The organism is Ensifer sp. ENS10, from assembly GCF_014852025.1.
In the GTDB taxonomy this organism is placed as follows: Bacteria; Pseudomonadota; Alphaproteobacteria; order Rhizobiales; family Rhizobiaceae; genus Ensifer.
Genome location: NZ_JACVAS010000009.1, coordinates 114,271 through 171,425, shown reverse-complemented (window position 1 = coordinate 171,425; position 57,155 = coordinate 114,271). Strand labels below are relative to the sequence as shown.

53 protein-coding genes (2 of these 53 only partly in view) are annotated in these 57,155 nt (G+C 61.9%); 30 read left to right on the top strand and 23 right to left on the bottom strand.

Translation table 11 applies throughout. The annotated features are described in order from the left end of the window. The 7 genes from nosZ to IB265_RS26890 all read left to right on the top strand — a co-directional run. Positions 1-1,604: the 3' portion of a TAT-dependent nitrous-oxide reductase gene (gene nosZ / locus IB265_RS26920; protein ID WP_192495360.1), read on the top strand. 310 nt of this gene lie to the left of the window's left edge; the window shows 1,604 of its 1,914 coding nt (coding positions 311-1,914); its start codon lies beyond the left edge, outside the window; the stop codon is at positions 1,602-1,604. Further along, the gene (locus tag IB265_RS26915; RefSeq protein ID WP_113132420.1) at positions 1,601-2,971 is read left to right on the top strand and encodes a nitrous oxide reductase family maturation protein NosD; all 1,371 of its coding nucleotides are present in this window, start codon (positions 1,601-1,603) and stop codon (positions 2,969-2,971) included. Before nosZ ends, IB265_RS26915 begins: the two co-directional genes overlap by 4 nt. A gap of 2 nt (positions 2,972-2,973) precedes the next feature. Beyond that, the gene (locus tag IB265_RS26910; RefSeq protein ID WP_192495359.1) at positions 2,974-3,891 is read left to right on the top strand and encodes an ABC transporter ATP-binding protein; all 918 of its coding nucleotides are present in this window, start codon (positions 2,974-2,976) and stop codon (positions 3,889-3,891) included. Beyond that, positions 3,891-4,718, top strand: coding sequence for an ABC transporter permease (locus IB265_RS26905; RefSeq protein ID WP_058327565.1), 828 nt, complete (start codon positions 3,891-3,893; stop codon positions 4,716-4,718). Before IB265_RS26910 ends, IB265_RS26905 begins: the two co-directional genes overlap by 1 nt. After that, a complete protein-coding gene (locus IB265_RS26900) occupies positions 4,715-5,263 on the top strand; it encodes a nitrous oxide reductase accessory protein NosL (protein WP_246806049.1) in 549 nt (182 codons plus the stop codon). The genes IB265_RS26905 and IB265_RS26900 overlap by 4 nt, the downstream gene beginning before the upstream one ends. Beyond that, on the top strand, positions 5,256-6,227 hold the full coding sequence (locus tag IB265_RS26895; protein WP_192495358.1) for an FAD:protein FMN transferase: 972 nt from the start codon (positions 5,256-5,258) through the stop codon (positions 6,225-6,227). The genes IB265_RS26900 and IB265_RS26895 overlap by 8 nt, the downstream gene beginning before the upstream one ends. Before the next feature lie 225 nt (positions 6,228-6,452). Next, a complete protein-coding gene (locus IB265_RS26890) occupies positions 6,453-6,827 on the top strand; it encodes a VOC family protein (protein WP_058327568.1) in 375 nt (124 codons plus the stop codon). Positions 6,828-6,893: 66 nt separating this feature from the next. Here the strand turns inward: IB265_RS26890 and IB265_RS26885 are convergent, their stop codons facing one another. The 14 genes from IB265_RS26885 to IB265_RS26820 all read right to left on the bottom strand — a co-directional run bounded on the left by IB265_RS26885 (position 6,894) and on the right by IB265_RS26820 (position 20,193). Further along, the gene (locus IB265_RS26885; RefSeq protein ID WP_192495357.1) at positions 6,894-8,207 is read right to left on the bottom strand and encodes a TRAP transporter large permease; all 1,314 of its coding nucleotides are present in this window, start codon (positions 8,205-8,207) and stop codon (positions 6,894-6,896) included. Continuing rightward, positions 8,204-8,716: a TRAP transporter small permease gene (locus IB265_RS26880; RefSeq protein ID WP_192495356.1), complete on the bottom strand. Its 513-nt coding sequence runs from the start codon at positions 8,714-8,716 to the stop codon at positions 8,204-8,206. The genes IB265_RS26885 and IB265_RS26880 overlap by 4 nt, the downstream gene beginning before the upstream one ends. Before the next feature lie 126 nt (positions 8,717-8,842). Continuing rightward, positions 8,843-9,820 (bottom strand): C4-dicarboxylate TRAP transporter substrate-binding protein, encoded by a 978-nt coding sequence (locus tag IB265_RS26875; protein ID WP_192495355.1) that lies wholly within the window; start codon positions 9,818-9,820, stop codon positions 8,843-8,845. A 196-nt stretch (positions 9,821-10,016) separates the two neighbouring features. After that, on the bottom strand, positions 10,017-11,294 hold the full coding sequence (locus IB265_RS26870; RefSeq protein ID WP_192495354.1) for an L-fuconate dehydratase: 1,278 nt from the start codon (positions 11,292-11,294) through the stop codon (positions 10,017-10,019). A 21-nt stretch (positions 11,295-11,315) separates the two neighbouring features. Next, complete coding sequence (locus tag IB265_RS26865) at positions 11,316-12,161, bottom strand: fumarylacetoacetate hydrolase family protein (RefSeq protein ID WP_192495353.1); 846 nt, start codon at positions 12,159-12,161, stop codon at positions 11,316-11,318. A 24-nt stretch (positions 12,162-12,185) separates the two neighbouring features. Next, entirely contained in the window at positions 12,186-12,920 is a 735-nt protein-coding gene (locus IB265_RS26860) for an SDR family oxidoreductase (RefSeq protein WP_192495352.1), read from the bottom strand. 10 nt (positions 12,921-12,930) lie between these two features. Further along, positions 12,931-13,377: a MaoC/PaaZ C-terminal domain-containing protein gene (locus tag IB265_RS26855; RefSeq protein WP_192495351.1), complete on the bottom strand. Its 447-nt coding sequence runs from the start codon at positions 13,375-13,377 to the stop codon at positions 12,931-12,933. Between the two features lies 1 nt (position 13,378). Beyond that, positions 13,379-14,458 carry a Gfo/Idh/MocA family protein gene (locus tag IB265_RS26850; RefSeq protein WP_192495350.1) on the bottom strand — a complete coding sequence of 360 codons (1,080 nt, stop codon included), beginning with the start codon at positions 14,456-14,458 and terminating at the stop codon, positions 13,379-13,381. Then, on the bottom strand, positions 14,451-14,801 hold the full coding sequence (locus IB265_RS26845; protein ID WP_192495349.1) for an L-rhamnose mutarotase: 351 nt from the start codon (positions 14,799-14,801) through the stop codon (positions 14,451-14,453). Before IB265_RS26845 ends, IB265_RS26850 begins: the two co-directional genes overlap by 8 nt. A 10-nt stretch (positions 14,802-14,811) precedes the next feature. Further along, positions 14,812-15,924 (bottom strand): mandelate racemase/muconate lactonizing enzyme family protein, encoded by a 1,113-nt coding sequence (locus IB265_RS26840; RefSeq protein WP_113132407.1) that lies wholly within the window; start codon positions 15,922-15,924, stop codon positions 14,812-14,814. A 1-nt stretch (position 15,925) separates the two neighbouring features. Continuing rightward, on the bottom strand, positions 15,926-17,023 hold the full coding sequence (locus IB265_RS26835) for an ABC transporter ATP-binding protein (protein WP_113132406.1): 1,098 nt from the start codon (positions 17,021-17,023) through the stop codon (positions 15,926-15,928). 6 nt (positions 17,024-17,029) lie between these two features. Further along, positions 17,030-17,896 carry a carbohydrate ABC transporter permease gene (locus tag IB265_RS26830; RefSeq protein ID WP_113132405.1) on the bottom strand — a complete coding sequence of 289 codons (867 nt, stop codon included), beginning with the start codon at positions 17,894-17,896 and terminating at the stop codon, positions 17,030-17,032. Further along, complete coding sequence (locus IB265_RS26825) at positions 17,896-18,792, bottom strand: carbohydrate ABC transporter permease (RefSeq protein WP_058321357.1); 897 nt, start codon at positions 18,790-18,792, stop codon at positions 17,896-17,898. The genes IB265_RS26830 and IB265_RS26825 overlap by 1 nt, the downstream gene beginning before the upstream one ends. A gap of 81 nt (positions 18,793-18,873) precedes the next feature. Next, complete coding sequence (locus IB265_RS26820; RefSeq protein WP_113132403.1) at positions 18,874-20,193, bottom strand: extracellular solute-binding protein; 1,320 nt, start codon at positions 20,191-20,193, stop codon at positions 18,874-18,876. Positions 20,194-20,357: 164 nt separating this feature from the next. Here IB265_RS26820 and IB265_RS26815 point away from each other — a divergent pair, with 164 nt between their 5' ends. Together IB265_RS26815 and IB265_RS26810 are read left to right on the top strand one after the other, a co-directional pair. Further along, positions 20,358-21,146 (top strand): IclR family transcriptional regulator, encoded by a 789-nt coding sequence (locus IB265_RS26815; RefSeq protein WP_113132402.1) that lies wholly within the window; start codon positions 20,358-20,360, stop codon positions 21,144-21,146. Positions 21,147-21,222: 76 nt separating this feature from the next. Next, complete coding sequence (locus tag IB265_RS26810; protein WP_113132401.1) at positions 21,223-22,059, top strand: amidohydrolase; 837 nt, start codon at positions 21,223-21,225, stop codon at positions 22,057-22,059. 54 nt (positions 22,060-22,113) lie between these two features. Here the strand turns inward: IB265_RS26810 and IB265_RS26805 are convergent, their stop codons facing one another. From IB265_RS26805 to IB265_RS26795, 3 genes are read right to left on the bottom strand one after another with little or no spacing between them, the layout of a single operon-like run. Next, complete coding sequence (locus tag IB265_RS26805) at positions 22,114-23,250, bottom strand: ABC transporter substrate-binding protein (protein WP_192495348.1); 1,137 nt, start codon at positions 23,248-23,250, stop codon at positions 22,114-22,116. After that, positions 23,247-24,407, bottom strand: a complete 1,161-nt coding sequence (locus tag IB265_RS26800; RefSeq protein ID WP_192495347.1) for a CaiB/BaiF CoA-transferase family protein — start codon at positions 24,405-24,407, stop codon at positions 23,247-23,249. The genes IB265_RS26805 and IB265_RS26800 overlap by 4 nt, the downstream gene beginning before the upstream one ends. A 6-nt stretch (positions 24,408-24,413) precedes the next feature. Beyond that, positions 24,414-24,965, bottom strand: a complete 552-nt coding sequence (locus IB265_RS26795) for a MaoC family dehydratase (RefSeq protein ID WP_192495346.1) — start codon at positions 24,963-24,965, stop codon at positions 24,414-24,416. 389 nt (positions 24,966-25,354) lie between these two features. On the opposite strand from IB265_RS26795, the gene IB265_RS26790 reads away from it, so the two are divergent. The 3 genes from IB265_RS26790 to IB265_RS26780 all read left to right on the top strand — a co-directional run bounded on the left by IB265_RS26790 (position 25,355) and on the right by IB265_RS26780 (position 28,021). Then, positions 25,355-26,476 carry an NAD(P)-binding domain-containing protein gene (locus tag IB265_RS26790; RefSeq protein WP_309140479.1) on the top strand — a complete coding sequence of 374 codons (1,122 nt, stop codon included), beginning with the start codon at positions 25,355-25,357 and terminating at the stop codon, positions 26,474-26,476. Positions 26,477-26,606: 130 nt separating this feature from the next. Beyond that, complete coding sequence (locus IB265_RS26785) at positions 26,607-27,476, top strand: DMT family transporter (protein WP_192495345.1); 870 nt, start codon at positions 26,607-26,609, stop codon at positions 27,474-27,476. Positions 27,477-27,646: 170 nt separating this feature from the next. Beyond that, the gene (locus IB265_RS26780) at positions 27,647-28,021 is read left to right on the top strand and encodes a hypothetical protein (protein ID WP_058328964.1); all 375 of its coding nucleotides are present in this window, start codon (positions 27,647-27,649) and stop codon (positions 28,019-28,021) included. 24 nt (positions 28,022-28,045) lie between these two features. On the opposite strand, the gene IB265_RS26775 is transcribed toward IB265_RS26780, so the two are convergent. Next, a complete protein-coding gene (locus IB265_RS26775) occupies positions 28,046-28,543 on the bottom strand; it encodes an NUDIX hydrolase (RefSeq protein ID WP_245296233.1) in 498 nt (165 codons plus the stop codon). Positions 28,544-28,860: 317 nt separating this feature from the next. Here IB265_RS26775 and IB265_RS26770 point away from each other — a divergent pair, with 317 nt between their 5' ends. The 10 genes from IB265_RS26770 to IB265_RS26725 all read left to right on the top strand — a co-directional run bounded on the left by IB265_RS26770 (position 28,861) and on the right by IB265_RS26725 (position 38,786). Then, complete coding sequence (locus IB265_RS26770; RefSeq protein WP_192495344.1) at positions 28,861-29,457, top strand: DJ-1/PfpI family protein; 597 nt, start codon at positions 28,861-28,863, stop codon at positions 29,455-29,457. A gap of 24 nt (positions 29,458-29,481) precedes the next feature. After that, positions 29,482-29,832 carry a ribbon-helix-helix domain-containing protein gene (locus IB265_RS26765; RefSeq protein ID WP_192495343.1) on the top strand — a complete coding sequence of 117 codons (351 nt, stop codon included), beginning with the start codon at positions 29,482-29,484 and terminating at the stop codon, positions 29,830-29,832. Between the two features lie 565 nt (positions 29,833-30,397). Then, complete coding sequence (locus IB265_RS26760; RefSeq protein WP_162764751.1) at positions 30,398-30,901, top strand: Lrp/AsnC family transcriptional regulator; 504 nt, start codon at positions 30,398-30,400, stop codon at positions 30,899-30,901. Positions 30,902-30,904: 3 nt separating this feature from the next. Continuing rightward, positions 30,905-32,449: a hydantoinase/oxoprolinase family protein gene (locus IB265_RS26755; RefSeq protein ID WP_192495342.1), complete on the top strand. Its 1,545-nt coding sequence runs from the start codon at positions 30,905-30,907 to the stop codon at positions 32,447-32,449. Further along, a complete protein-coding gene (locus IB265_RS26750) occupies positions 32,446-33,567 on the top strand; it encodes a DUF917 domain-containing protein (RefSeq protein ID WP_057249378.1) in 1,122 nt (373 codons plus the stop codon). The genes IB265_RS26755 and IB265_RS26750 overlap by 4 nt, the downstream gene beginning before the upstream one ends. A gap of 36 nt (positions 33,568-33,603) precedes the next feature. Continuing rightward, positions 33,604-35,169 carry an ABC transporter substrate-binding protein gene (locus tag IB265_RS26745; protein WP_192495341.1) on the top strand — a complete coding sequence of 522 codons (1,566 nt, stop codon included), beginning with the start codon at positions 33,604-33,606 and terminating at the stop codon, positions 35,167-35,169. A 16-nt stretch (positions 35,170-35,185) separates the two neighbouring features. Then, positions 35,186-36,208: an ABC transporter permease gene (locus tag IB265_RS26740; protein ID WP_192495340.1), complete on the top strand. Its 1,023-nt coding sequence runs from the start codon at positions 35,186-35,188 to the stop codon at positions 36,206-36,208. Next, positions 36,205-37,044 carry an ABC transporter permease gene (locus IB265_RS26735; protein WP_192495339.1) on the top strand — a complete coding sequence of 280 codons (840 nt, stop codon included), beginning with the start codon at positions 36,205-36,207 and terminating at the stop codon, positions 37,042-37,044. The genes IB265_RS26740 and IB265_RS26735 overlap by 4 nt, the downstream gene beginning before the upstream one ends. A gap of 51 nt (positions 37,045-37,095) precedes the next feature. Continuing rightward, positions 37,096-37,983, top strand: a complete 888-nt coding sequence (locus IB265_RS37620) for an ABC transporter ATP-binding protein (RefSeq protein WP_192495338.1) — start codon at positions 37,096-37,098, stop codon at positions 37,981-37,983. After that, the gene (locus IB265_RS26725) at positions 37,980-38,786 is read left to right on the top strand and encodes an ABC transporter ATP-binding protein (protein ID WP_162733595.1); all 807 of its coding nucleotides are present in this window, start codon (positions 37,980-37,982) and stop codon (positions 38,784-38,786) included. Before IB265_RS37620 ends, IB265_RS26725 begins: the two co-directional genes overlap by 4 nt. A 138-nt stretch (positions 38,787-38,924) precedes the next feature. Here IB265_RS26725 and IB265_RS26720 read toward each other — a convergent pair whose 3' ends face one another. Together IB265_RS26720 and IB265_RS26715 are read right to left on the bottom strand one after the other, a co-directional pair. Continuing rightward, positions 38,925-39,350 carry a plastocyanin/azurin family copper-binding protein gene (locus tag IB265_RS26720; RefSeq protein WP_057249384.1) on the bottom strand — a complete coding sequence of 142 codons (426 nt, stop codon included), beginning with the start codon at positions 39,348-39,350 and terminating at the stop codon, positions 38,925-38,927. Between the two features lie 383 nt (positions 39,351-39,733). Further along, positions 39,734-42,301 (bottom strand): SH3 domain-containing protein, encoded by a 2,568-nt coding sequence (locus tag IB265_RS26715; RefSeq protein WP_192495337.1) that lies wholly within the window; start codon positions 42,299-42,301, stop codon positions 39,734-39,736. Between the two features lie 663 nt (positions 42,302-42,964). On the opposite strand from IB265_RS26715, the gene IB265_RS26710 reads away from it, so the two are divergent. The 4 genes from IB265_RS26710 (at position 42,965) to IB265_RS26695 (ending at position 47,297) form a co-directional block, all read left to right on the top strand. Then, on the top strand, positions 42,965-43,549 hold the full coding sequence (locus IB265_RS26710; RefSeq protein WP_192495336.1) for a tyrosine phosphatase family protein: 585 nt from the start codon (positions 42,965-42,967) through the stop codon (positions 43,547-43,549). Positions 43,550-43,762: 213 nt separating this feature from the next. After that, a complete protein-coding gene (locus tag IB265_RS26705; RefSeq protein ID WP_192495335.1) occupies positions 43,763-44,209 on the top strand; it encodes an MEKHLA domain-containing protein in 447 nt (148 codons plus the stop codon). 176 nt (positions 44,210-44,385) lie between these two features. Then, positions 44,386-45,882, top strand: a complete 1,497-nt coding sequence (locus IB265_RS26700; RefSeq protein ID WP_192495334.1) for an NAD-dependent succinate-semialdehyde dehydrogenase — start codon at positions 44,386-44,388, stop codon at positions 45,880-45,882. Between the two features lie 35 nt (positions 45,883-45,917). After that, positions 45,918-47,297, top strand: a complete 1,380-nt coding sequence (locus tag IB265_RS26695) for an aspartate aminotransferase family protein (protein ID WP_192495333.1) — start codon at positions 45,918-45,920, stop codon at positions 47,295-47,297. Between the two features lie 219 nt (positions 47,298-47,516). Here the strand turns inward: IB265_RS26695 and IB265_RS26690 are convergent, their stop codons facing one another. Further along, on the bottom strand, positions 47,517-48,830 hold the full coding sequence (locus tag IB265_RS26690; RefSeq protein ID WP_192495332.1) for an alkyl/aryl-sulfatase: 1,314 nt from the start codon (positions 48,828-48,830) through the stop codon (positions 47,517-47,519). A 379-nt stretch (positions 48,831-49,209) separates the two neighbouring features. Between IB265_RS26690 and IB265_RS26685 the strand changes: the two genes are divergently transcribed. After that, positions 49,210-49,635: a hypothetical protein gene (locus IB265_RS26685; RefSeq protein ID WP_057249391.1), complete on the top strand. Its 426-nt coding sequence runs from the start codon at positions 49,210-49,212 to the stop codon at positions 49,633-49,635. Positions 49,636-49,991: 356 nt separating this feature from the next. Here IB265_RS26685 and IB265_RS26680 read toward each other — a convergent pair whose 3' ends face one another. Further along, positions 49,992-51,389 (bottom strand): family 16 glycosylhydrolase, encoded by a 1,398-nt coding sequence (locus IB265_RS26680; protein ID WP_192495331.1) that lies wholly within the window; start codon positions 51,387-51,389, stop codon positions 49,992-49,994. Between the two features lie 351 nt (positions 51,390-51,740). On the opposite strand from IB265_RS26680, the gene IB265_RS26675 reads away from it, so the two are divergent. The 3 genes from IB265_RS26675 to IB265_RS26665 all read left to right on the top strand — a co-directional run bounded on the left by IB265_RS26675 (position 51,741) and on the right by IB265_RS26665 (position 56,714). After that, positions 51,741-53,612, top strand: coding sequence for a sigma-54-dependent Fis family transcriptional regulator (locus IB265_RS26675; RefSeq protein ID WP_192495330.1), 1,872 nt, complete (start codon positions 51,741-51,743; stop codon positions 53,610-53,612). Positions 53,613-53,774: 162 nt separating this feature from the next. Beyond that, positions 53,775-54,848, top strand: a complete 1,074-nt coding sequence (locus tag IB265_RS26670; protein WP_192495329.1) for a 2,3-butanediol dehydrogenase — start codon at positions 53,775-53,777, stop codon at positions 54,846-54,848. A 66-nt stretch (positions 54,849-54,914) separates the two neighbouring features. Next, the gene (locus IB265_RS26665; RefSeq protein WP_058328962.1) at positions 54,915-56,714 is read left to right on the top strand and encodes an NAD(P)/FAD-dependent oxidoreductase; all 1,800 of its coding nucleotides are present in this window, start codon (positions 54,915-54,917) and stop codon (positions 56,712-56,714) included. 189 nt (positions 56,715-56,903) lie between these two features. Here the strand turns inward: IB265_RS26665 and tdh are convergent, their stop codons facing one another. After that, on the bottom strand, positions 56,904-57,155 hold the 3' end of the coding sequence (gene tdh, locus IB265_RS26660) for an L-threonine 3-dehydrogenase (protein WP_192495328.1). Its footprint extends 783 nt past the window's final position; only the last 252 of its 1,035 coding nucleotides appear in the window; its start codon lies off the right edge, out of view; it ends in the stop codon at positions 56,904-56,906.

Below are 57,155 nucleotides of genomic sequence, written 5' to 3'. Positions count from 1 at the left end.
AAAGCCGCAAGATCCTGACCGAAGGTCTGCTGCCGGAGACCAAGGAATATCTGAAGGACAAGGGCGGCATCTATCTCAACGGCGACCTGCACCACCCGCACCCGTCTTTCACGGAAGGCACCTATGACGGGCGCTACCTCTTCGCAAACGACAAGGCCAACACGCGTGTCTGCCGCATCCGCCTCGATGTGATGAAGTGCGACAAGATCATCCAGTTGCCGAACCAGCACACCGTTCACGGCCTACGCGTGCAGAAATATCCGCGCACCGGCTACGTCTTCGCCAATGGCGAAGATCGTGTGCCGATCCCGAACGACGGCTCGGTTCTCGACGACCACAAGCAGTATCACGCGATCTTCTCGGCGATCGACGGCGACACGATGAAGGTCGCTTGGCAGGTCATGATCGACGGCAATCTCGACAACGTCGACGCCGACTACCAGGGCAAATATGCCTTTGCCACCTGCTACAACTCCGAAGAGGGCGTGAACCTCGCGGAGATGATGGCAAAGGACCAGGACTGGATCGTCGTCTTCAACCTCAAGCGCATCGAGGAAGCTGTCGCGAAAGGCGACTTCAAGGAAATGGGAGGCGTTCCGGTGGTGGATGGCCGCAAGGGCTCGCCCTACACCCGCTACATTCCGGTTTCCAACGGCCCGCACGGCATGAACACGGCACCGGACGGCATTCATATCGTCGCCAACGGCAAGCTGTCGCCAACGGTCACCGTCATGGACGTGCGCCTGTTCGACGACCTGTTCGACGACAAGATCAAGCCGCGCGACACGGTCGTTGCCGAACCGGAGCTCGGGCTTGGACCGCTCCACACTGCCTATGACGGCCGGGGCAACTGCTACACGACGCTCTTCATCGACAGCCAGATCTGCAAATGGAACCTTGAGGATGCAAGGCGCGCCTACAAGGGCGAAAAGGTCAATCCGATCCGCCAGAAGCTCGATGTGCAGTATCAACCCGGCCACAACCACACATCGATGGGGCAGACGAAGGATGCCGACGGCAAGTGGCTGATTTCTCTGAACAAGTTCTCGAAGGATCGCTACCTGAATGTCGGCCCGCTGAAGCCGGAAAACGATCAGCTCATCGATATCTCGGGCGACGAGATGATGCTGGTTCACGACAACCCGACCTTCGCCGAGCCGCATGATGCGACGATCGTTCACAACTCCAAGATCAACCCGGTCAACGTCTGGAGCCGCGACGACAGCTTCTTTGCCGACGCGGTCGCCCAGGCAAAGGCCGACAACATCGACCTGCTGATCGATTCCGAAGTGATCCGCGACGGCAACAAGGTCCGCGTCTACATGACGTCGGCCGCACCTGCCTTCGGGCTCGAGAGCTTCACGGTGAAGCAGGGCGATGAGGTGACCGTCTACGTCACCAATATCGACGAGGTGGAAGATCTCACGCACGGCTTCTCGATCATCAACTACGGCATCAACATGGAAGTCGCGCCGCAAGCGACGGCCTCGGTGACCTTCACCGCCGATAAGCCGGGTGTGTGGTGGTACTATTGCTCCTGGTTCTGCCATGCCATGCACATGGAGATGAAGGGCCGGATGTTCGTGGAGCCGAAGAAGGCATGATGCGTCTTCACGAGGCGGCAATGCTCGGGATGGTGGCGGTAGTCGCCGCCATTCCGGCGACGGCCGGGGCGGAAACGATCCGCCTCTCGCCTGCTGCCGTACCGTCCCTGCAACAAGCGATCGATGCTGCCAAGCCGGGCGATGAACTGGTCCTGGAGAACGCTGAGTTCTCCGGCCCTGTCACGATCGATGTACCGGTGACGGTGCGCGGCGAACCCGGCGCTTCTATCAAGGGCAACGGCAAGGGCAGCGTCGTCACCATCACCGCTGAAGACGTGGTCTTCAGCGGCATTGCCGTCTCGGGCTCGGGCAGTTCTCTCGAAGAGATGAATTCGGGCGTCTTCGTTGCGCAAACCGCGAAACGGGCCGTCGTCGAGAAGAGCCGGATTAAGGGCAATCTCTACGGCATCTATCTGCACGGTGCAGAAGGCTCTATTGCCCGAGACAACGTCATCATCGGTACGGGCGAAGGCCGGTTGAGCGAAACCGGCAATGGCGTGACGCTGTGGAATGCGCCGGGTGCAAGAGTGACCGGAAACGATATCAGCTTCGGGCGCGACGGCATCGCCACCAACGCCAGCAAGCGCAACGTCTTTAGTGGAAACCGCTTCAGCAACCTGCGCTTCGCCATCCATTACATGTATACCAATGACAGTGAGATCAGCGACAACATCTCCACCGGCAACTCGGTCGGTTATGCCATCATGTTCTCCAGCCGACTGAAAATTACCGGCAACGTCTCCGATGGCGACCGCGACCACGGCCTGCTTCTGAACTACGCCAACGGTTCGACCATTACGGGCAACATCGTCAAGGGACGCCTGCAGCCCATCTCGCGCTGGGACGAGCGCGGCGTCCGCTCACAGGAGCACGGGATCCCGGCGGGAGACGGCGGAGCCGTCGAAGACAAGACGGGGATGCGCCCCGGTCCGGACAAGTGTGTCTTCATCTACAACGCCAACAAGAACCGCTTGCGTGACAACTTGTTCGAGGGTTGCGCGATCGGCATCCATTTCACCGCCGGTTCTGAGAGCAACAAACTGAGCGGTAACGCCTTCGTCGGCAACCGCAACCAGGTGAAATATGTCGGCGCCCGCTATCTCGACTGGTCCGAGGATGGACGTGGCAACTATTGGAGCGACAACCCGGCCTTCGATCTCGATGGCGACGGCATCTCTGACAATGCCTACCGGCCCAATGACCTGATCGATCGGGTGCTCTGGACGGCGCCGCAGGCACGCGTGCTGACGAGCAGCCCTGCCGTTCAGGTGGTGCGCTGGGCCCAGGCGCGGTTTCCAGCACTTCTGCCCGGCGGTGTTACCGACAGCCATCCGCTGATGGCGATGCCGGTACGAAAGGAACAATGACCATGACCTCGACCGTTAGCGTCAAAGGGGTTTCGAAAAGATATGGCGGCAAGGTTGATGCGCTGCGGGAACTCTCTTTCACCCTCGACGAAGGCGAGACCGTCGCGCTCGTCGGCCACAATGGCGCCGGCAAGACGACGCTGATCAAGCTGCTGCTCGGGCTTATCCGCCCAACCTCCGGTGAGGTACGCGTCCTCGGCGAAGATCCGGCAAAGGGCGATTTCGGCGTTCGCCGGGCGCTTGGCTATCTGCCCGAGAGCGTATCGTTTCACATGGCGCTAACGGGACGCGAAACCCTGTCCTTCTACGCGCGTCTGAAGCGGGTGGATGTCAAATGTGCCGACGAGCTCTTCGAGCGTGTCGGGCTCGCTATCAGCGCCGCCGACCGCCCTATCCGCACCTATTCCAAGGGAATGCGGCAAAGGCTTGGTCTGGCGCAGGCGCTGTTGGGCGCACCAAAGGTGCTGTTTCTGGATGAGCCGACGAGTGGTCTCGATCCGGCGCTGCGGCGCAATTTCTACACCCTTATCGATGAACTGCGTGCCGGCGGAACAACGATCCTCCTGTCCTCACATGCGCTTGGGGAACTCGAGGATCGGGCCGGACGCGTGATCATCGTCAACCGCGGTTCGCAGATCGCAGACGGAACCATCGACGACCTCAGGCGGATCGCCAGCCTGCCATCCCGCATCCGGGTGCGACCGGTCTCCGGCGGAAGGCCCGGTCTGCTCAGAGATACCGGCGTCCGGTGGACGGAAGCTGGCGACGGCAGCCTGGAGACCGAAGTGGCACACGCCGAGAGACTTCCATTGATACACCGCCTCAGCGATGCCGCCTCCGGGATCGATACCCTGACGATGATAGAGCCGACACTCGACGACCTCTACGCTCATTTCCTGAACAGCCAGGAGGCGGCGTAATGCGCAACATTCTGATTATAGCGGCCAAGGAAGTTCGCGAGGGCATGCGCAACCGCTGGGTCCTTGCGACGACATTGGTCCTCGCCGCACTCGCGCTGACGTTGACCTTTCTTGGAAGCGCACCCACCGGCAATGTCGGGGCGAGCCGCCTCGACGTGGTGATCGTCAGCCTGTCGAGCCTGACGATCTTTCTGGTGCCGCTGATTGCGCTTCTGATCTCTCACGATGCCATCGTTGGCGAGGTCGAACGCGGCACCATGCTGCTGCTGCTTGGCTATCCCATCGGGCGCGGCCAGATCGTACTCGGCAAGTTCCTCGGCCATATCGCCATACTGTGCTTCGCAACCATTTGCGGCTATGGCGCAGCCGCCATCGCGCTCGCGTTGATGGGAGGCGCAACCGACGCGCAAAGCTGGCTGGCTTTCGTTTCCATGACGGGATCGTCCGTCTTGCTCGGCGCGGTCTTCGTCGCGATCGGATACTTCGTCAGTGCCAGTGCGGGCGAGCGCAGCACCGCGGGCGGCATTGCTATCGGGCTCTGGCTGTTCTTCGTGCTGATCTACGACATGGCCCTGCTCGGCGGGCTTGTGGCAGCGCAGGGGCGTTCGCTGCCGGACGGTCTGCTCGATCTCTTGCTGCTCGCCAATCCGACGGATGCCTATCGACTTCTCAATCTCGGTAGCGGCGGCGCGGCCGCGCTCTCCGGCATGGGCGGTGTCGCCAAGAACTCAATCCTCACAGGCGAGGTCCTGCTCGCCGCACTTTGCGTCTGGACAGCCGCACCGCTCGCTCTGGCCACGCTGCTTTTCTCCAGGAGGGACATTTGAAACCCGTCCGCTTTGCCCTCATCGTCGCAGCATCGCTGGCGCTTGCTGGTTGCGAAAACAAAGAGCCGGCCGAGATGCCAGCGCCCTATGTCCTTAACCAGGACGCCATGGGCCGCTATTGCGGCATGAACGTCTTGGAACACGCCGGCCCCAAGGGCCAGATCATCCTTGAGAAGATACCGGAGGCCATTTGGTTTTCGTCGGCCCGCGACACCGTTGCCTTCACGATGCTGCCGGACGAACCGAAGGAAATCGCCGCGATCTACGTATCCGACATGGGCAAGGCGCCGAGCTGGGAAAGGCCTGGCGCCGATAACTGGATCGACGCACGCAAGGCCGTTTTCGTCATCGACAGCCGGGTTAGAGGCGGCATGGGCGCGGAAGAAGCGGTTCCCTTCTCTTCGGAGGAAGCCGCTCAGGCCTTCATTGCCAAGAATGGCGGCCGCATCGTGAGCTTCGCCGATCTTCCGGAGACCTATATTCTGGGTGCAGGTGGCGAGAGCTATGACGGCGCGGAAGCACCGGGAGGACACGACCATGGATAAGCCCGTCAGCCGCCGGCGTTTCATCACAATCATGGCTGCTTTCGGCGGTTTGCCGCTTTCGCGCGGAACAGGCTGGGCGGCGCTGCCGGCGGGGCCTGTCGTATGGCACGGGCAGGCTCTGGGCGCACCGGCCACGCTGGTCCTCAGTCATGAGGACGCAGCACAGGCGCAGGCGCTGATCGCGCGAGTGGTGGCAGAGGTTCGGCGCCTGGAGGATATCTTCAGCCTCTACCGCGAGGACTCGGCCCTTCGCCAACTAAATCGCCTTGGCGCCCTTGCAGCCCCGCCGACGGAGCTTGTGGACCTCCTTGAGATATCCCGGCGTTTTCACGCTCTTACCGGCGGGCGGTTCGAGCCCGCGATACAGCCCCTCTGGGCGCTTTACGCCCGGCACTTCGCCAGGCCGGATGCCGACCCTGCCGGGCCATCGCATGGCGAGGTGCGCGAGGCGCTGGCCTTGACCGATTTCGCGCAGGTACACATCGACCGCAATCGCATCGCTTTCTCCCGCCGAGGCATGGCGCTGACACTCAATGGTATCGCCCAAGGCTACGTCACCGATCGCGTCGTCCAGCTCTTGCGTGAGGCCGGTGTCACCAGCAGCCTCGTCGACATGGGTGAAAACCGCGCGATCGGTGCAAGGGCGGACGGGCAACCTTGGCGCATCGGCCTGGCCGACTTCGAGGATGCGAATGACGTCGACGCGACCCTGAATATCATCGACCGCGCGGTCGCGACGTCCTCTGCAAAAGGGTTCCAATTCGACGCTAAAGGCCGCTTCAGCCACATCCTGGACCCACGGAGCGGCGCGACGGCACAGCAGTATGCCCGGGTTTCGGTCGTTGCGCCGGAGGCTTCGACCGCTGATGCCCTTTCGACAGCGTTTTCGCTGATGGCGCCTGATGAGATCGATGCACTGGCAAAGCGACAGACCTTGGTTGATGTACATCTCAAAAGCCGATGATGCGGTCTGTTGGCTGACGGGAACCGACTGAGCAAACGTCTGGCACCAGAGCCTGCCTGATACAGCGCGTCTGGCGTTCAACTGAAACGACCGCCCCTCGTCTCTCGCCGCTGTTCCTTGCCATTCATCGCTCAGACATGCCATTAGGCTTGATGCAAATCGGCCGAGAGGAACCGGTGCAGCACAAGCAGCATTGCGGACCTCTCCCTCATTTCAGGAGAACCCATGTTTGACCACGTCAAATTCGGCGTCAGGGACTTTGCTGCGAGCAAAGCCTTCTACCTTAGGGCACTCGAACCGCTCGGTGTAGCTATCATAGCCGAGGGCGAACCTTCCTACGGTGTCGAACTTAGTTCGAAGGGCAAGGCTTCATTGTGCCTGCACCAGACCGACGAGAAGCCGGCGCATCTTCATCTGGCCTTCGCGGCCGAAAGCCGCGAGCAAGTCGATGCTTTCTACCGCGCGGCTCTGGAAGCGGGTGGTAAAGACAATGGTGCGCCGGGTCTCCGCCCACGCTACCACGCGAACTACTACGCGGCCTTCGTGCTTTGCCCGGATGGACACAACATCGAAGCGGTTTGCCACGAAGCTGAGGCCTGACCGAGCGGGTTGAACGTCTCTGGAGGCGCCAGGCCCTCCGCCAAAGCGGAGGGCCGTCTCATTGCGCTATTGAACCGCGGCGGTTCCATAGACGAGGTTGGGAAGCCACAGCGAGAGCTGCGGAAACATGCTGAGCATGACCAGAAGGACCATCATCATCGCGAGATAGGGCAGCACCTCGCGCGCATAGGCCATCATCGGTACCCTCAGCACCATGGACGAGATGTACATCAGGCCACCGACCGGGGGCGTGATGCCGGCGATCGTCAGGTTGGTAATGAAGACGACGCCGAAATGCACGCGATCGATGCCGACGCCGTCGATGATCGGGATCAGCATCGGGGTCAGGATGATGAGCGCCGCCGACCCCTCGATCGCCGTGCCGATGACGATGAGGAGAACGTTGATGAGGAGCAGCATGAGCAGCGGATTGTCGGTTGCACCGCCCAGCCAACCGGACATGGCCTGCGGCACCTGTTCCCAGGCGAGATAGAAGCCGAAGGCGGCCGCCGCGCAGATCATGATCATCACGACCGCAGAATCGCGCACCGTCTCCGCAAGCACTTCCGGGATCTGGCGGAGCGTGAATTCGCGGTAACCGAAGACGGCAACGAACAGCACATAGACGACGACAACCGCGCCGGCCTCGGTGGTGGTGAAGATGCCGTAGCGCGTGCCAGCGAAAATCACGACCGGGATCGACAGCGCCCAAAGCCCGTCGATCAGCGCCCGGCTCGCCTCCGCCCGGCTGGCGCGCTCCTTGCGAAGCGGTTTGTAGCCGCGCTTGCGCGCGATGAAGTAGGTGGTGACCATAAGCCCGGCCGCGAGCACGAGGCCGGGCACCACGCCGGCGGCAAACAGCCGGCCGATCGAGGTCTCCGCCAGGAAGCCGTACACGATAAGACCGATCGAGGGTGGGATGAGGCTGGTGATGATGGAGGCGGACGAGGTGATGACTGCGGCAAAGGCGCGGCTGTAGCCTCTCTCGGCCATTTCGACGCCAAGGGTCTTGGCGAGCATCGCGGCATCTGCGTTGGCCGATGCGGTAAGGCCGCCGAGCAAGGTGCCGAGCACGGTGCACATCTGCGCCAGCGCGCCGGTCATATGGCCGACCATCACGTCGGCGAGCGCCAGCAGGCGCCGGGTGATGCCCGACGCATTCATGATGCAGCCGGCAAGCACGAAGAGCGGCAACGCCAGCAAAGACACGGACTGGCTGCCCTCCGCCATTTCCTGGGCGAAATTGGCGAGCGGGATCATGTCCATGTTGATGACGAAGAAGGCGAGTGCGCCGATCGCCATGGCCCAGGTGATGGGCGTCGACAACAGGAAGAGGATGACGACCAGCAGCGAAGGGCCGGCCAGATGGAAGAAGGTCATATCAGCGATTCCACATTGCGATGCAGACGGACAGTCCACGGCCTTTCGACGATGAGGTGCTGGAACAACATGCCGGCCGAAGCGAGCGCGAGCGGTCCGTAGGAAAGACCCCGCGACAGATCGAGAGCGATCGTGTGCACATGCCGCGACGTCCAGGCCTGCCAGCCGAAGAGAACCGTCATGGCGATGAAGAACAGGGCCAGCAGAAAGTAATTGAACCAGGCGACCGCCTTCTGCCAACCCTCTGGGAACGCTGCAACGAGAACGTCGATCGCCGCATGGGTGCCGAGACGGACACCGGCAACTGCGCCGAAGAAAACGAGATAGGCAAAGGCCATGATCGCCAGTTCGTAGGTCCAGGCCGCCGGTTGCGGGAAGACGTAGCGGCTGATCACTCCCCAAAGGATCGAAATGACGATGACGAGCAGCGCCGCAACACCAATCGCCTCATCGGCGCGGCGCAGGCTGAGCAGAGGAATTGCTTCCTCGGGTGGTCGTGAGGTTTCCATGGTTGTCTCGATATCCTAAAGGGCGGAATGGGGACGGCGGAATGGCCACGCGGCCCCAGGTCATCGCACCGAGATGCGCGACAGCATGAATGGGCGCGGCCGCTCGAGCCGCGCCCGTTCGAGCGCTTACTCGGCCATTGCCTTCTGCACCTGATCGTACATCCCGGGTGTGATGTTCGGCACCTTCTCGTAGGCCGCGCGCGAGGCTTCGATGAAGGCTGGAACGTCGATGTCGGTGACGATCTCGACGCCGGAGGCCGCTAGCTGCTTGGCGTAGGCATCATCCGTTTCGAGCGTCATCTCAGTCAGCTCCTTGGCGATCGTCTGGCCTTCTTCGAGAAGGATCTTCTGCAGATCTTCCGGCAGGCCGTTGAAGAACTGGCTGGATGCCACCCAGGCCGTGAACATGATCTGGTGGCCGGTCTTCGAAATGACCTTGCGGGTCTCGTTCAGCTTCGCGCCGGCGATCGAGCCGAAGGGGCCTTCGGCCGCATCGACGACGCCGGTCTGAAGTGCGTTGTAGACGTCGCCCCACGGCAGTTCCGTCGGTCGTGCGCCGTAGTTGCCGAAGGTCGCCATCATGATCGGCGATGAGGGTACACGAATAGTGACGCCGGCAAGGTCCGCCGGCGAGCGAACCGGCTTGTTGGCGATGATGTGGCGGTAGCCGAAAAGACCGTTCGGCATGATGATCTTGATGCCCTGCGCTTCGAGCTTGCCTGAAAGTTCCTTGTAGAGATCCGAGGCGAACAGACGATCGGTCGCCGCCAGGTCCGGATAGACATAGGGACCCGCCAGAATGGAGAGATCCGGCACGAACTGGCCGAGCTGGCCATAGTCGGTGGCGCTGAGCAGGCTTGCGCCGCTCATGACCATCTCGTTGACCTTCTTCTGCGCGCCGAGCTGATCACCGGTCATGACGGTGATCGCGATGCGGCCGCCCGAACGTTCGCCGACACGCTCGGCATAGGTCCTCATGGCTTTGACGATCGGCTCGTTGGGATTCACCTGCGAGGTCGAGAACCGTAGGCTGTATTCCTGCGCATGGGCGACGCCGCAAAAGGACAAAGCAGCCACGGCTGCGGCCAGAACAAAGGTCTTCATCAGTTCCTCCTCTTTCCGGACTCCCCTCCGGAATTCACAATGAATAAATAGATCATTCATAAATGAACCCGCGTCGTCAAGTGGCAGGATGCCCTTTGACGCCAGCGGCCAGCGGAAAACAACGAAGCCGGAGCGACTTATCGCCGCTCCGGCTTCGATTTTTGAAGAACATATTCTTATATGAACATTTCTTGTGCTAACCGCCGAACGTGTACTCGGCGATCGACTGCGACTTCATCTCGATCGAGAATCCGGGCCGCTGCGGCGGCATGTAAGCCGCGTTCTCAATCACGCAAGGGTCGAGGAAGTGCTCATGCAGATGGTCGACATATTCGATCACGCGTCCCTCCTTGGTGCCGGAAACGGCGACATAGTCGATCATCGACAGGTGCTGCACATATTCGCAGAGGCCGACACCACCGGCGTGAGGCCAGACCGGCAGGCCATACTTGGCTGCGACCAGCAGCACCGCCAGCACCTCGTTCAGCCCGCCCATGCGGCACGAGTCGATCTGGACGATGTCGATCGCGCCCTCAGCAATGAACTGCTTGAACATGATGCGGTTCTGGCACATCTCGCCGGTCGCGACCTTCACCGGCCCGATCGCCTCGCGGATCTTGCGGTGACCGGCGACGTCGTCGGGGCTCGTCGGCTCCTCGATGAAGAAGGGCTTGGCGAAGGCAAGCTGCTTCACCCAATCGATCGCCTCGCCGACCTCCCAGACCTGGTTGGCGTCAATCATCAGATAGCGGTCCGGCCCGATCACCTCGCGTGCGATGGTCAGCCGCCGGATGTCGTCGGCAAGATCACGGCCGACCTTCATCTTGATGTGGTTGAAACCTTCGTCGATCGCCTCCTGGGCGAGCCGCCTGAGCTTGTCATCGTCATAGCCGAGCCAGCCGGCCGACGTCGTGTAGCAGGCGTAGCCTTCCCTCTCGAGCGTCGCAATGCGCTCGGCCTTTCCGGGCTCGGCCTTGCTGAGAATTCCGATCGCCTCGTCGCGGGTGAGCACATCCGTCATGTAGCGATAGTCGACGATGTCGGCGATCTGTTCCGGCGACATGTCGGAAACGAGGCGCCAGACGGGTTTGCCCGCTTCCTTGGCAAGCAGGTCCCAGACGGCGTTGACCACGGCGCCGGTGGCGAGATGGATCGCCCCCTTTTCGGGGCCGATCCAGCGCAATTGGCTGTCGCTCGTCAGGTGCCGCCAGAAGCGGCCCGGATTGGCGAGGATGTCCGCCGTATCCTGACCGACGATCAGGTGCTGCATAGCCTTGATCGCCATGCAGCAGATATCGTTTCCCCGGCCGATGGTGAAGGTGAGACCATGGCCCGCGACACCGGGCCTGTCCGTGTCGAGGATGACATAGGCCGCGGAATAATCCGGGTCCGGATTCATCGCATCGGAGCCGTCAAGGCTCTGTGAGGTCGGAAAGCGCAAGTCGAAGACGCGCAGATTGGTGATGCGGGTCATGGTCACTCCAGTCGGTAGAACTTAATCGTCCGCGCGTACGGACTGCTTCTGGCTGCCGAGGCCCTCGATGCCGAGTTCGACGACATCGCCCACCTTGAGATAGCGCGGCGGCTTCATGCCCATGCCGACGCCGGGCGGCGTGCCGGTCGAGATGATGTCGCCTGGTTGCAGAGACATGAACTGCGAAAGGTAGGACACGAGATGGGCGACGCCGTAGACCATGGTTTTCGACGAGCCGTTCTGCATGGTCTCGCCATTGACCTTCAGCCACATCGGCAGGTTCTGCGGATCCGGCACTTCGTCCTTGGTTACGAGCCAGGGGCCTGTCGGACCAAAGGTGTCGCAGGACTTGCCCTTGGTCCACTGGCCCTGGCGTTCGATCTGGAAGGCACGCTCGGAGACGTCGTGCACGACGCAGTAGCCTGCGACATAGTCGAGGGCTTCCGCTTCGCTCACGTATTTCGCCTTTCGGCCGATGACGACACCGAGCTCCACTTCCCAGTCGGTCTTGGTCGAACCGCGCGGGATAAGCAAGTCGTCGTTCGGACCGACGATCGCCGATGTCGCTTTCATGAAGATGATTGGCTCGGATGGGACCTTGGCGCCGGTTTCAGCCGCGTGATCGGAATAGTTGAGGCCGATGCAGATGAACTTGCCGGTTCCGGCAACGCAAGGGCCGAGACGCTGGTTGCCGGCAACAGCAGGCAGACCGGCAAGATCGAGCGACTCCAGTTCCGCCAGCTTGTCGGGATCGAGAGCCGCACCAGAGAGGTCTGCCACATGACCGGAAAGGTCGCGCAGCGTGCCGTTGGCATCGAGAATACCCGGTTTTTCGTGACCCGGAACGCCGTAACGCAGAAGCTTCATATCTTAAATCCTTGAACTCGGTGGTCAGATGGTCCAGCCGCCATCGATGGCATAGGCTTGGCCGGTCGTATAGGTAGCGCTCGCGAGATGAACGGCGAGCGCGGCGATCTCCTCCGGCGTGCCGAGGCGGCCCATCGGCTGGCGGGCGATAAAGGCGGCTCGTGCCGTCTCATAATCGCCCTGCGCCCGCATACGGTCCTGCAGCGACGGGCTCTCAACGGTACCGGGGCAAATGGCGTTGCAGCGAATTCCCTGGGAGACGTAGTCGGCGGCAACGGCCTTGGTGAGACCAATGACGGCTGCCTTGGTAACGCCGTAGGCGAAGCGGTTGGGCACGCCCTTGATGCTGGAAGCGACCGAGGCCATGTTGATGATCGCGCCGTCCTTGCGCGCAAGCATGCCCGGAAGGACCGCACGGATGGTGCGGATCATCGCCTTGACGTTGAGGTCGAGGGCGAATTCGAGATCGGAATCCTTCATCTCCAGGATCGACCCGGCATGGACGAAGCCGGCGCAATTGAAGAGGACGTCGACGGGCCTGATCTTCGAGACGAGCGCTTCGACGGCTTGCGTATCGAGGACGTCCAGCCGGTGCGTCTCGACATCCGTTTCCTTGGCAAGCGCCGCAAGCGCATCCGTATTGATATCCGTTGCGTGCACTTTCGCGCCGGCCTTTGCAAAGGCCAAAGCCGAAGCGCGGCCGATGCCCTGAGCTGCGGCCGTAATCAGGACGACCTTGCCTTTAAGATCCGCTGTCATTCTCGATCCCTCATGCTTTGCGTTCGACGACCAGGATATGGTCGGCGGCGAGAACGACCTCACCACGCTGGTTGATAACTTCGCACCGTTCCACGACGCGCCCCGCCTTTGGTCGCTTCGGATCGTCCTCCTTGGCAGAGACGGTCACGCGGGTGCGGATCGTATCGCCGATATGGACCGGACGCACGAAGCGCAGACGATCATAACCGTAGGAAAAGGCAACCGGGTTGATCAGCGAGGCTGTCAGACCCACGCCGATCGAAAAGATCATGGTACCGTGGGCGATACGCTGACCACCCGGCAAGGTCTTGGCGAATTCCGCATCCATGTGGTGCGGAAAGAAATCGCCGGTGTGGCCGGCATGAACGACAAAGTCGGTCTCGGTGATCGTGCGACCCGACGTCAGGCGTTCGTGTCCGAGCTCGTAGTCTTCAAAATGGATGATCTGTTCAGACATGTCATTGTCCTGGAAGCGGCGCGATCGCCGTTGCCGGCGCGGCACTCGATTGATAGGCGGCCTCGACAAGCGCCATCGTCTGCCACGCGTCTTCCACCGAGCCGATCAGTTCATTGTCCTCTCCCGCCGCGAAGCGCTGCAGGTTCGCCATGCGGTTGACGAAGGCGTCGGGGAACCAGGCACCCTCAAGCGGCACGGCAACCCAGTCGCTGCCACCAGCCGGCTTGATCCAGAGTTCGTCCGGTTCGCCCTTGGGGTAGTCGAGATTGACGCCGAGCTTCACGTAGGCCGCGCCGGAGGTGCCGGAGATGCGGAATTCGCAGGCCTGGAACTTGCGGCCGAAATCATGATCATGATTGACCGAGAGCACGCAGCGTACGCGATCGCCGTAGTCGAGGATGGCCGCCGTTCGCGTCTGGGCGACATCATGGTTCGGATGGCCGATGGTCTTGGCATGCACGCCCTGGGGATTGCCGAGCAGGCCGCGGATCAGATCCAGATAGTGGATCGAGTGCATGGCAATCTCGATGCGCGGCAGACCTTTGAGGAACGGCCAAAAGCCCCAGGGGGTGGCGAGTGCCAGCCAGGCATCGAAATCCACCACCTCGCCGAGATGCCCCTTGGCGATGGCATCCTTCAGCGCCAGCATCATCGGCGCGAAGCGAAGCTGGAAGTTGACGGCAGCCTTCAGCTGGCGCGTGCGGCATATCTCGAGAATGGCGGTTGCGGCATCGAGGTCCGACCCCATCGGCTTTTGGATCAGCGCTGCCGCGCCGATCGGCAATCGGCCAAGGATGGCGGCATGGGCTGCCGGGGGCGTCGCGAGGTCAAAGATGGCATCGGGCACCAAGAACGCGGCAGCTTCGTCTTCGAAGGCACGGATTTCCCACTCGTTCGCCAGAGCGGCCGCCTTGGCGTGATCCGGATCGTAAATCCCGGCAACGGGGAAGCCGGCTTTGCGGTAGGCCGGCAGATGCGCGTCGCCGACGATGCTGCCGGCACCGAAGATCACAATCGGTCGCGGCTTGCTCGGCTTCGGCCACCATTGTCTGAGCGCGCCGGGATCGAAGCTTTCAGTCACGACGGGATGCCTTCCCGTCGTGATGAAACACCTCTTCCATCATCGCCCACCACTCGCCTTCCTGTCTCGTCTCAAGCGGTTTCTGGCACGGCATGCAGACGGACCACCATTCCTGGTTCTTCGGATGCGCCGCCATCTTGGCCATATCTGCCTCAAAGTCCGAGCCGACATATTCCCAATAGCCGAACAGCAGGTTTTCCGGCTCCTTGAGGAAGATCGAGTAGTTGGTGACGTTGCATTCGGAGATCAGTTCGAGGATCTCCGGCCAGACGGCGGCATGCAGAGCCTTGTATTCGGCGATCTTCGACGCTTCGAGGCCGATCACCATTCCCATTCGCTGCATAATGACCTCCCTACCCGCGGAACTCGCGGGTGAATTCACTGATCGAGCGGGCGCGCACGGCGTCCCAATCCCAGGCGATGCCGATGCCCGGCTCTGAAGGCGCGATGGCGCGGCCGTTGCGGATCTCCATGCCCTTGGTGGTCAGGTCATCGAGCTGAGGAATATATTCGACATATTTACCGTTCGGTATGGCGCAGACGAGGCTCACATGCAGTTCCATCAGAAAATGCGGGCAGACCGGAATGTCGAAGGCTTCCGCCGCATGCGCGACCTTGAGCCAGGGCGTGATGCCGCCGATGCGGGCAACGTCGACCTGCACGATCGAGCAGGCGCCCTTCTGCATATATTCGCGGAAATGGCGGATCGAATACATCGATTCACCAACCGCAATCGGGGTCGGCGTCGAGCGTGTCAGCCGGATATGGCCGTCGAGATCGTCGGCCGGCAGCGGCTCCTCGATCCAGGCGAGATCGAGCTCCTTCAACCGCGACGCGCGGCGGATCGCCTCGTCGACGGTGAAGCCCTGATTGCAGTCGATCATGATCTCGAAGCCATCGCCGAGTGCCTTGCGCATGGCGGCGAGCCGATCGTAATCCTCCGAGCCGTGCGGCTTGCCGATCTTCACCTTCGAGCCGGAGAAGCCCTTGGCCTTGGCAGCGAGCGCATCCTCGACCAGCGCCTCCTTCTCGATATGCAGCCAGCCGCCCTCGGTGGTGTAGAGCGGGCAACTGTCCTTGGCGCCGCCGGCGAGCTTCCAGAGCGGCAGCTTCTGCTTTTTGGCGCGCAGGTCCCAAAGGGCGGTGTCGACTGCGGCCAGCGCCAGCGCGGTGATGACACCGATGGTCGTGGCGTGGGTGGCAAATTCCATCTTGTGCCAGATTGCCTCGATGCAATCGGCGTCCTCGCCGATCAGGATTGGCACGAGGTGATCGGAGAGAAGCCGCATTACCGACGATCCGCCGGTACCGATCGTGTAGCTGTAACCCGTGCCAGTCGCTCCGTCGGAATCGACGATCGTGACGATAGGCGTTTCCTGGCTGACGAAGCTCTGGATCGCATCGGTCCGCTTCACCTTCGGCGGCAGGTCGACCATGCGCAGTTCAATTTTTTCGATTCTTGCCATGTCAGCCTTCCAGAGCCTTGCCAGTATCAACGTCGAAGAGATGAGCGCGCGACAGGTCGAAGCTCATCCGCACCTTCTCGCCGGAGGTAAGCGGGCGCGGATTGAGCATGCGCGACACCCAATCGCGGCCGTTGAATTGGATGAAGACGAGCGTCTCGTTGCCGAGCGGTTCGGTGATCGATACTGGCAGTTCGACCTCGTGCACGGCCGCCGGATCGCCGGCATGCAGACCATGACCGCTTGGATAGATGTCGTCTGGCCTCAGGCCGAATGTCACCTTCTGGCCCGGGCGCAGCACGTTTGCAAAGCGCGGCGGGATCGGGAGCCGGGCGCCGCTGACAAAGACCAGTGCGCCGTTGTCGACGATCGCCTCGTCCATGTTCATTGGCGGAGAACCGATGAAACCGGCAACGAACTTGGTGGCGGGGCGCTGGAACACCTCTTCCGGTGTGCCGACCTGTTCGATATGGCCGTCGCGCATGATGACGATGCGGTCCGACAGCGTCATGGCCTCGACCTGGTCGTGGGTGACGTAGATCATCGTCGCCTGCATGCGCGCGTGCAGCTTCTTGATCTCGGTGCGCACCTGCGTGCGCAGCTTCGCGTCGAGGTTCGACAGCGGCTCGTCGAACAGGAAGACATCCGGCTGGCGCACGATCGCGCGGCCCATCGCGACGCGCTGGCGTTGGCCGCCGGAAAGCTGCGACGGACGACGCTCAAGCAGATGGCCGAGATCGAGAATGGCGGCCGCTTCGGCGACCCGCGCCTTGATGTCATCGGCCGAGCGCCCGGCGATCTTCAGCGAAAAGCCCATGTTCTCGGCAACGGTCATGTGCGGATAGAGCGCATAGGACTGGAAGACCATGGAGATGTTGCGCGCCCGCGGCGGCAGATCGTTGACCTTGAGGCCGCCGATCTCGATCGCGCCGTCGCTGACGTCCTCGAGGCCGGCGATCATGCGCAGCGTCGTTGACTTGCCGCAGCCGGAGGGGCCGACTAGTGCGATGAACTCGCGATCCTTCACTTCGAGGTCGATGCCGTGGACGACTTCGAGCGCGCCGTAGCGCTTGACCAGTTTCCTGAGGGTGACAGGAGCCATGAACGATTATCCTTTCACCGCGCCGAAGGTGAGGCCCGAAACGAGGTGCTTCTGAATGATGAAGGTTAGGGTCAGCGCCGGGATGATCATCACGACGGCGAGCGCGCACATGCCGCGCCAGTCGATGGTGAATTCGGCGGTGTAGTCGAGAAGTCCAACCGGCAGCGTCTTGGAATTGACCGAGCGGGTGATCTGCGAGGCGAGCGCATATTCGTTCCAGGAGGTGAGAAACGCGAAGATGCCGGCGGACGCAATGCCGGGACCGGCGAGCGGAAACTCCACCTGCCAGAAGGCCTGCCAAGGTGTGCAGCCGTCGATCTGGGCGGCTTCCGCGAGATCCTTCGGCACCTGGCGAAAGAAGCCGTCAATCAACCAGATGGTGAAGGGCACGTTGAGCGCGACATAGGTGAGGATCAGCGAGAAATGCGTGTCGATGATGCCGGTGCGGGCGTAGAGCATGAAGAGCGGCAGCGACAGAGCGATCCCGGGCACGGCCCGCGTCAGCATGAAGCCGAGAAAGATCGCCGACTTCGCCTTGAAGCGATAGCGGGCAAAGGCGTAGCCACCGGCCATGCCGATCGCGAGCGCGATCACCGTCGATGTCACGGAGATGATCAGCGAGTTGCGGAAATAGTCCCAGACGGGAACGCCGCCCTGCCCCGCGCCCGAGAACATGGCGCGATAGGCATCGAGAGAAACGCTTTCCGGAATCCAGACTGGGGGCTTCGCCATGATTTCGACGGTCGGGCGTAGCGACGACAGCACGATCCAGAGGCCGGGCAGGCAGATCACCGCCATCGCCAGGAACAGGCCGATCAGATGTGCGACCTTCAAAAGGCGGCGGCGCAGGCGGTGCGAAGCGTTGATATCCATTACCACTCGGCTCCGATCTGCTGGCGCGCTGCGGCAAGCTTGCGGAAGAAATAGACGGTGAAGACGATCGACAAGAGGATCGCCACATAGGCCATGGCGTTTGCGAGCCCCATGCGGGCATCGGCATAGGCGGTGCGGCCAACGAGCGTCCAAAGCAGTTCGGTGCGCTTGGCAGGGCCGCCGTCGGTCATGATCTTGACGATGTCATAGGCTCGCGCCACGTCCAGCGAACGGATCGTCATGGCAATGAAGGCAAAGGGCATGAGATAGGGCCAGGTGACATAGCGGAAGGTCTGCCAGGGCGTACAGCCGTCGACGTGGGCGGCCTCGACCGGATCCTTCGGCATGGCGAGCAGGCCGGCAAGGATCAGGATCGCAAAGACCGCGGTCGAGGACCAGACTTCGGCGATGATGATCGAGAGGAGCGCGAGATTGCCGTCGATCAGCCACGGGATCGCCTGATCAGTCAGCCCCAGCGACTGCAGCGCATTGTTGACGAAGCCGATATTGTCGTTGAACAGGAACTTGAACTGGAAGCCGACGAGCACGGGCGAAAACATCATCGGAAACATCATCATGGTGCGCAGCAAACGCTGGCCATGGGTCGCCTTGTTGACGAGCAGCGCCAGGCCGAGACCGAGCAGCATTTCAGCGTTCAGAGCCACAGTCAGCAACAGCACGGTGCGGCCAAACGCGACCCAGAACTCGGCGTTGCCGAGAACGGTCGCGTAGTTGCGCAAACCGACGAAGATCCACAGCGTCTCCGGCTTCGTCAAGCGGAAGGGCGTGAAGCTCGAGTAGAAGGAAAAGAGCAGCGGCAAAACGATCACCGCCGCGAGCACGACGAAGGCCGGGAGCAGAAGCAGGGCCGGTGCTGACAATTTCTTGAGCTTCATCGGGCAGTCCTGAGGATTGCATGAAATGGCTGAGGCGGCGCCGGCGCCCGTAAGGCACCGGCGCCGCCTCTTTGGTCACGGTCAGAGTTTGCCCGCGTCTTCCAGAATGCCGGTCGCTTTCTCGGCGGCGGCATCGAGCGCTTCCTTCGACGTCTTGTCGCCGAGGATGGCGGCCTGGAGTTCCGGATAGACGGCGTTGGAGATTTCGATCCATTCAGCCGTCTTCGGCACCGGGAAGGCATGCTTGGCGGCTTCCTGGAAAGCCTGCAGCACTTCGGTCTTGTAGGCGTCGCCTGCGGCTGCCTTGATGTTGTATTCCCAGACGGCGGTGCGTGTCGGCAGCGGGCCGGCAGCCGATTCCAGCTTCTGGCTGTCCTCGTTGGTCAGCCACCAGACGAGCGAGGCGGCGGCCTCCTTGTTGGCGCAATCCTCGGTGACCGAGAAGCCGTGATGGCCCGACCAGCCCGTGCGCTTGCCGGAAGAGCCGGCTGGCTGCACTTTCACGCCGACATTGCCGGCGACCTTGGAAGACTTCGGGTCGTTGAAGAAGCTCGCCCAGCCAGGCCAGTCGAGATTGAGGGCGATCGAGCCCGAGGCAAAGCCCTGACCAAGGTCGTCCCAGAGATAGTTGGTCGTGCCCGGTGGTACCGCCTTGTCCTTGTAGAGCTTGACGAACCAGTCGAGCGCGCGCACGCCAGCTTCGGAATTGAAGGCCGGGCGCCCGTCCTTGTCGAGATATTCGCCACCTTCGGCGATCAGCATTTCATAGAAGCGACCGTTGATCGCCTCTTCCTTGCCGGCGAACTGCGTGCCGTAAAAGTTCGGCGGAGCTGCGAAGAACTCGGCCTGGTCACTAACCTGAGCCCAGGTGTCGGGTGGTGCGAGTTCGTAGCCGTATTTCGCCTTGAATGCGGTCTTCTTCGCTTCGTCCTGGTACAGGCTCTTCTGGTAGTAGAGTGCCGATACGTCGAACTGGGCACGCGGCAGCATCACCAGCTTGCCGTCGAGCGTCGAGGCATCGATCAAGGCAGGCACGAACTTGGCGATTTCCTCCGGCGGCAGAAGTGCCAGCAGGTCGGTGTATATATTCGGATACTGCGGCGCGAAGGAAGAATGGTTGGAGCCAACGCACCAGCTGACGCCGCCGGTCGCGATATCCGACTTGATTTCCTTGTCGAGTTCGAAGTGGTTCTTCTTCGACAGGATGTTGACCTTGGCGCCGGTCGCCTTCTCCCACTCGCCGATCCGCTCGTAGAGCTTTTCGTATTGTTGTCCGCCGATCAGCTTGGCGTCGATCGTGACGCCCTCAAACTTGCCGGGCAGGTCCGCGGCCGTGGCCGTCCCCAATCCTGCGGCAAGCATGATCGCTCCGGCGGACACGCCGGATAGCAGCCTTCTCATCTCCACTCCTCCCTGGTTCACGCCCTCATCCTGGCGCGATGCCCTCATTTGTGAGAAACTAATTCATATACAAACAACAAATTTATCCAGCGTCAAGGGCGAACTTTCCTTTGTCGGCGCCTTCGTCTGCGTATATGGATACGAATATTCACCAAGGAGGCTTCATGGACACCGAAGAGTCTGACCGCTATCGCGCGCCCGCCCTCGACAAGGGGCTCGACATTCTCGAGCTGCTCGCCAGCGTCGACGGCGGCCTGACGCAGGCGGAGATTTCCAAGCGCCTGAACCGCAGCCCCAACGAGTTCTACCGGATGCTCGACCGGCTGGTGCGGCGCGGCTACGTCACCCGCATCGATGGTGATCGCTATTCCCTGACACTAAAGCTGTTCGGTCTTTCGCAACTGCATGCGCCGGTTCGCAGGCTCGCGTCCTACGCAACACCGTTGATGCGCGACCTGGCGCAGCGCTCCAAGCAGGCCAACCACCTCGCCGTCTTCGATCGCGGCTCGGCCGTGGTCATTGCCCAGCAAGAGGCACCTGACTATTGGGGCATATCGATCCGGGTCGGATCGCACATCAGCCTGTTCGATACCGGCTCCGGCCACGTCCTGCTCGCCTTTCGCTCGGCCGAAGAGCGCGAGATGATGATCGCGGAACATGCCAAGAGCAAAGACGAGATCGTTCGCGGACCGGAGTTCTACGCCCGCCTCGACCAGATCCGCGAACGCGGCTACGAGATGATGGCGAGCGCGCAGACGGCGGGCGTCTACAACCTCTCTGCCCCGATCCTTGGGCCAGATGGTCGCGGCATCGCCGCGCTCACGGTGCCCTATATCGCGCTTGTCAACGCACCTTCGGCGCCGGACATTACCGGAACGATCGCCCTTTTGCTGAAGACAGCCGAGCAGCTATCGACGCTTGCAGGTTCGGACGTGGCGCCGGCTAGCGATTGACGCCAGCCGGCAACGGCCGTACTTCCTATCTGAATAGCTCATTCTTATGTGAGATGTCGTTCGGAGGAGAAGCGCCTTGATCATCGACACCCATCTTCACCTCATCGACAGGTCGAAGCTCACCTATCCCTGGCTCTCGGGCGTGCCGGCGCTCGACCACGACTTTCTCTACGCGACCTACGCGCGCGAGGCCCGCCGGCTCGGCATCGAGGCTGCGCTACACATGGAGGTCGATGTCGCGCCTTCGGAAATAGAGAAGGAAACGGCGGAAATCGAAAGGCTCTCGCATGAGCCAGACAGCCTGCTCAAGGGCGCCATTGCCGCCTGCCGTCCCGAGGACGATGATTTTGCGGCGTATCTAGAACGCCAGGAAGCAAACCGCTTCGTGAGGGGTTTCCGCCGCGTGCTGCACGTGATGCCGGATGAACTGTCCGAGCAGCAGACCTTTCGCGACAACATCCGAAAGCTTGGCGGGCGCCGCTTTACCTTTGACCTCTGCGTCCTGCCGCACCAGATCCCGCGAGCGATCGCGCTTGCCGACCTCGCGCCCGACGTTCAATTCATTCTCGACCATTGCGGCGTGCCCGATATTCGCGCCGGGGCCGAACACCCCTGGCGCGAGCACATGAGCGAGATCGCCCGCCGTCCGAACGTCACGGCAAAAATCTCCGGCGTTGTCGCCTATGCCGATGAGGCCTGGCAGGTCGAGACGCTGCGCCCCTATGTCGAACATACGATCGGCGTCTTCGGCTGGGACCGGGTGGTCTGGGGAAGCGACTGGCCGGTCTGCACGCTCGGCGGCAATCTTTCGACCTGGGTCGGCGCCACCCACGCTCTTCTCCAAGGCTGCAGCGCCGACGAAACGTACAAGCTGCTCGCCGGCAATGCGCGCCGGATCTGGAAGCTCGCCTAGCGAGACCCGCACTGCGAGAGGCTCCGGGACGCCAGGGCGCCCCGGAGCCAAATATCAGGCGACGGCGAAGCTCTCCGCAAACAGCCGATTGAGGTCGTCGACGACCCTTCGCGCAGGGTCCTTGCGCAGAAGGCCGTCATTTATCCGGTCCGAGCCTGCCTGCTGGAAGGCCATGTAACCATCGTGCCGGGGGCGGACCCAAGCGGTTTCCAACGTCTTGCGCGTCGCGCGGTAAAAGTCCGAGGTGGCGGCATTGACGACGTCGTCGTTCCAGGCGGCTGCGTGGCCGGGCTGTCCGCCGCCTGCAGCATAGGGGCCGCGCTGAACCTCGCCGCTCGCGGCGAAGTAGGCAAAATCGATCGCAGCATCGATCGAGCGGGAGAAGGCCGAGACCGCGATCCCGGTTCCGCCCAGGGCGGAGCCGGCGGGGCCAATGTTTCCGGCCACCGGTATGTCGCCGAACTTGATGAGAGACGGCCGGAATCCCGGCATCGCGTAGCTGACATAACCGTAGGTCAGCGGTGCGCAGACGGCCGTCGATTGTGGCTCGCTCATCGCCTCCAGCACGGCGATCGGATCCATCGAGAAACAGGCGGGATCGATCAGATCCGTCAATTCACGCAGACGCTCGAAGGCGTCGATGCCCGCATCAGCATCGATGAGTTGCCCGATACCGTCGCTGCGGCAGGCGTGCCCGAGATTGGCTGCGAGCGTGTAGAAGCTCATCAGGGAATGCGGCGGGCGCATCGGTAAGGCGACCTTTCCCTGGCGCGCCAAAGTCAGCATCTCGGACCAGCTGTCGGCACGCTCCGTCAGGTCCGGCCGCCAGGCCTGGATCTGGGTCGCCGCGTCGATCGGAAAGGCCCATTGTCTACCCTGCCAGGTATAGCTTGGATAGGAGCGTCCGACGCTCGCAGCCGCAAGCGCTTTCCGTTCCGCTTCGCGGCCTTCCACATCGAGCGGCGCCAGGCACTTCTCCTTGGTGATCTGGCCGACATGGGGATGATCGATGACGATGAGGTCGTAGGCCCGCGCCAGCTCTTCGACCGGATAGGCCTCGAAATCCTGCAGCGAACGCTTCTCCCATTCGACCGTAACGCCGGTACGCTCATGCCACAACCGCGAACAAGCGATCATCGGATCGTAGCCGCGCGGGTGGCTCCAGGTCATGCCCTTCAATGTCACGCTCACAGGCCGAACTCCTCTCGGATCGACGCGCTATGTTCGCCGATGCGTGGTGCGGCGCGGTCCACCTGGGCGCGCTTGCCGTTGACGCGCAGCGGCGATCGCGTGGTCAGGATTGAGACATCGTCCTCGCGCACGACCGTCTGCAACATGTCGAGCACCCGGAAGCCTTCGCTTTCGAGCAGTTCATTCCAGTTGAGGACCCGCGCACACCAGATGTCTGCGGGTTCAAGCAGGCCAAGCCAATGGTCGATGGTGTTTTCGGCGATCCGCTTGGCGATCAGCGCCTTGATCTTGTCCCGTTCGGAGAACCAGGACACCGGATCATCGCGATAGGCGTCGAGTTCGGGCATTTCCAGGAGATCCGCGAGCTTCGGGATCGGCGTCATGGCAATGGCGAGATAGCCGTCCCTGGCCGGATAGACCCCGTAGGGCGCCGAAAGATAGGCGTGGGCACTGCGGAAGCCGGAACGGGCCGGCAGCCGGCGGCCGTCATTCAAGTGCGTCGTCAGCACTTCGAACTGGAAGTCGACGAGTGCCTCGAGCAGGCTGGTTTCGATCAGGCTGCCCTTGCCGCTGATACCGCGACGGACGAGCGCTGCGAGAATGCCTTGCGCTGCCGCGGCGCCGGCGAGCATGTCGCCAATCGCCAGGCCGAAGGGAACGGGGCCCTGCCCTTCGTCGCCGTTCAGCCACATCACGCCGGAGCGCGATTGCGCGAGCAGATCCTGGCCCGGCCGCTTCACCCAGGGACCCTCCTCGCCATAGCCGCTGATCGAGGCATAGACGATCTTCGGATTAATGGCCTTGACCGCCTCGTAGTCGAGCCCGAGGCGCTGGATGACGCCGGGGCGGAAATTCTGGATGAGGACGTCGGCCTTGGTGAGCAGCGTCTTCAAGGCCGCGAGATCTGCCTCGTTCTTGAGGTCGATCGCCAGGCTCTCCTTGGCTCGGTTGATGGCATGGAAGATCGTCGAGTCACCACCGATCTCGGTGTCGCTCAGATAGAGCCGGCGCGACAGGTCACCGCCGTCGGGGCGTTCGATCTTGATCACGCGAGCGCCGAGATCCATGAGGCGCAGCGAGCAATAAGGACCTGAGAGAAACTGGCTCATGTCGACGACGACAAGGCCGGCAAGCGGCAGTTCGTTTGCTTCCGTCATCGCGGCTTATTTCTCGGTCTTGCCGACAAAGTCGGCGGGGTTCTTGTACTTCACCGTCTGCAAGTGCTCGCAATAGAGCACCAGCTCTCCCTCGCCCTTGAAGACCTGGTAGCTGGCCCGGATGAGCCCGAGCTCCTTGTAGCGGGGAATTTTGTCCATGTTGGTCCGGATCGTGTAGATCGTGTCGCCGATGAAGACCGGCTTGATGAAGCGCAGCTTGTCGTAGCCGTAGGAAAAGGCGTTGACGCAATTGGTGGCCACGAGCCCGAGGCCCGCCGAAAAGACGAAAGCGCCAGCGACGAGACGCTTGCCGAACATGCCGTCCCGCTCGGCAAACATCTGATCCTGCACATAGGGGTGGATGTCGACGACCAGCGTGTTGAACAGATGACTGTCCCCCTCGGCGATCGTCCGGCGCAAAGACCGGATGCGCTGGCCGACGGGCCAATCTTCATAGAACCAGTTTTCCGCATTCCAGACCGGCAGGGCGGCATGGTCTTGCGGCATATCCGTGGGACGCGTCGAGGAAACACCGACGGTGGGCGTGAATTCATGCATGAGCAGACCCTTGCGTAGCGAAAGCGAAGTCCGACCTTGATTTTCGCCATCGAACGCCAGTGGTGCTCAGCGGCAGCGATCAATTTCTTCTTATATGAATAGCTTACTCACATATGGGTCGACATTGCAAGAGACTCGAGTCTTCGACGGGCACTGCGCGATCCCGAGTGCAGCGAAGGTTATGGCGCCGCACGAGCCGAATCTTCCAGGTGCCCAATCTCCGCTCCGCCGCCGGCGCAGCTCTCCAATGGGCTTGCTGAGCGGGGGATTTCTCCAAACGATGCCGCGAGCGCATTGCGTGGCCGACTTCTTACGATCACAAGGATGCGTAGAAGAGCTGAGTTTCGCTTTGCGGCCGGCGGTCGAGCTACGCGTTTCGAGGACCAAGAGTGACCGACACCATGCCATCCACAGCCTCAACAAATGCCGCGCTTCACGCCGCGATCAAGGTCAACATTGTCGTGATCGGCGCAGGCCAAGCCGGACTGTCATCGGCCTATCACCTGATGAAGCTTGGCCTTCAGCCGGGCCGGAATTTCATCGTCCTCGACAAGAACGATAAACCGGGCGGCGCCTGGCAGCATCGCTGGCCGTCATTAACGCTGAGCACGGTCAACCGTCTCCACGACTTGCCGGGCATGGAGTTTGCGGAAGTTGTTCCCATTGGAGAAACGGAGGCGCGGGCTTCGACGGCGGTTCCCAACTATTACGCCGCCTATGAAGAAAAATTCCGGCTGCCGATCTATCGCCCGGTTGCGGTCAAGGTAGTTTGCGAGCGCTTCGGCCGGCTTCGGGTGGAAACGGACCACGAGACCTTTTCGGCCGAGGGGCTCATCAACGCCACGGGAACCTGGGAGACCCCTTCTATTCCCGCCTATCCCGGTGCCGATCGGTTCGAAGGACAGCAGCTTCACTCTCGCGACTATCAAACGGCGGACGCGTTTGCGGGCAAGCATGTGATTGTCGTCGGCGGCGGCATTTCGGCGCTCCAGCATCTCGATGAAATCTCGCAAGTGACAACGACAACGTGGGTCACGCGCCGCGAGCCGCAGTTTCACGAGGGACCATTTACTCAGGAAGACGGCCGCGCCGCCGTTGCCGCCGTTGAAGAAAGGGTGCGGAATGGGCTGGTGCCGGGCTCGGTGGTGTCCGTCACCGGCATTCCGTGGACCCCAGCCCTGCGCGCCGCCGCAAAACGAGGGGCGCTGAAACGGCTGCCGATCTTCAGTGAGATCCTTCCTCACGGCGTGCGCTGGCCGGATGGAACGGAACAGAAAGCTGACGTCATTCTCTGGGCAACGGGTTTTCGCAGCTCACTCGATCATCTCGCTCCGCTGCAACTGCGCGGGGACGACGGCGGCATCGTCCTGGGCGGACGCCTCGCGACGCGGGTCGAAAAGGACCCACGCATCCATCTGGTAGGCTACGGCCCCTCGGCTTCCACGATTGGAGCGAACAGGGCGGGCGGCGCAGCAGCACGGGAACTGGCCGCCCATCTCGGCCTGATCTGATGCGGCCGTGAGCGCGATTCCAGTCGCCATTCCCAAGTAAATGCGACGGGAAGGAACCCGTCGTTTGGTTCGAGCGCTCACGAAAAGTCTATGCTAATCAAATGGCCAACGATTCTGAGTTTTTAGTGTGATGAGCCCCAAGACCCGCGGCTATTTGTTTGCCTTCCTCGCCATCTGCATCTTCGCTGGCCAGGATGCGATAACCAAGTATCTGGGTGATCGCTATCCGGCACTCTTCATAACGATGATCCGGTTCTGGGCGTTCGCCCTCTTCGTATTTGCCTTTGCCGCGTCGTCTCCCGGGGGTATTCGCCGATCCATTCAAACGCGCCATCCCTGGCTGCAGGTTGTTCGCGGCCTTCTGCTGGTCGCAGAGATCGTCGTCATCGTCTTTTCCTATGTTCACGCCGGGCTCGCCATGAGCCAATCGATCTTCCAGGCAACCCCATTGATCATCACCATCCTGTCGATACCGCTTCTCGGAGAGGTAGTCGGATGGCGGCGCGGGGCTGCCGTACTGATTGGTCTGGTCGGCGTGCTGGTGATCATCAATCCGGTGGACGTTCATTTCGACATGTCGCTGCTTCTGCCGCTTGTCGCCTCCGTGCTGTTCGCGCTCTATAGCATCGCAACGCGCGCAGTCAGCCGCGAAGATTCCGCGGTGACGAGCCTCTTTTATGCGGGTGTGATCGGGGCACTGGCGATTTCGCTGATCGGCCCGTTCTACTGGACCGAAGTCGTCCCCACCGATTGGTTCGCGTTGGCAGCCCTTTGCGTCTGCGGCACGCTCAGCCACTACTTCCTTATCCGAGCCTATGGGCTGCTGCCTGCCGCGGAAGTTCAGCCGGTCACCTATTTTCAGCTGGTTCTCAACGTGATGTTTGCCGTCCTGTTGTTTGGCGAAACGATCACGCACAACATGATCATCGGCGCCCTGATCGTGGTCGGCGCGGGCCTTTTCACGATCTGGCGCGAACACCAGTTGGCCAAGCGCTCATAGCCGATAACGCATCTGAAAACGCGCGCGCTTAGCGATCAGTTGGGCCAGCAGGATCTAGCTTCACGACCGCAGCAACATCCTGATCGCCACGCGACGGAACAATTTCCACCTTCGCGTGTTGTCGGAGCAGCCGATCGGATCGCAAGGTTTTTCCGCGGATGGAGTATGCGATGAAATGGCTTCTCCCAGTTCTGTGTATCGCGGCAGGCCCCGCATATGCGCAAAGCCCCGGCCTGGAGACGGCCTGCATGGCAGTCGCCAAGAATTTCTTCCTGGTCGACACGCTCAACGTCGGGGTGGTGCAGTCCTTTCCCGAGATTGCACCGCCCGGTGCACGCTTTAAGTATTCCGAAAGAGCCGACACAAAGAAGTCAGATATGACGGACACCTTCGACTGCGAGTTCGACAATGCGAACGCGCCGACAAAAATCCTGCGCTTCTGCGTTTCACGCATCTGTTACGCCGCCGATGAGGACGATCCCGAACGCAAGAGACGATTTCAGGAGATGCAGGTTCTTCTGCAAAGAGCGAAAACCGCACACTGATTTCCCTGCATGATGCCGGCAGCGCTACCGGGCCTGGAGTTCAAACCCGACACACAGCCCGTTTTCTGCAGCCAGAAGCAACAGCAGTTCACGGAGCTTTGGCTCAGAGACTTCCTGGACGGCGGCTTCAAGCGGAGTCCATTGTAGTCTCCGGCTTTGCCTCTCGGGGAAGTCCGCCAGAATTTCCTCGACTTCGAGCAAATGCACGTTGAGGTGATAGCTGAGGTCAATGCTATCCTTGGTATAAACGAACGAGCCAATGGCATCGCTCGATACCCGGCCTCGAACGCCAGCCTCTTCCATCGCTTCGCGCGCGGCTGCGGCGCGCGCCGTCTCCCCTGCCTCTATACGCCCCTTTGGTATTCCCCAGCGGCCGTTGCGGCGGCTCGTGACGAGCAAGACTTCAGGAAGGCTATCTGCTGAGGTCCGAAAACAAATCGCGCCAGCCTGCTGGACACATGTCGTTGAACGAGCAGAGTTTTGGGGCAGCATTTCGCATAGTAGCGAGAATTGCTCGGACATCTCTCTCGGTTCCGGTGGATTTGAAGCAGAATCTTGTTCGCGTTTATGACAGATATGTGACGGCCCGTCTCGCAATGAGTGATTGCAAAATGAAACGAGGGAGACGCCATCATCGCACCCCTGTTTTTCCCTCAGCGAGTAGCTGTTCGGGCCGTATCGGGGGCCACACACGAGACTGACTGACAGGAACCAGGAGCGGAATGGCGATCGCTCCGCCACCAATCGGTCCCGCCTGGAATTTTCGTTGTAGTATTCCGTTAGTACCTTCTGGCTCGCCTGCCCTGCTAGGCTCTTTCCATTGGTTTTGGGAAGAACAGATGACAGCTTCGAAAATTCTGATGATCACCGGAGACTTCACCGAGGACTATGAAACGATGGTCCCGTTTCAGACGCTGCTTGCCTGCGGGTACAGCGTCCATGCCGCCTGCCCCGGCAAGAAGGCCGGAGAGACGGTCGCGACCGCGATCCATGATTTCGAAGGCGACCAGACCTATTCCGAGAAACGCGGCCACAACTTCACCCTCAACGCTACTTTCTCCAGTATTCGCGCCGAGGACTACGATGCGCTCGTCATCCCGGGCGGCCGCGCGCCCGAGTATCTGCGCCTCAACCCCGACGTCATCAAGGCCGTGCAGCATTTCTTCGAGGCCGGGAAACCGGTGGCGGCCATCTGCCACGGTGCCCAACTTCTTGCAGCGGCCGGCGTGCTGAAAGGGCGCACATGTTCGGCCTATCCCGCCTGCCGCCCGGAAGTCGAACTCGCCGGCGGCATTTATGCCGATATCGCGATCGATGACGCGGTCTCGGACGGCGACCTCGTCACCGCCCCCGCATGGCCGGCGCACCCGTCGTGGCTGCGGCAGTTCATGGCTGTGCTCGACGCCTCCGCCCTGCTACAAACGGACGCCGCCTGAGGAAGCGGACAAGGGAGGACCGCGATGTGCGAATTGTTCATAAAGGCGGACGCAAGGATCTGGGAAAGTACAACGCGTTCGCTACGCATCGATGGCATGGTGACAAGCGTTCGGCTAGAGAACTTCTTCTGGTCGAAGCTCGAGGAGATCGCCCATCGCGATCGCATGAACGTCACGCAGTTGATAACCAAGCTGCATCATGAGTCCATCGATGCCGGCCACGATCTTGGGAACTTCACTTCGTTTCTGAGGGTCTGTTGCGCGCGCTATCTCGACCTTCAACTGACCGGGGACATTCCGACGGATGTCAAACAACCGATCGCCGGGCTGAACGCTCCGGCGATCCTCGTTCGCGAGCAGGAAAAATACCACTAAGGCAGCGGCCCTCGACGGTTGAGGGCCGCCAAGAACCACCGCACCCTCGGCCGGCTCGCCTGAAGCGGCTGAGGTTATTGCGGTTCGGAAGCGTTCCCGTTGCGAATGTCAGGATGGCTGCGGCGCTGCAGGCGGTCGTCATTTAGACCTTCGCTTGCAGCCGCTCGGCCTGGGCAATGGTGACGCCGCCGATAGTGCCGGGTCCCCGCGTGCAGCGACCGGCAGAGCCATCTGTCGGCCGAGCGCCCGCAGAAGGGAACAGCCTCCACGGCCACACTCGGTTCCCGTCATATCGATACGGAAGCATTCAGCCCGAACTTCCGCACGTTTTCGCTACAGACCCCGAGCACAGCCCACGCCAAGCGGAATTCAGCCATGCTGCCCCCGATCAGCCGTATCGACTGCTCGCCATCCCGGCGCCGTTTCCGATTCGGCAACTTCCAGAAGAATCATTGCCTGAAACAGGAAATTTTCGAAAAGAATTGCCTTAGCCGACTGAAATATTCTTGACACAGTTCCGTTTCGGAAATTTACTCCGGTCATCAAGGCCGAAATGGAAACGGTGATGACCCAACGCTACCTCGTCGATGATCTGGACCGCGAGATTATCCGTTATCTCTCCGAAGACGGACGCCTTTCGGCGGCCGAGATCGCCGGCCGGATCGGCAGCGTCTCGGAACGCACGATCCGCAACCGCATTGCCGGATTGCTCCAGGCCAAAATGATCGTCATCGGCGCCATTCCAGATCCGGTGGCGCTCGGACGCGATGTCCAGGTCGAGCTTTTGATCGAAGTCGAGCCCGGCAAACAGGAAGACGTCGCCATCCTGCTCGCCGAGTATGACGAGATCGGCTACCTCGCCGCCACGAGCGGTACGGCGAACCTCAGCGCTTCACTCTTCGTCTCCGACCATGCGGCTTTGCTCGAATTCATCGATCAGGAACTGGGCAAACTGCCCGGCGTCAAGCGCGTCACGAGCTCGGTCGTGCTGCGCCTCTACAAGGTATTTGGCACGAGGACGACCGCAATCAGCCGCGGTACGGATCTCGGCGGCAAGAAAAAGGGATAGACCATGCTTCGTATCGGAGTGGATGTCGGCGGAACCAATACGGACGCAGCGCTGCTGCGCGGCGCCGAGGTCCTGGCCACGGTAAAATCCTCGACCACCGCGGACGTGACATCGGGCGTCAGCGCAGCAATCCGCACGGTCCTGGCCGAAGCAGGCGTTTCTGCCGGCGCGGTCAATGCGGTGATGATCGGCACCACGCACTTCCTCAACGCCATCGTCGAGGGCCGGCACCTTGAAAAGGTTGGCGTTCTCCGACTTTGCGGCGCGGCGACGCGCTCGCTGCCGCCAATGATCGATTGGCCGGACACGCTTCGCCCCGTCGTCGATGGTGGTGCCGCCCTGGTTGGCGGTGGCGTCAATTACGATGGCTCGGAGATTGCGCCGCTCGACGATGTGGCGATCCGCGCGGCGTGCCGCGATTGGCGGGCGCGTGGCATCTCCGCCGTCGCGATCTGCTCGGTCTTCGCCCTGGTCGACCCGAAAATGGAAAACGACGCGGCGGAAATCGTCGCAGAAGAAATGCCCGGCGCGGCAATCAGCCTGTCGCACCGCGTCGGCCGCACCGGCCTCCTGCCCCGCGAAAACGCCACGATCCTCAATGCGAGCCTCCACACGCTCGGACGCGAGACGGTCGGCGCCTTCCGCTCGGCTTTTGCCGCCCTCGGCCTCAGCTGCCCGCTTTTCCTCACGCAGAACGACGGCACGCTGATGGCAGCCGAGTTCGCCGAACGTTATCCCGTCTTCACGATCGCGTCGGGACCGACCAACTCCATGCGCGGCGCGGCCTTCCTCACCGGGCTCTCCGACGCGGCCGTGATCGATATCGGCGGCACCACCACGGATATCGGCATGCTGGTCGCCGGCTTTCCGCGCACCCGCAGCGAAGGCGCGATGATCGGCGGCGTGCCGACCAATTTCCGCGTGCCGGATGTCTACTCCTTCGGCCTTGGCGGCGGCAGCATCGTACGCCCCGGTCCGGCTTCGACGATCGGTCCGGATTCGGTCGGTTTTCGGCTGCCGGAAAAGGCTCTCTGCTTCGGCGGCGACACGCTGACGGCAACCGATATCGCCGTCGCTGCCGGCCTCGTCGAGCTCGGAGACCGCAGCCGCCTCAGCCACATCACGCCGGAATTTGCGGAGCAGCTGCTGGCGCAGATGAAGGCCAGCATCGAAACGGTGCTGGATCGCATGAAGCCAAGCGCCGACCCGATCCCCGCCATTCTCGTCGGCGGCGGTTCGGTGCTGGTCGAGGGGCTGCTGGAGGGAACCTCGGTTTCGCTGAAACCTGATCATTTCGGTTCGGCCAACGCAATCGGTGCGGCAATCGCGCAGGTCTCCGGCGAGGTGGACAGCGTGGTTTCGCTCGAAGGCACCACGCGGGAAATCGCACTGGAATCCATTGTCGCGGAGGCTCGGGCGCGCGCAGTCGAGGCCGGCGCAGATGCCGATACGACCACCCTTGCCGAAATCGAAGAAACGCCGCTGGCTTACCTGCCCGGCAATGCCGTTCGCGTCGCCGCGAAAGTGATTGGGGAGTTGCGGGCATGAAGTACTGGACGCTCAGCGAAGCGGATATCGATCGCATCGCCATCGGCTGCGGCATTCTGGGAACCGGCGGCGGCGGTAGCACCTATCATGGCCTGCTGCGTGCCAAGGCGCTTTTGCGCGAAGGCAAGCGCATTCGCATGGTGCGGCCGGCCGACATGGCACCGGATGCCCAGATTCTCGGTATCGGCGGCATCGGTGCCCCGACCGTGGGTATCGAGAAGATCCCGGAAGGCAGTGAGGGCGTCCGGCTATTGAACGCGCTCGAACGACATCTGGGCCGCAAGGTCGATGCACTGCTCGGTGACGAAGTCGGTGGTGGTAACGGCATCGCGCCGATGCTGACGGCGGCGATGGTCGATCTGCCTGTCGTCGATGCGGACGGCATGGGTCGCGCTTTCCCGGAAGTGCAGATGACGACTTTCTTCATCCACGGCCAGGCGGTGCAGCCCGCGGCCCTTGCCGATGCGGACGGCAATGTGCTCGTCGTCACCGACGCGACGACGCCGAAGATGCTGGAGAAGCTGCTGCGCGCCAGCACCATTGCCATGGGATGCACGGCACTGATGACGACGGCGCCGATGTCCGGTGAATTCGTCCGCCGTTTCGGCGTGCCCCACACCACCAGCCAGGCCTGGAGCCTCGGGGATGCTGTCATGAACGCGCGCGCGGCCAAGGAGGATCCGGTCGAGGCCATCTTGAAGCAATCCGGTGGTGTGCGGTTGATGCGTGGCAAGGTGACCGATATCAGCCGCCGCGTTATGGCGGGCTTCACCCGCGGCAAGCTCACCGTTGCGGGCCTGGATGCGGACGCGGGGCGCACACTGACGGTCGACATCCAGAACGAATATCTGATCGCGCGTGAAGGCGAAGAGATCATCACCATGGTGCCGGACCTGATCTGCATCGTGGATTCAGAGACCGGTCGGGCGATCGGCACGGAAGAGCTGCGCTACGGCCTGCGCATCGACGTGTTGTCCATGCCTGCCCCGGTTCTGCTGCGCAGCGAAATCGCGCTCGCCTCCGTCGGCCCGCGTGCCTTTGGTTACGATTTCGACTTCGTGCCGATGGGCGTGTCTGCGGATGCGCCTGCCGTACCCCACTACAAAGAAGACGCCTAAGCGTCCGCACCTCCAGAACTCGATTGGGAGCCTGACATGAACCGCCGCAATTTCTTGAAAACCGCCGCCCTCACTGTCATCGCCACAGCCGCCGCGTCGCATTGGAATTTTGCCATGGCTGAGGGCACGAGCAGCATCTTCACGCTCGCCTATCCGACGAGTTTTCCGGATCTCGACCCCGCCACCTCCTTTTCCAACGACGGCGCGGTGCTTGCCAATGTCTACGAAGGGCTGACGCGCTACATTCCCGCGACCGACAAGGCCGAAGCCAAAATCGAGCCTCTGCTTGCCACCTCCTGGGACGTGAGCGCAGACGGCAAGACCTGGACCTTCACCCTGCGTGATGGCGTGAAGTTCCATGACGGCAGCCCGCTGACCTCACAGGCGGTCAAGGGCTCGATCGAGCGGACCAAGAAAATCGGCGGCGGTGCGTCCTTCATCTGGGGCCCGGTTTCGTCCATCGAAACGCCGGAACCGCTGAAGGTGGTCTTCGTGCTTTCCGAACCGCAGCCATTGGACCTCATCGCATCTGCCGGCTTTGCCGCCTGGATCTACGCGCCTTCCTCGCATGACAAGGAAGCTTCCTGGTTTAACGCCGGCAACGATGCAGGGACCGGAGCGTTCAAGATTTCGCGTTACGAGCCCGGTCAGCGCGCCGTTCTCGACCGGGTCGAAGGCTATTGGGGCAAGGTGCCGGATGGCGCCTTCCAGACGATCTCGTTCGAGATCGTCGAGGATGCGACGCTCGCTCAGAACATGATCGAGAGCGGCCAGGCCGACTGGACCTACAGTCTTCCCTACGAAAACCTCGAGGCGTTGAAGTCCAATCCCGATCTGAACGTGGTCGTCAATCCTTCCTTCGAAACGCTGTTCGGCCTCTACAATGTCAAGCGTGCGCCGCTCGACAAGGTCAAGGTGCGTCAGGCTCTGTCACTCGCCTTTCCCTATGACGACGTGATCGCCGCGGGAACGAGCGGCTTCGGCACACGCGCCAAGGGCGTCGTCCCGGCCGGCATCTGGGGCCACGATGCCAATGCGCCGATCCCGAAGACCGATCTGGAAGCCGCAAAGGCACTTCTTGCCGAAGAAGGCGTAGAGCCAGGCCTGGAACTGGTCATGACCTACTCCACATCCCAGGCGATCGAGGCGGTCGCAGGCGAACTCTGGAAGGCCAATCTCGAGACGCTCGGCATCACGCTGAAGCTCCAGCCGATGGCATGGGAAGCGCAGTGGCAGCTCGGCAAATCGAACCCCGAAGCGGCGCAGGACATTTTCGTTATGTTCTGGTGGCCGACCTTCGTCACCCCCTATGACTACCTCTTCAACCTGTTCCACAGTGAAGAGAAGCCGAATTTCAATCTCGGCTACTATTCCAACCCCGAGGTGGACGCCAAGATCGATGAAGCAGCCAAGCTCTCGGGCACGGACCGCCCGCGCGCCGAGGCGCTGTTCGTCGAGGCGCAGCGCAAGATCATCGAGGACGCGGCAGCCATCTTCATGCTTGACCAGCCGAACGTCCACATCATCCGTGCGGACATCAAGGGCTATGCCGACAATCCGGCCTACGGGCACATCGCCTTTGTCAACGATCTGAGCCGGTAGGCACGCGGGGGGTCTGATGGAACTTCTACGCTACATCCTGCGCCGCACGTTTCTCTCCGCCTTCGTTTTGGTGGGCGTGACCTTCCTGGTCTTCGTGGTGGCACAGGTCGTACCGTCGGACCCCGCCGCGCTCTATGCGGGCCCGCGTCCCACGGCCGAGCAAATCGAGAAGGCGCGCCAGGAGCTTAATCTCGACGCGCCTCTTCCGGCCCGTTTCGCGACTTTCGCCGGCGCCATGGCGTCCGCCGATTTCGGCATCTCCTACAAGTCCAGACGCCTCATCGCGGAGGATCTCAGGGCCCATCTTCCGGCCACCCTGGAGCTTGCCATATTTTCGACCGGCCTTGCGCTCCTGATCGGTATCCCGCTCGGCGTCATCGCCGCGGCGCGGCAAGACGGTTGGGCGGACCGGTTCTGCAGTTTCGGTTCTATCGCGGCCGTCGCGATGCCGACCTTTTTCCTGGCCATGATCCTGCAGCTCATCTTTGCGCAATGGCTGGGTATCCTCCCGCTCTCCGGCCGACTTTCCAGAGAGATCGCGATCTCCGCGCCGCTACCGATGCTGACCGGTTTCAACTTGATCGACGCGCTCATCGCCGGCCGCCTCGACGCATTCGGCGATGCCCTGACGCATCTGATCCTGCCGGCGTTGACGCTCGCCTCCTATCCTGCAGGCGTCGCCATGCGGCTGACACGCTCGGCCATGATCGAAATCCTTGAGCGCCGCCATATCGTTGCGGCCCGCGCGCTCGGCCTTTCCGAACCGCGCATCCTATTTGGTCACGCGCTGCCGAACGCCATGGGGCCGGCGCTGACAGTGATCGGTCTCTCCTTTGCCTATGCCCTGACCGGCGCGGTGCTCGTCGAGATCATTTTCGCCTGGCCGGGTCTCGGCCGTTACGTCTCCGAAGCGATCCTCGCCAAGGACTTTCCGGTCATCGCCGCCGTCACCATGGTCGTGACCATCTGCTACGTCGTGATGAACCTGCTGATCGATATCACCCAGGCCCTTGTCGACCCGCGGGTGGCGCTGTCATGAAAAAGCTCCTCCAACGCCTCGGCTGGCCTGGCACCGTCGCCCTTGCGATCGTCCTTCTCTTCGTGCTCGTCGCGCTCTTCGCGCCGTGGATCGCGCCTTATCCCCTGCAGGGGGCCGGCGGCCCGAATGTTGTCGCCAAGCTCTCGCCGCCCTCCGCAGACTACTGGCTGGGGACAGACCATCTTGGCCGGGATATTCTGAGCCGCATTGCTTACGGCACCCGGGTGTCGCTGACGAATGGCATATTGATCGTCGCCTTCTCGCTGCTGATCGGCCTGCCGATCGGTCTTGCCGCCGGCTACTTCGGCGGTTGGGTCGACGAGGCGCTGATGCGCGGTACCGACGTCTTCCTCGCCTTCCCTGCACTATTGCTAGCGGTGCTGATGGCCGCCGCCCTCGGACCGGGCTTTCTGAACAGCGTCATCGCCGTCGCTGTCACCTGGTGGCCCTGGTATGCGAGACTGGCCCGCGCGGAGGTGCTGGTGCTGCGTGGTCAGCCCTATGTGGAGGCGGCGCAACTCTCCGGCGTCTCGCATTGGCGCATCATCCTCCGCCACATCCTGCCGGCGACAGGCAGGCCGCTGACCGTGCAGGCTGCTCTCGATGTCGGGCCGGCACTTCTTACCGCGGCTGCCCTCTCCTTCCTTGGCCTGGGCGTGTTGCCGCCGACCGCCGACTGGGGCCAGATGGTAGATGCCGGTCGAAAGTTCTTCCCCGCGCGCTGGTGGTATTCGGCGATGCCGGGCCTCACCATCTTCGTCATCGCGCTCGCCTTCAGCGTGCTCGGCGATGCGCTGCGAGAGCGCAAGGGAGGGACTGCTCGTGCCGCTGCTTGATATCCGCAACCTGTCGGTCAGCATCCCGACAACAAAGGCGACGTTCACGCGGTGCGTGCGGTCAGCCTCGAGATCGAGCGCGGCGAGATCCACGGCGTCATCGGCGAATCCGGCTGCGGCAAGACCATGACCGGGATGGCGGCACTTGGCCTGGCTCCGAAGGGTGCCCGCATCGTTGCCGACCGGTTCCATTTTGACGGCGAGGATCTTCGCGAGCATGCGGTGCGCCTGCGTGGCCGGCGTATCGGCATGATCGCCCAGGATCCTGCCGCCGCCCTCAATCCGGTTCTCAGCATCGCCACGCAGATGGACGATGTGATCCGCGCCCATCGCGACCTGCCGCATCGGGCGAGGCGCGCGGAGGCGATCGATCTGCTGGCCTCAACGGGACTGTCTGATCCTGAAAGAGTGCTCCGCGGCTATCCGCACCAGCTTTCCGGCGGCATGCAGCAGCGCGTGGTCATCGCCCAGGCACTGGCGACCGGCGCGGACTTCCTGATCGCCGACGAGCCGACCACAGCGCTGGACGTCTCGGTCGGCGCCCAAGTTCTGGCGCTTCTGCGCAAGCTGGTGACCGAGCGCGGCCTCACCGTTTTGATGATCACCCACGACATGGACGTCATCGCCGAGGCCTGCGACCGTGCAACCGTGCTCTACGCAGGCCGCTCCGTCGAGACCGGCCCGGTCGATGCCGTGTTGCAAAGTCCCGGGCACCCCTACACCCGTGCCCTGCTCGCCGCGCTCCCCGACGCTGCACCGCTCGGAGCACGGCTCGCGGCCATCGAGGGCTCCATCCCGCCGCCGCGCTCGGCAATTGCCGGCTGTGCCTTTGCCACGCGCTGTCCCCAGGCGCTCCATGAGTGCGCAGTCACGCCACCGCCGGAGCGCAGCCGTGCTGTGCATCGCTGGCTATGCCACCTGCCGGAGGATGCTGCATGACCACGCCGATACTGGACATCGACAATCTCGTGATCCGCTACCGCGCCGGTCTCTTCGCGGCGCGCCCAAAACCCGCAGTCAACGGCGCAAGCTTCCGCCTTGCCAAGGGCGAGACCCTCGGCATCGTCGGCGAAAGCGGCTCCGGCAAGACAAGTCTCCTGCGCGCCATCCTTCGGCTCCTTCCGGTGGAAAGCGGGCAGATCCGGCTCGACGGCCAGGACTGGCTTGCGCTAAGGGGCAGCGCGTTGCGCCGGGAACGCCAGAAGATCGGCGTCGTGCTGCAAAACCCCTTCCTCTCGTTGAGCCCGAGATTGACGATCGCCGATATCCTTGCCGAGCCGATCCTGGCGCAAGGCGGCCGACACGGCGCGGCCATGCGGAAGAAGATCGCGGGCCTGCTCTCCGACTGCGGGCTGCCGGCTGATTTTCTCGACCGACGCGCAAGCGAACTCTCCGGTGGTCAGGCTCAGCGCGTGGCGATCGCCCGCGCACTAGCGCTGGAGCCGAGCCTCCTCATTCTCGACGAGCCGACATCGGCGCTCGACGTCTCCGTGCAGGCACAGATCCTCAATCTCCTTTCGGATCTGAAGGAAAGCCGCGGGCTGTCGATGCTCTTCGTAACCCATAATCTGAAGGTCGTCGCACATGTCTCCGACGCGCTTCTGGTCATGCGGCACGGCGACGTCATCGAATTCGGCAGAACGAAAGAGGTGATCGGCGCGCCAGCCGATCCCTATACGCGCGAACTGCTTTCCTACGGGCGCCGCGAAAAGCTTGTCGAGCACGAACTGGCTCCCGGCTGACGCCAAGCGCCTACCTCGCTTTCGTTTTCAGTGGTCTGCATAGGCAACGACTGAACTGCCACTGCCCAATCTCAATGCGCAACCGGCGGCCATGCGATGACCACCGGTGCAATTGGCCGTCTCTGCGTCAGAGGCGGGCTACTTCGTGACCGTCAGCATCGCATGCATGCCGGCTTCGAAGTGTCCCTTGATATTGCAGAGCAGTACATAGGACCCTGGCGTGAGCTTGGCCTTCATCTGGCCATCGGCACCCGGTTTCAGGTCGGACACCTCGCCAAGGCTTTTCAGCTGCTTTTCGTTGACGCGGTGCTTGGCCGCGACGACATCGATCTTCTGGTCGGCCGATTTCAACTTGATCAGCACCATCTCGTGCTCTTCTGTCATTGCGTCGTTGTGGACCATGAAGGTCGTCTCGCCGGCCTTGATGGTCGATTGATCCAGTGTGAGGGTCATCGAACCGCCAGCCTCGCCGCTCTCGACAACTTTGACGGTCGTGCCGGCAAATGCAGGCGACGTCAGACAGATGAAAGTAAGCACTGCTAGCTTGTTTCGGGTGAACCGCATTTTAAGTTTCCTTTTTTTTGCTGCCGTTTATCGGCGATGTGCGCCATGACGCGAGACCTTGCTGACCGGTGGGCTCTTCCTTGGTCAGGACGCGATCGTGCGTTCAGCCTCGTCGCAATGAGCGGAACCGATCGGCAATGCCGTGCGGCCCCGACGCCGTTCTAGGCGACACACCCTGTCCATCGGCTGTCCTGCAGCTGCTTTGTGACGGCGCCAGGGTTTTGCGGACGGAACCGGCTCGACACGCCATCGCTTGGTTGGAGGCCGCCATCAGCAGCCTCCTCCAGTACAGTCGGACGAGCCGATGGACAGGGTGTGGCCTCCGCCGGCCGTGCTTTGGCGAAAGTCTCCCGATGCGGCTTTCGCCAGATCAATCCGCGCGTTCAGCGGCCCCGGCCGCCGCCGCCACGTCCTCCACCGCCGCCACCACCACGGAAGGCTGCCCCACCGCCCCGACCGCCACCGCCGTGGAACCCGCCGCGGCTGCCACCCTGAAAACCGCCGCCGCGATAGCCGCCGCCACGGTCAAAGCTTTGGAAGTTGCGGCCGGACTCCTGGTAGAGCCGGCCATAGTTGCGGCTCAGTTCATTCTGGTTGCCGAACTGTCGTCCGGCACGATCGAAGGATAGATGATCCGGCGCCCGCTGACGAACCTGCTGGTTGCGACGGGGTGCAGGCCTTGTCTCGACCCGGTTCTGAATACGTTGGGCGGCTTGAGGTCTGTTGGATGCTGCACGCTGACCGGCATTTCGCAGGTTCTCTCCGTCCGGCCGCTGGACCGGTTGCCAGCCATCCGGCGTGTGCTTCTGCCACTGCCCGTCCTGGCGACGATAGACGCTGCCGTCGCGACCGGCATAGACGTCACCGCCCTTGCTGCCGACGATAAAGCCTTTGTTGCCTTCCGTGTTGCGCCAGCGCAAACCGCCGGCACTGCCTGTTGTTCCGCCGCTTATACGTGCGAATTCTCCACCGTGCTTGACGGCAACGCTGCCCCAGGAACCGTAGACATTCTGGCCGCCGCGCGCGACCATGGCGTTGCCGGTCCTTGGATTGTAGGCGGAGATGAAGCCCCGTTCGCCGCCAGGTCCTGCCGCAGCACCAGCGCGGAACCGGGTCCCGGTGACGGGATTGTAAGCCGCGCCAAACGCCAAACCCCTCTCGGGACCGTAGGCGTAGCCATAGCGGCCGAAGGTTCCGTAGGCCGGGTTGTATGAGGCGCCAAACCCATAGCTGATCGGAGGCGGATAGTAGGGCCAATCGTCATCGTAGTAGTCCCAATAGGGCGGATAGTACCACCCCGACCCCCAGACGACGGTGTCCCAGGCGAGATACGTATAGAGGTAGCCGAGGGTGTAGCCGTACCAGACGGCGTCCGGTTCCGTGTCGTAAACGCGGACATAGGTGGCGTTATAGACCGGAGACGACGATGGAATGCCGTAGATCTCGTCAGCAACCGCGCGTGCAACGGCAAAGGGCCCGGTCGGCGTATCGCCGACGAACCAGATGCCATCCTTGAGGACGAAATACTTGTCCGCGACCTTGATGACCTGCTCGTTCGCGTTGACGGCATAAAACAGGGACGTGCCTTCGATCGGCTCGAACTTCGGCTCGCCATTGTAGTGTACGTCCACCTTCAATGACCCATCGGTCGAAACCCGCGCAAGCTTCGGAATGCTCGCCCTCAGACGCGCCATTGCGCTTTCGGAGGTGCCGGGGATCGAAGCACGCACTGCCGAATAGGGCGCGTCGTCGGGTAGGTTCACGAAATCTTCCGGCAGATCGGGAGTGGCGAAATTCCAGGGTCCTTCGAGCGAGGCTGATGAGAACCACCTTCCGGAGAGAAGGGTGTACCAGTTCTTGCTGGCCCGATGGAAAAAGACCGAGCTGGTCGTATTAGAAACCCAATCTAGCCCTGTGCCCACCACCGGTTCGAGGACCGGCTTTCCGTCAAAGATCAGGAGCTCCGCCGGCTTCTCCGAATAGAAGACCTTCGGGATCTCGTTCTCGTTGAAGCGCGTTGGCGGAACGGAGGCCTTTACCCCTTTCCAGTTCTCGATCTCAGGCAGTTTGGAAAACAGATCCGGAACCGTTTCTGCCTCAACCCAGCTGGTCTCCAATGTCTTCGAGGTGAGCCAGTTCTTGTCGCTTCGCAGATAGTAATCGCCTGATTGTTCGACTTTAAACAGGTCCCAGTTCGTGTTGACCACGAACGATAGGCCCTCAACGCCCTTGACCGGGGCCGTAACCGCCTTGCCGTCCGTCTGCAACAGGATCGCTGGCGCCTCGCTCTCAAAGATCGGCGGCGGGTCGGCCTTGATATCCGGAACGTCTGCGAGACGCTCGAAATCCGCAAGGCTCGCGGCCAGCCGTTGCTGCGACACGACGATCGGATCGGTAGGAATAAGCTTGCCGATGTCGAGCGCGAGATCGGCAAGTTGCTGGCGGTCGAGCGCAGAGAAGTCGAGCCGCGTGGTGCGAACATCCGTCAGCGTGACGTTTTCAGATGCATCGTCAGCGACAGTCTTTGCCGAAAGCCCGATGATCCCGTAGACCGGCTTTGCGTCTGCGGACGATTTGAGTTCGGTGGCGACAAGAGCCTCGAGTTCCTTGAAATCCTTCCAGGATATTATCTGCGGTTGAAAGAGCGTGATCGTCGCGCCCTTGTCGGTGTTGAACACCCTTGGCCAGGCAGGCGCGGTGGCGTCAGACTGGTTGAGATATTTGCCCGCAACGAACCCATTTGCGCCGGAATAACTCACGGCACACCAGCTGGCTTCCGAATCACACTCCTTGATATCGACTTCCTCGCCCTGGGGGATGACGCGTATCGCGTCAAATCCGGTGCCCGGGCCAACCCTGAAATTCACATTTGCCGTCAGGACGGCGGGGTCCGCAAAAGCAGAGGTCGAGAAGAACGAAGCGACCGTGAGGTAGGCAAGAATTCTACGCATGATCACATTCCTTCATTGGTGTGCCTTCATTGGTGTGTAAGGTGTGTTCAAGTCCTGTTGGCTGGAAGTTGCACTAGCACGGATCGCCGCGGAAAGGCGTTTCGAGATCGCAGCTATTCGGCGTCGTCTAATTCAGAATGATTGCACATTCGATGACGGGTGCAACTGGTAACGCTGCCAACTTCTAATTAAACCGGGCATTGAACGACGCCTTCCTTGTTGCCCGTAAATCCGGCGCCATCGCGGTTGCTGTGCGATACATTTAGCCATCGCGGAAAAGCACCGATGGCAACGCACTCCAATTGAGGAGAGCGCGAATATGAGATCGTGGATCGTCGTCGAGCTTGCAGATGGTTTCGGCCCTCCGCCTGACGGGAAAGGGCGTGCTTTTCGTGCTCTCCTTTTCGGGGCGCAAGAGTTATCCTGTTTCCGAATATCGAGATTGCCAAGAAGGCCGGCGCCCGTATAGTTTCCATCTCTCCCGGCGGCTTCGTCGTCGCCTCCCGCCGATGAAAACGTCATTCTCAACGCCTGCCGCGCGTCGATCCACCCCTCATCGTGCCGATCTGCGGCACCCCGATGTATGATGCTCGACACGCTTTTGCCCTGCTCGCGCGCAAATCGAGGCAGGTGCTTCATGAAACCGATGTAAGGATAGTGGACATGGAAACGACCTTTTCTCCCGTGCTGACCGTTTGCGGTATCGAGGAACTTCCGGGGCAGAGCAGCCGAAACGTGACCCATGTTCTGTCGATCGTCGATCCGGAACTCCCGGAACTGGAAGCTTTCGGCGCCTATGGCGAACACCACCGCACGACGCTGCGTTTCCACGATATCATTGCGGCGGCACCGAACCGGGTGATGCCCCGCCCGGAACACGTGGAAGCCGTTCTTCGCTTCGGTACGGATTTCCTGATGCGGCAGGATCGGGAAGCCGCGAGCCATGTGCTGGTTCACTGCCACATGGGCGTATCGCGCTCGACGGCGGCCATGCTGACCCTCATGGCGCAGGCAAACCCGGATGAGCCAGGCGAAAGCCTCTTTGCCCGCCTTGTCGCCATCCGCCCGCAAGCGTGGCCGAATTCCCAGATGATTGGCTTTGCCGACGAACAGCTCGGCCGCGGGGGTGATCTCACTGCGGCGCTTGGCCGCCACTATGGTCGGCAGATCAAGAGCCGCCCCGAGTTCACCGAATGGATGACGACACTCGGCCGCGATGCCGAATTGCAGATGGCCATCCACGACTGACCGCCTAAGGCGCACCCGGTCTCGAGAAATCATCGGCAGAGGCGCTCAGCCTGGATTTCGTAGAATTCTTCGCAGAACGCCCACCTTCAGGAACACCGCGCGATCCAGGTGGCTGGCCGGAAACCAGGGCAGCATCGATAGCGGACTCTCGCCTCCACGATGCCGATGTCTGCAAGATGCGGCCAATGGGACGCACAGCAAAAAGGGAACGGCATGATGAGCGAGCGTGACGTCGAAGAGATTTCCGCACTGATGATTGCAAGCTTCCGCCAGCTGACAGGCAGAAGCTTAGGTGATCCTTCCGCGGATGGCAGGTGGCTTTATGCATCCGCGCCGTTCGCCTTGCTCGCACATGACCGGTCCGAGGATCCCCGTTTCATATACGCGAACAAGACGGCCCAGGCCTGTTTCGGATACTCTTGGGAGGAATTCATCGGTATGCCGTCGCGCCTTTCTGCCGAGGCGCCAGACCGCGAAGAAAGGCAGCGTCTTCTAGACGGCGTCTCCGCCAAGGGTTTCATCGACAACTATCGCGGCGTTCGGATCGCGAAATCCGGACGCCGGTTCTGGATCGAAAACGCGACCGTCTGGCAGCTTGTGCGCACCGACGGCGCCTGTGTCGGCCAGGCCGCCGTCTTTCACACCTGGAAGGACCAGTAGGCGCGCTTTACGCCTTATCTCGTGACCGCTCGAGACGCTGCTACCCGCCTCCTAATAGAGAGATTGTCTACGGTTGCCCCTACCTTTGGCCAAAGTCTCTGCCGCCCACCCCGGCAATAGACAATCTGTCGCCTTCCCTCTGGCAGACTTCTTCCAGACAACCAGAGGAGGCCGCCATGACCGCCGTATTTGCCCGCACGACCTTTCACGACGCCCTCGCCCGCCTTGCCGATCCGCACCTGCTCAGGGAGCTCGCCTATGTCGGCGGTCGCTGGATCGCCGGCCATGACGGTGCCGGCTTCAAGGTGACGGATCCCGCCTCGTCGGCGACCATCGCCTGGGTCACAGCCCTTGATGCCGAGCAGGCCGGGGAGGCGATCTCGGCCGCGAGCGACGCGCTGCCCGCCTGGCGCAGCATGCTGCCGCAACAGCGCTCCGCGATCCTGCGCAAGTGGCATGACCTGATCCTGGAGGCCCGCGCTGATCTTGCGCTGCTGATGACGCTGGAACAGGGCAAGCCGCTTGCCGAGTCCAGTGCCGAGATCGACTATGCGGCCTCTTTCATCGAGTGGTATGCCGAGGAAGGAAAGCGCCTCAACGCCGAAAGCGTCACCAGCCATCTTCCCGGAGCCGAGATGATCGTGCGCCGCGAGGCCCTCGGCGTCGTCGGCATCGTGACGCCGTGGAATTTCCCCTCCGCCATGATCACCCGCAAGGCCGCAGCGGCCCTTGCCGCCGGCTGCACCGTCGTTGCGCATCCCTCCAGCGAAACACCGCTTTCAGCACTTGCCCTTGCCGAACTCGGCGAGCGGGCCGGCCTGCCCTCAGGTGTCTTCAACGTGGTGACAGGGGATGCCGCCACCATCGTTGGCCGCATGAATGCCGATGCGCGCATCCGCGCCATGAGCTTCACCGGGTCGACGGAGATCGGCAAGCTGATTGCCGGCCAGTGCGCACGGACGATGAAGCGGCTGGTCATGGAACTCGGCGGTCACGCGCCGCTGATCGTCTTCGCCGATGCCGACGTGGAGAAGGCAGCCGATATCGCGATCGCCGCAAAGTTCGCGACGTCTGGCCAGGATTGCCTCGCTGCCAATCGCATCTATGTCGAGCGGCCGATCCTCAGGGCTTTTGAGGAGGCCTTTGCTGCGCGGATTGCGCGCTTGAAGGTCGGCGCCGGGCTCGACCGCGACTGCGAAATCGGCCCGCTGATGCACGAACGAGCGATCGCCAAGGTTGAGGAGCAGGTGGCCGACGCGCTGCGGCTTGGCGCCAAGCTTGCAGTCGGCGGACGACGCCACCCGGCCGGGCCGCTTTTCTTTGAACCCACACTCCTGACCGACGTGCCCGACGAGGCACTGATCATGCGCGAAGAGACATTCGGTCCGGTCGCAGCCGTGACGGCCTTCGACGACGAGGACGAAGTGATCGCCCGCGCCAACGACACTGAGTATGGCCTCGTCGCCTATGTCGTCACCGAGAGCGGCGCGCGCCAGATGCGTCTTGGACGGGCGCTTGAGTACGGCATGGTCGCCATCAATCGGGTGAAGATCACCGGCGGACCGATCCCCTTCGGAGGCTGGAAGCAGTCGGGCCTCGGCCGCGAAGGCTCCCGCCACGGCATCGAAGCCTTCACGGAACTCAAATACCTCTGCATCGACACGGCCGCCTGAGCGCGCGCCACATTTCATACGCGAAAGGAAAGACCATGCTCGACAGAAGCAACGAACTTACCGCCTGGGACCGTGATCACTTCTTCCACCCGTCCACGCATATGGGCATGCATGCGCGCGGCGAGACGCCGACCCGAGTCATCGGCCGCGGCGAAGGCGTCTACATTACCGACACCAGCGGCAAGACGAGCCTTGACGCATTTGCCGGCCTCTACTGCGTCAATGTCGGCTACGGCCGGCAGAAGATCGCCGACGCGATCGCCGAGCAGGCCAAGAACCTCGCTTACTACCACGCCTATGTCGGTCACGGCACAGAAGCCTCGATCAGGCTGTCCAAGTTGATCATCGATCGCGCGCCTCAGGGCATGAGCCGTGTCTACTTCGGTCTTTCAGGTTCGGATGCCAACGAGACCAACATCAAGCTGATCTGGTACTACAACAACATCCTCGGCCGGCCGGAAAAGAAGAAGATCATCTCACGCTGGCGCGGCTATCATGGGTCCGGCGTCATGACGGGCTCGCTGACCGGCTTGCATCTCTTCCACAACGCTTTCGACCTGCCGCGCGCGCCGATCCTGCACACGGAAGCGCCCTACTTCTTCCGCCGCCCGGACCGGTCGATGGATGAAGAGCAGTTCTCGCAAGATTGCGCCGACAAGCTCGAAGAGATGATCCTGGCCGAAGGACCGGAGACGATCGCCGCCTTCATCGGCGAGCCGATCCTCGGTACGGGCGGCATCGTACCACCGCCGAAGGGCTACTGGCAGAAGATCCAGGCGGTGCTCGAAAAATACGAGATCCTGCTCGTCGCCGACGAGGTGGTCACCGGCTTTGGCCGTCTCGGGACGATGTTCGGCTCCGACCATTACGGCATGAAGCCCGACCTCATCACCATTGCCAAGGGCCTGACCTCTGCCTATGCGCCCCTTTCCGGCACGATCGTCTCCGACAAGATGTGGCAGGTGCTGGTGCAGGGCTCTGACGAGCTGGGCGCGATCGGCCATGGCTGGACCTATTCCGCCCATCCGATCTGCGCGGCCGCGGGCGTTGCCAATCTCGAACTGATCGACGAGCTGGGCCTTGTCGAGAACGCCGGCAAAACCGGCGCCTATTTCCGCTCGGAACTGGCGAAAGCGCTTGCCGACCACAAGCATGTCGGCGAGGTGCGTGGCGACGGATTGATGGCGGCGGTCGAGTTCGTCGAGGACAAGGACGACCGGGCCTTCTTCGACCCGGCAAAAAAGGTCGGCCCGCAGATCGCCGCCGCCCTCCTGGAACGCGGCGTCATCGGCCGCGCCATGCCCCAAGGCGACATCCTCGGCTTCGCACCACCACTCTGCCTGACGAAGAAAGAGGCTGACATCGTCGTGAAAGCGGCCGCAGACGCGATCACATCCGTGCTCGGCTCAAAGTAAGGCCCGGCGAGCAGGAAACGATGAAAGAGGCCCAATGGCGCAATCATGCGTTTCCATTCCCTGCATGCCCGGCCGCGCAAGCGACCGGGCATAAGCTCGAAGTTCAGGAGGGCCCGCGGCCACGCGCTCAATGAAGCCTCTGGTGTCTCGGACCGAAGAAACCTCCGGTCCTCACCTTAAAGCTTATTCTAGAACGATGGCGTGCCCGCGCGGACACAGCTACGCCTGCCTCTCTCGCTTCAGCAGGTATTGAGCTGTGGTGAGGTAATAGTTCCGGGCGTTAGCATTGATCTGGCGTTCGCCCAACTCGGTCAGCGCCTGAGCCTTGATCTCCTTGGCTGCCATGTTCGCAGGGTCAACGGCCAACACATGGTCGATCATTTCTGCCGCCCATTGAAACTCCTTGGCCTCAATGGCTTCCCGGGCGCGGGCGATGACCTTATCTAGGCCTCCTGCCATTTCGAGCATCTTTCGGGCGCGCTCCCCGGGCGGCAGAGGATTCAAATTCGTGGCATTTCCATCGAACCAGCCGACGTAATCGGCGTAAATACCACGCACAGCCCACGCGACAGTGCCATAGTATTCTTGCAGGTAGGGGCTCTTTGAGAGCTCAGGAGAGAGTTTCACCTCCTGAACAAGCTCGTCGGGTGTCTTTCCTTGTTTGATACCGGCCAGGGTCTGGTCGAGGACGGTCTTGATGCCGTCGCGGTAATCGGTGAGAGCCTTGCGGACCTCGTCCCTCCCGAGGATCGGGCGCATGTGGCCCTGGACCATGTAGGTGGCGTCCAAGGCGAGCATTTTGTCGAGGCTTGCGATCCACTTCTCCGGCGGCCTCAGCTTCAGGCCGCGGATCGGCGAGAGGTTCGGGTATGATTTCAGGAAATCATCGCCGGGGACCAGCACTCCCTTCCCGGCGATCCAGATCGCCGTGTTCTCAGGAGACTCCCCTGGCGTATGGATGAGCTGCATCTGCACCCCCGCCAGCTCTATGGTCTCGCTCTCCCCTCTGAACGTGCGGGTCGGCGGCAGGAATCCCTCCCGCGTATGCGGGGTCACACGGCCATATTCGAGCTTCGTACCCGCGTTGATGAACAGATGGTCAGCGAGCTTGGTGCCGAAGGCATCACCGCCGTCGCGCGGTCCTCTTCCGAACTCAGGACCAGATTCCAACAGCGTCTGATGGCTGTAGATTTCGGGGTTGTCAGATCCGGCAAACACGCTCGCGCCGCCGGAATGGTCCGGGTGATTGTGCGTGTAGATGATTGCCAGGACGGGACGTACGAAGCGATTCCCGAAGGCGTCCACGATCGCCTTTGCGTCGACGGGGTTTGCAGACGTGTCGACGATAATGGAGCCTTTCTCCCCCTGGATCAGCGTGACATTGCTCGCCGAATACCCCACTGCAGCAAAGACACCGTCCGTGATTTCGATGACTTCCTTCCGGAATTCTGCGGAACTCGCACGCAGTTGCTCGCGCCCGGCGAATTCATCTGGAGACGCGGGCGACGTCTGCCCGAGTGTTGATGCGACCATCAAGGTTAGTCCTACTTCACGGCTCCACGAGCCTTGCATGGTACGTTCAGAAATGACGGCGACCGGCCGTCTGTCGTTGCGGTTGCGACTGCAACGCATCCCGTGGACTTGATATGGGAATAACTGACGGAAGTCCCGTCCTTCCTTGCGGCCAGGGTCTGCGTGGTGATCGTCGGAGCCCTCAAGTCTCTTCGGCCGTGGGGCTAAAACGCGGCCGGCTGTCCTGGCCAAGCGGCGTGCCAGTGGAAAGCTACCTTTCTTTGCGCTGGTTCAAACAGCCCGGTTCCTCTTGCCTTTAGGCTGGACGTCGAAATACCGGATCGTGATTGCGCAGCGCCGAAAGATGCCGCTACGCAACTCTGGACGTGGAACAAACGTAATGCGAGCAGCCGAACCCGCGATGACATCGACATTGGCCCAGACAAAAGAGGACATCAGCCGTGCGATCGCACGGATGCACGGCGCGATCTTGAGCAGCGCCATCGACTGCGAATGCCGTGACCGCGTGGGCGAGGCACTGCGCGACCTTGAGAGGCTGGAGCGCGAGCGGATCGAGCGGAGCCTGCTGACCGCGGCCGGCGAGCAACGGCGTAGGATCGCGGCACTTCTCGAACTGCTGGATGATTTCGACCCAAAGGAAACAGATACGCTCGACGACGGCACCATGGCTGAGGCGGGCCTGCTCTTCGCCGATATCGCCGCCGCCGCAGAGTTGGGTTCCTATCTGCTACGACAAGCGCGCCAGGTTCACCATTCGTCCGACGTGGTGCAGGAGGTGAGCAATCGTGCCGCACCCAGCGAGTGACCTTTGCCCAGCGCGTTTCGAAGGCTTGCAGCGCCGCGACGCCTCGCAGCGCAGCCGGTTCAGAGACGCGCTTCTGGACATTGCCATGTCCCAAACCGTTGCGCTCGGGGAAATGAGCTTGCTTCTCGAAACCCTGCAAGACGATAGAGGAACCGGAAGCACAGACTGGCGCTGATGTGGCCGTCTCTCGCGTCCTGGCCGTTGCGGCGAGTAGTGACATCCGGTTCGCCACGGAACCCGACGAAGGCTGCTCACATTGATCCTGGAGCCCATCCGTACAGACGCTGCGCATGGTCATGACAGGGCCGTTTGGCAGGGTGGGCCGCTCCGGAAGCGGCCCACCCTTCGTCGTCCGCTTAGATATCCCAGTCGGAGTCCAGCGAGTACGCCTCGATGGTGTCGATCTTCATCTCCGCGCCGTCGGCAAAGTCGTCATTAGGCGTGTCGGCCATCCCTCCAACCGCGAGATTGACGAGCATATACATCGGCTCGTGCATATCCGCGGGCGTGTCCGTGCGGGCGATCTCCGTGTCGTCGAAGTACCAGACGATCTCATCTTCCGTCCAAAGCACGCCATAGTCGTGAAACCCATCGGTATCGGCGACCTGCACTCCGTCTCGGCTCACGGTGTGCTCGCCACATTCGTTGGAATGGGCGGTGGTGATCACGGTATTGGTGTCCTGCCCGCGCATTTCGACGACGTCGAGTTCCGGCGGCCAGGAGCCGTCGGCGGGTAGCAGCCAGAAAGCGGGCCAGGCGCCTTGATCGTCCGGCATGTCGGCTCGCATCTCGAAGTAGCCGTAGGTCTGGGCGAAGGACGAATAGGTCGTCAGCATCCCGGACGTGTAATCATAGCCACCGATCTCGGACTGGATTTCTTCCGAGGCGCGCTCGGCGGTGATCGTCAGCACGCCGTCCTCGACCGAAAACGGGTTGATGGAAGCGGTCGGCTCATAACTCGGATTGACGTACCATTGCAGCTCGCCGTTTTCGGTTAGCGTTGCCCCCTCTTCCGGCGCCCACCAGTATTTCGCATCCCAGACACCGCCTGTGTCGCTGCGGAGTTGAAGCGTGTCGAAATCATCCGAGAAAGTCTGCGTGAAGGCGGACCGGTCCAGGTTCAGCTTGAACTGGCTCTCCTGCAATTGGTCGGTTGTCGTATCGGCGAAGACCACACTTTCGCCCTCGGCGAGATGAAGGCGGAGATCGTCCCCCTCCTGGGCAGAATTGGCCAGGACCTGGTCGAACGAGGTGAAGCCATAGCCATCGAGGCGGACCGTGTCGTTGGAGCTGAAATCGGCGATGAGGTCGCTGCCGTTGCCATGTTCGAACACGAAAGTATCGGCTCCACCGGCGCCGATGAGCACGTCGTTACCTGCGCGTCCGTCGATGGTCTGGCTGCCCGAACCACCGGTGATGATATTGTCGGCACTGTTGCCGAACGCATATCGGTCGTTGCCGGTGACGGTCAGGTTCTCGAAATTCTCCGGCAAGGTGTAGCTCATCCACGTATCGATCGTGTCTACGCCTTCGCCGGGGGCCTCTTCGGCCCGGTTCGTCGATGAATAAAGGTAGTAGATGTCGTCGCCCGTGCCGCCGACCATCGTTACGTCGACGGAACTATCGCCCCAGATGGAATCGTTGGCCGGCGTGCCGTAAAGGGTCGGTCCGGATCCGGTTGCGGAATACCATGCCGTCGAACTTCCGCTGTAATAGACCGGCTGTCCTAGGGCGTTCATGGCAGTTCTGCTCATCGAGAAGTCTCCTGCTTGATAGAGTGCCCCTTCCCGGTGAGCACCCCTAGCATCTCTGACTGTGGCCTGTCGCCCACACCTCAAACTCTTTTGCCCCTGCGCATTTTTTAGCCGCGATAGCAATGGGCGCGGATAGGCTCCCGCGGGGATCGAAGCACTCGCCGGAAAGCGCCGGCGACGCGATTCTTAGAATGGAGAAACGAAAACGCACTCAGGCTGCAGCATCACGATGGCGCGGATTCCGATCGATACCGCATGGGAAGTCCCTACCGGTCGCTGCTTTTCCTATTGATAGATATGGATTGTCGACACGCCGAGAGTGTGTCAGCTTCCCGCTTGGGAGGCTGATCGATGATAACGCCGCTGTCGCATATGCGTGAGATAGAGCGTGTTGGCTTGGGCGCTGCGAGCCCGCGCGATGCACCCGTGGTCCAATCCTGGCTTCGCTGCCTCAATGATTACAAGCTGGATCCGACGATCGCGCAGGAAGCCTATATCGTTCCGGGATCGAAGCTGCGCGAGCATCGCGAACAGGCTGAAGAACTGATCCGCATCGGCCGCTCCGGCCTTGAAGGGCTGTTCAACCAGGTCGCCGAACAGAACTATGTTTTGTTGCTATCCGATGCGCGTGGCGTCACCGTCGATTTCATGGGCGACCCTACTTTCGACAACCAGTTGCGCAAGGCGGGTCTCTATCTCGGCTCGGAATGGTCGGAGAGCCGAGCAGGAACCTGTGCCGTCGGGGCCTGCATCGTCTCCGGCGAACCGGTCATCATTCATCAGGACGATCATTTCGACGCCAGCCATATCGGGCTGACTTGTACGGCGGCGCCCGTCTTCGACACGCTTGGCGACCTTACCGCCGTGCTCGACATCTCCCAGCTCCGGTCACCCACCGCCAAGGCGAGCCAGCAACTGGCGCTGCATCTGGTGTCCGCCACTGCGCGGCGGATCGAGCTCGCCAATCTCATGACCCGTACCCGCAATGACTGGGTCCTGCGGCTTGCGCGCTCTCCGGAATTCCTTGATGTCGACCCGGACGCCGCCATCGCTCTCGATGGCAGCGGGCGTATCACTGGCATGACCCATGGCGGTTTTGGCGCACTCGCCCGCTCGATGAACATCCGCGGCCTCAGAACGCGTGATTTTCTCGGACTTCCGGTCTCGGAGGTCTTCGATATCGACGTGGACGACCTGCCAAATTTCATGCGCGGCCGGCCGAACGGCGAACGCCTGCTTCGAGCCAAGAGTGGTCTTGTCCTTTTCGCTAGCGCCATCGCGCCCGTCGTCAGCCTTCGCACGCCTGCCGGCGCGGAACCGCGCCTTCCACGGGCTTTGCGCGATCTCAGTCGCGGCGACGCCGCAATGGAACGGGTGCAGACCCGCGCAGCGAAACTTGCGACACGCAACATCTCTATTCTCATTCAAGGGGAAACGGGCAGCGGCAAGGAATATCTTGCGCGCGCGATCCATGACAGTTGCGGCGGCAATGGCAACTTCGTCGCGGTCAATTGCGCGGCGATCCCGGAACATCTCATCGAATCCGAACTCTTCGGCTACGCTCCCGGCGCGTTCACTGGCGCCAGCCAGAAGGGCAAGCGCGGCCTGATCGAGGATGCCGACGGCGGCACCCTGTTCCTCGACGAGATCGGCGACATGCCGCTTTCGCTGCAAAGCAGGCTGTTGCGCGTGCTCTCGGAAAATGAGGTCCAGCCGGTCGGCGCGCTGAAGGCGCGCCCGATCCGCCTGCGCGTCGTTTCCGCTTCCCACCGCGATCTCGCGGAACTGGTGAAGGAAGGCCGTTTCCGAGAAGACCTTTATTACCGCCTGAACGCCGCAACGCTCTGCCTCCCAGCCTTGCGAGAGCGCCAGGATCTCGGCTGGCTGATCGACCAATTGCTCGCTCGCATCGAGAAGGAAAACAACGAACCCTACCGCATCGACAAGGCCGCGCGGACAGCCTTGCTGGCGCATGAATGGCCGGGAAATCTGCGTGAGCTTTCCAACGTCCTGCGGGTGGCCGCCGCGCTTTCCGAAAGTGGCCTCATCGATACCGAGTGCCTGCCGGAACATCTCTTCGCCGCCGCCGTCCGTTCGTTGCCTGGTGAGGATGATGCACTGAAACAGGCGCTGCGAGACTGCGGCGACAACGTCTCGGCACTTGCAAGAAAGCTCGGTGTCAACCGCTCCACCATCCATCGTCGCCTGAAGCGTCTCAACTGACGCAACGCCTGCAACACCTGTTGCGCAGCAACTGTTGCATTCCCCGAGGCTTTCGGCTGCGGATATTTTTAAGCCATTGATATTACCGCAGAAATAAGCGGAATCGCGATTTGGCATGCTGCTTGCTGTCCCTCCTGTGCAAGAACAACAGGAGGAAACACAATGAAAGCTCTGCGCTTTCACGCCGCCAGGGATCTACGCATTGACGATGTCGAGGCCCCGCCTCAGCCCGGGCCGGGCGAGGTGCTGGTGGAGAACCGTTTCTGCGGTATCTGCGGGACCGATCTGCATGAATACGCCTATGGGCCGATCTTCATCCCGAAAGAGCCGCATCCCTTCACCGGCGCCCATGGACCACAGATCCTTGGTCATGAATTCGGCGGCATCGTGAAGGCAGTCGGCGAAGGGGTCAACCATGTGAGGCCTGGCGACCGGGTCTCGGTCCAACCGCTGATCATGCCCCGCCGTGGCGACTATTACGCCGATCGCGGTCTGTTTCACCTGAGCGCCAACCTCGCACTTGCGGGCCTCTCCTGGCATTCCGGGGGAATGGCGGAAGCAGCCCTTCTCAACGACTACAATGTCCAGCCCATTCCCGATGCACTGTCCGACGAGGAGGCCGCGCTGATCGAGCCCACCGCAGTCGCTGTTTACGCCTGCGACCGCGGCGGCGTCACCGCCGGCAGCAGCGTGCTGGTCACCGGCGCAGGGCCGATCGGCATTCTCGTGGCCATGGCTGCGCGGGCCGCCGGCGCTTCGAAGATCTTCCTCTCCGACCCCAACGAGACGCGACTGTCGCTGGCCAAGGAAGCGCTGGGCGACGTCCGCACGATCAATCCGAAGATGGAAAAGGTCAGCGACGTCGTCCAGGCCGAGACCGAGGGCGGTGTCGGCTGCGACGTCGCCATCGAATGCGTCGGCAACGAACATGCGCTCAAGGCCTGCGCAAGCGCCGTGCGCAAGCAGGGTGTTGTCGTACAGACCGGTCTTCACCCCGGAGAAAACCCGTTGAACTGGTTCGACGTAACCTTCAAGGACATCGATATCCGCGGTTCCTGGGCCTACCCGACCCACTACTGGCCGCGTGTCGCGCGCCTGATCGCGAGCGGCCAGATTCCGGCGCGGCGGATCGTCACCAAATATGTCTCGCTCGGCGAGGCCGTTTCGGCAGGGTTCGACAAGCTACTCGATCCCGCCGGCACCCATTTGAAAATTCTGATCGACCTCAAGCGTTAGGCCGGTCCGCGTTGCGGGGCGGTTGAGGAGCCGTCCCATCTTCATCATAGAGCAGGAGGAGAAACGATGCTCGAGAAGACCCCCACCACCCGCGTCCAGGCGCTGCTTGATGCCTTCGGTGCCGCGCTCGAAACCGGCCGCATAGACGATGCGGTCAACCTCTTCGCCGAGGAATGCTACTGGCGCGACCTCGTCGCCTTCACCTGGAATATCAAGACGGTCGAGGGCCGGGACCAGGTGCGCGACATGCTTGATGCACAGCTCGCCTTTGCAAAGCCCTGCAATTGGCGCGTCGCCGCCGGCGAGGAAGCGACCGAGGCCGATGGCGTGCTCGAAAGCTGGATCTCGTTCGAGACGGCGACCGGGCGCGGCTATGGCCTCGTGCGCATCAAGAACGGCCTTATCTGGACACTGCTAACGGCACTGGCCGAACTCAAGGGCCACGAGGAGAAATCCGGCTTTACCCGCCCGCTCGGCGCCAAGCACGGCCAGAATGTCGGCGCGAAGACCTGGAAGGAGGAGCGCGAGCATGAGGAGCGCACGCTCGGTTATGAAACGCAGCCTTATGTCGTGATCATCGGCGGCGGACAGGGCGGCATTGCGCTCGGCGCTCGGCTTCGCCAGCTGGGCGTGCCCACCATCATCCTCGAAAAGAACGACCGGCCAGGCGACAGCTGGCGCAAGCGCTACAAGTCGCTCTGCCTGCATGACCCCGTCTGGTATGATCACCTGCCCTATATCGATTTCCCGAAGAACTGGCCGGTCTTCGCGCCGAAGGACAAGATCGGCGATTGGCTGGAGTTCTATACGAAGGTGATGGAGCTGAACTACTGGACACGCTCCACCGCCAAATCGGCCAAATGGGACGAAGCCACGAAGCAATGGACGATCGTGGTCGACCGCGACGGCGAGGAAGTGGTGCTGCGGCCGAAACAGCTCGTCTTTGCAACCGGCATGTCCGGCAAGGCGAACATCCCGGATTTCAAGGGCCGCGAGCGCTTTAGGGGTGAGCAGCATCATTCCTCGCAGCACCCGGGGCCGGATGGTTACAGGGGCAAGAAGGTCGTCGTGATCGGCTCGAACAATTCGGCCCATGACATCTGCGCCGCACTTTACGAAGCGGGCGTCGACGTCACGATGATCCAGCGTTCGACGACCCATATCGTGAAGTCCGACACGCTAATGGATATTGGCCTCGGCGGGCTCTATTCCGAACAGGCGCTGGCGAATGGCGTGACGACGGGCAAGGCGGACCTCATCTTCGCCTCGCTGCCCTATCGGATCATGCACGAGTTCCAGATCCCGCTTTACGACAAGATGCGCGAACGCGACGCCGATTTCTACGCGGCGCTGGAGAAAGCCGGCTTCCAGCTGGATTGGGGGGCGGATGGCTCGGGTCTTTTCATGAAGTACCTGCGCCGCGGATCTGGCTACTACATCGATATCGGCGCTTCACAGCTGATCATCGATGGCAAGGTGAAGCTTGCCGCGGGACAGGTGGAAGAGATCACCGAGACCTCCGTAAAACTGTCTGACGGCAAGGAAATCCCGGCCGACGTCATCGTCTATGCGACGGGCTACGGCTCGATGAACGGCTGGGTCGCAGACCTCATCGATCAGGAGACCGCCGACAGGGTCGGCAAGGTCTGGGGGCTCGGCTCCGATACGCCAAAGGACCCCGGCCCCTGGGAGGGCGAGCAGCGCAACATGTGGAAGCCGACGCAACAGGAGGCGCTGTGGTTCCACGGCGGCAACCTGCATCAGTCGCGCCATTACTCGCAGTATCTCTCGCTGCAACTGAAGGCACGATTGGAGGGCATCCAGACACCGGTCTATGGCCTGCAGAGCGTTCATCACAAACGCTGACGGAAGTGAACGACGAGAGGGCGGACTGCTCGCCCTCTCCCGCCTTCGCGAGAAGATCAGGCTAGCTTTGGGAGATCTCGAGCGCTCTCCGAAGCGCGGATGATACCCGCCGCGAGCGAAGACTCTGGCAAACGCTTATCTATGATCGCTCCAGAGACCACGCAAATCGCGCGGAGCTCTCCCGTCGCCTTACCAGTCCATCACCACCTTGCCGGAATTGCCGGAGCGCATGGCCTCAAAGCCGTCGCGGAATTCGTCGATCCTGATGCGGTGGGTGATGACGGGAGAAAGATCGAGGCCGCCTTGCACGAAGGCGATCATCTTGTACCAGGTCTCGAACATCTCGCGGCCGTAGATGCCCTTGAGGTTGAGCATCTTGAAGATCACCTTGTTCCAGTCGATCTCAAAGGCGGCCGGCGCAATGCCGAGGATGGCGATCTT

Coding starts and splice junctions, on each gene's coding strand:
- IB265_RS26915 (WP_113132420.1), top strand. CDS start 1,601: ATGATGCGTCTTCACGAGGCGGCAATGCTCGGGATGGTGGCGGTAGTC.
- IB265_RS26910 (WP_192495359.1), top strand. CDS start 2,974: ATGACCTCGACCGTTAGCGTCAAAGGGGTTTCGAAAAGATATGGCGGC.
- IB265_RS26905 (WP_058327565.1), top strand. CDS start 3,891: ATGCGCAACATTCTGATTATAGCGGCCAAGGAAGTTCGCGAGGGCATG.
- IB265_RS26895 (WP_192495358.1), top strand. CDS start 5,256: ATGGATAAGCCCGTCAGCCGCCGGCGTTTCATCACAATCATGGCTGCT.
- IB265_RS26890 (WP_058327568.1), top strand. CDS start 6,453: ATGTTTGACCACGTCAAATTCGGCGTCAGGGACTTTGCTGCGAGCAAA.
- IB265_RS26885 (WP_192495357.1), bottom strand. CDS start 8,207: ATGACCTTCTTCCATCTGGCCGGCCCTTCGCTGCTGGTCGTCATCCTC.
- IB265_RS26880 (WP_192495356.1), bottom strand. CDS start 8,716: ATGGAAACCTCACGACCACCCGAGGAAGCAATTCCTCTGCTCAGCCTG.
- IB265_RS26875 (WP_192495355.1), bottom strand. CDS start 9,820: ATGAAGACCTTTGTTCTGGCCGCAGCCGTGGCTGCTTTGTCCTTTTGC.
- IB265_RS26870 (WP_192495354.1), bottom strand. CDS start 11,294: ATGACCCGCATCACCAATCTGCGCGTCTTCGACTTGCGCTTTCCGACC.
- IB265_RS26865 (WP_192495353.1), bottom strand. CDS start 12,161: ATGAAGCTTCTGCGTTACGGCGTTCCGGGTCACGAAAAACCGGGTATT.
- IB265_RS26860 (WP_192495352.1), bottom strand. CDS start 12,920: ATGACAGCGGATCTTAAAGGCAAGGTCGTCCTGATTACGGCCGCAGCT.
- IB265_RS26855 (WP_192495351.1), bottom strand. CDS start 13,377: ATGTCTGAACAGATCATCCATTTTGAAGACTACGAGCTCGGACACGAA.
- IB265_RS26845 (WP_192495349.1), bottom strand. CDS start 14,801: ATGCAGCGAATGGGAATGGTGATCGGCCTCGAAGCGTCGAAGATCGCC.
- IB265_RS26840 (WP_113132407.1), bottom strand. CDS start 15,924: ATGGCAAGAATCGAAAAAATTGAACTGCGCATGGTCGACCTGCCGCCG.
- IB265_RS26835 (WP_113132406.1), bottom strand. CDS start 17,023: ATGGCTCCTGTCACCCTCAGGAAACTGGTCAAGCGCTACGGCGCGCTC.
- IB265_RS26830 (WP_113132405.1), bottom strand. CDS start 17,896: ATGGATATCAACGCTTCGCACCGCCTGCGCCGCCGCCTTTTGAAGGTC.
- IB265_RS26825 (WP_058321357.1), bottom strand. CDS start 18,792: ATGAAGCTCAAGAAATTGTCAGCACCGGCCCTGCTTCTGCTCCCGGCC.
- IB265_RS26820 (WP_113132403.1), bottom strand. CDS start 20,193: ATGAGAAGGCTGCTATCCGGCGTGTCCGCCGGAGCGATCATGCTTGCC.
- IB265_RS26815 (WP_113132402.1), top strand. CDS start 20,358: ATGGACACCGAAGAGTCTGACCGCTATCGCGCGCCCGCCCTCGACAAG.
- IB265_RS26800 (WP_192495347.1), bottom strand. CDS start 24,407: ATGACGGAAGCAAACGAACTGCCGCTTGCCGGCCTTGTCGTCGTCGAC.
- IB265_RS26795 (WP_192495346.1), bottom strand. CDS start 24,965: ATGCATGAATTCACGCCCACCGTCGGTGTTTCCTCGACGCGTCCCACG.
- IB265_RS26785 (WP_192495345.1), top strand. CDS start 26,607: ATGAGCCCCAAGACCCGCGGCTATTTGTTTGCCTTCCTCGCCATCTGC.
- IB265_RS26780 (WP_058328964.1), top strand. CDS start 27,647: ATGAAATGGCTTCTCCCAGTTCTGTGTATCGCGGCAGGCCCCGCATAT.
- IB265_RS26775 (WP_245296233.1), bottom strand. CDS start 28,543: ATGTCCGAGCAATTCTCGCTACTATGCGAAATGCTGCCCCAAAACTCT.
- IB265_RS26770 (WP_192495344.1), top strand. CDS start 28,861: ATGACAGCTTCGAAAATTCTGATGATCACCGGAGACTTCACCGAGGAC.
- IB265_RS26765 (WP_192495343.1), top strand. CDS start 29,482: ATGTGCGAATTGTTCATAAAGGCGGACGCAAGGATCTGGGAAAGTACA.
- IB265_RS26760 (WP_162764751.1), top strand. CDS start 30,398: ATGACCCAACGCTACCTCGTCGATGATCTGGACCGCGAGATTATCCGT.
- IB265_RS26755 (WP_192495342.1), top strand. CDS start 30,905: ATGCTTCGTATCGGAGTGGATGTCGGCGGAACCAATACGGACGCAGCG.
- IB265_RS26750 (WP_057249378.1), top strand. CDS start 32,446: ATGAAGTACTGGACGCTCAGCGAAGCGGATATCGATCGCATCGCCATC.
- IB265_RS26745 (WP_192495341.1), top strand. CDS start 33,604: ATGAACCGCCGCAATTTCTTGAAAACCGCCGCCCTCACTGTCATCGCC.
- IB265_RS26740 (WP_192495340.1), top strand. CDS start 35,186: ATGGAACTTCTACGCTACATCCTGCGCCGCACGTTTCTCTCCGCCTTC.
- IB265_RS26735 (WP_192495339.1), top strand. CDS start 36,205: ATGAAAAAGCTCCTCCAACGCCTCGGCTGGCCTGGCACCGTCGCCCTT.
- IB265_RS26725 (WP_162733595.1), top strand. CDS start 37,980: ATGACCACGCCGATACTGGACATCGACAATCTCGTGATCCGCTACCGC.
- IB265_RS26720 (WP_057249384.1), bottom strand. CDS start 39,350: ATGCGGTTCACCCGAAACAAGCTAGCAGTGCTTACTTTCATCTGTCTG.
- IB265_RS26715 (WP_192495337.1), bottom strand. CDS start 42,301: ATGCGTAGAATTCTTGCCTACCTCACGGTCGCTTCGTTCTTCTCGACC.
- IB265_RS26710 (WP_192495336.1), top strand. CDS start 42,965: ATGGAAACGACCTTTTCTCCCGTGCTGACCGTTTGCGGTATCGAGGAA.
- IB265_RS26705 (WP_192495335.1), top strand. CDS start 43,763: ATGATGAGCGAGCGTGACGTCGAAGAGATTTCCGCACTGATGATTGCA.
- IB265_RS26700 (WP_192495334.1), top strand. CDS start 44,386: ATGACCGCCGTATTTGCCCGCACGACCTTTCACGACGCCCTCGCCCGC.
- IB265_RS26695 (WP_192495333.1), top strand. CDS start 45,918: ATGCTCGACAGAAGCAACGAACTTACCGCCTGGGACCGTGATCACTTC.
- IB265_RS26690 (WP_192495332.1), bottom strand. CDS start 48,830: ATGGTCGCATCAACACTCGGGCAGACGTCGCCCGCGTCTCCAGATGAA.
- IB265_RS26685 (WP_057249391.1), top strand. CDS start 49,210: ATGCGAGCAGCCGAACCCGCGATGACATCGACATTGGCCCAGACAAAA.
- IB265_RS26680 (WP_192495331.1), bottom strand. CDS start 51,389: ATGAGCAGAACTGCCATGAACGCCCTAGGACAGCCGGTCTATTACAGC.
- IB265_RS26675 (WP_192495330.1), top strand. CDS start 51,741: ATGATAACGCCGCTGTCGCATATGCGTGAGATAGAGCGTGTTGGCTTG.
- IB265_RS26670 (WP_192495329.1), top strand. CDS start 53,775: ATGAAAGCTCTGCGCTTTCACGCCGCCAGGGATCTACGCATTGACGAT.
- IB265_RS26665 (WP_058328962.1), top strand. CDS start 54,915: ATGCTCGAGAAGACCCCCACCACCCGCGTCCAGGCGCTGCTTGATGCC.